General features: G+C 47.4%; 40 protein-coding genes. 29 read left to right on the top strand and 11 right to left on the bottom strand.

The genetic code is table 11. The annotated features are described in order from the left end of the window. Window positions 1-135 precede the first annotated feature (135 nt). The 3 genes from ODZ53_RS28670 to ODZ53_RS28660 all read right to left on the bottom strand — a co-directional run bounded on the left by ODZ53_RS28670 (window position 136) and on the right by ODZ53_RS28660 (window position 2,321). Window positions 136-822: a class I SAM-dependent methyltransferase gene (locus ODZ53_RS28670; RefSeq protein ID WP_199927405.1), complete on the bottom strand. Its 687-nt coding sequence runs from the start codon at window positions 820-822 to the stop codon at window positions 136-138. Between the two features lie 130 nt (window positions 823-952). Further along, window positions 953-1,678, bottom strand: coding sequence for a hypothetical protein (locus ODZ53_RS28665; RefSeq protein ID WP_199927406.1), 726 nt, complete (start codon window positions 1,676-1,678; stop codon window positions 953-955). A gap of 13 nt (window positions 1,679-1,691) precedes the next feature. Beyond that, a complete protein-coding gene (locus ODZ53_RS28660) occupies window positions 1,692-2,321 on the bottom strand; it encodes a YczE/YyaS/YitT family protein (RefSeq protein ID WP_012684569.1) in 630 nt (209 codons plus the stop codon). 121 nt (window positions 2,322-2,442) lie between these two features. On the opposite strand from ODZ53_RS28660, the gene ODZ53_RS28655 reads away from it, so the two are divergent. The 3 genes from ODZ53_RS28655 (at window position 2,443) to ODZ53_RS28645 (ending at window position 4,990) form a co-directional block, all read left to right on the top strand. Beyond that, window positions 2,443-3,426, top strand: coding sequence for a LacI family DNA-binding transcriptional regulator (locus tag ODZ53_RS28655; RefSeq protein ID WP_372681756.1), 984 nt, complete (start codon window positions 2,443-2,445; stop codon window positions 3,424-3,426). An 82-nt stretch (window positions 3,427-3,508) separates the two neighbouring features. Continuing rightward, complete coding sequence (locus ODZ53_RS28650) at window positions 3,509-4,378, top strand: AraC family transcriptional regulator (protein ID WP_372681754.1); 870 nt, start codon at window positions 3,509-3,511, stop codon at window positions 4,376-4,378. A gap of 117 nt (window positions 4,379-4,495) precedes the next feature. Then, window positions 4,496-4,990 carry a GNAT family N-acetyltransferase gene (locus ODZ53_RS28645; RefSeq protein ID WP_035984911.1) on the top strand — a complete coding sequence of 165 codons (495 nt, stop codon included), beginning with the start codon at window positions 4,496-4,498 and terminating at the stop codon, window positions 4,988-4,990. 495 nt (window positions 4,991-5,485) lie between these two features. Here ODZ53_RS28645 and ODZ53_RS28640 read toward each other — a convergent pair whose 3' ends face one another. Further along, on the bottom strand, window positions 5,486-7,585 hold the full coding sequence (locus ODZ53_RS28640) for a sigma-54 interaction domain-containing protein (protein WP_372681752.1): 2,100 nt from the start codon (window positions 7,583-7,585) through the stop codon (window positions 5,486-5,488). Window positions 7,586-7,804: 219 nt separating this feature from the next. On the opposite strand from ODZ53_RS28640, the gene ODZ53_RS28635 reads away from it, so the two are divergent. After that, a complete protein-coding gene (locus tag ODZ53_RS28635) occupies window positions 7,805-8,938 on the top strand; it encodes a M20 peptidase aminoacylase family protein (protein ID WP_372681750.1) in 1,134 nt (377 codons plus the stop codon). Window positions 8,939-8,968: 30 nt separating this feature from the next. Further along, window positions 8,969-10,381 (top strand): YfcC family protein, encoded by a 1,413-nt coding sequence (locus ODZ53_RS28630; protein ID WP_234126613.1) that lies wholly within the window; start codon window positions 8,969-8,971, stop codon window positions 10,379-10,381. A 100-nt stretch (window positions 10,382-10,481) separates the two neighbouring features. On the opposite strand, the gene ODZ53_RS28625 is transcribed toward ODZ53_RS28630, so the two are convergent. Then, window positions 10,482-11,840 (bottom strand): TrkH family potassium uptake protein, encoded by a 1,359-nt coding sequence (locus ODZ53_RS28625; protein ID WP_173606651.1) that lies wholly within the window; start codon window positions 11,838-11,840, stop codon window positions 10,482-10,484. A gap of 460 nt (window positions 11,841-12,300) precedes the next feature. Between ODZ53_RS28625 and ODZ53_RS28620 the strand changes: the two genes are divergently transcribed. From ODZ53_RS28620 to ODZ53_RS28600, 5 genes are all read left to right on the top strand, one after another. After that, window positions 12,301-14,052 (top strand): ABC transporter ATP-binding protein, encoded by a 1,752-nt coding sequence (locus ODZ53_RS28620; RefSeq protein WP_372681747.1) that lies wholly within the window; start codon window positions 12,301-12,303, stop codon window positions 14,050-14,052. A 4-nt stretch (window positions 14,053-14,056) separates the two neighbouring features. Then, window positions 14,057-16,114 carry an ABC transporter ATP-binding protein gene (locus ODZ53_RS28615; protein WP_372681745.1) on the top strand — a complete coding sequence of 686 codons (2,058 nt, stop codon included), beginning with the start codon at window positions 14,057-14,059 and terminating at the stop codon, window positions 16,112-16,114. Between the two features lie 73 nt (window positions 16,115-16,187). After that, entirely contained in the window at window positions 16,188-16,514 is a 327-nt protein-coding gene (locus ODZ53_RS28610) for a DUF1904 family protein (RefSeq protein WP_199927415.1), read from the top strand. A 236-nt stretch (window positions 16,515-16,750) separates the two neighbouring features. Next, on the top strand, window positions 16,751-17,323 hold the full coding sequence (locus ODZ53_RS28605; protein ID WP_372681742.1) for an RNA polymerase sigma factor: 573 nt from the start codon (window positions 16,751-16,753) through the stop codon (window positions 17,321-17,323). After that, window positions 17,304-18,278 (top strand): DUF4367 domain-containing protein, encoded by a 975-nt coding sequence (locus tag ODZ53_RS28600; RefSeq protein WP_372681740.1) that lies wholly within the window; start codon window positions 17,304-17,306, stop codon window positions 18,276-18,278. Before ODZ53_RS28605 ends, ODZ53_RS28600 begins: the two co-directional genes overlap by 20 nt. Window positions 18,279-18,460: 182 nt before the next feature. Here the strand turns inward: ODZ53_RS28600 and ODZ53_RS28595 are convergent, their stop codons facing one another. Then, complete coding sequence (locus tag ODZ53_RS28595) at window positions 18,461-19,384, bottom strand: DMT family transporter (protein WP_372681738.1); 924 nt, start codon at window positions 19,382-19,384, stop codon at window positions 18,461-18,463. 109 nt (window positions 19,385-19,493) lie between these two features. On the opposite strand from ODZ53_RS28595, the gene ODZ53_RS28590 reads away from it, so the two are divergent. Continuing rightward, entirely contained in the window at window positions 19,494-20,915 is a 1,422-nt protein-coding gene (locus ODZ53_RS28590; RefSeq protein ID WP_372681736.1) for an aminotransferase-like domain-containing protein, read from the top strand. A gap of 204 nt (window positions 20,916-21,119) precedes the next feature. Here ODZ53_RS28590 and ODZ53_RS28585 read toward each other — a convergent pair whose 3' ends face one another. The 3 genes from ODZ53_RS28585 to ODZ53_RS28575 form a co-directional block, all read right to left on the bottom strand. Continuing rightward, on the bottom strand, window positions 21,120-21,320 hold the full coding sequence (locus tag ODZ53_RS28585; RefSeq protein WP_007721941.1) for a cold-shock protein: 201 nt from the start codon (window positions 21,318-21,320) through the stop codon (window positions 21,120-21,122). Window positions 21,321-21,535: 215 nt separating this feature from the next. Next, on the bottom strand, window positions 21,536-22,222 hold the full coding sequence (rluF, locus tag ODZ53_RS28580) for a 23S rRNA pseudouridine(2604) synthase RluF (RefSeq protein WP_173606645.1): 687 nt from the start codon (window positions 22,220-22,222) through the stop codon (window positions 21,536-21,538). An 18-nt stretch (window positions 22,223-22,240) separates the two neighbouring features. Then, on the bottom strand, window positions 22,241-22,939 hold the full coding sequence (locus tag ODZ53_RS28575) for an MOSC domain-containing protein (RefSeq protein WP_372681734.1): 699 nt from the start codon (window positions 22,937-22,939) through the stop codon (window positions 22,241-22,243). Window positions 22,940-23,399: 460 nt separating this feature from the next. Between ODZ53_RS28575 and ODZ53_RS28570 the strand changes: the two genes are divergently transcribed. The 9 genes from ODZ53_RS28570 (at window position 23,400) to ODZ53_RS28530 (ending at window position 32,318) form a co-directional block, all read left to right on the top strand. Continuing rightward, a complete protein-coding gene (locus tag ODZ53_RS28570) occupies window positions 23,400-24,848 on the top strand; it encodes a nicotinate phosphoribosyltransferase (RefSeq protein WP_372681732.1) in 1,449 nt (482 codons plus the stop codon). A gap of 197 nt (window positions 24,849-25,045) precedes the next feature. Next, a complete protein-coding gene (locus ODZ53_RS28565) occupies window positions 25,046-26,305 on the top strand; it encodes a Glu/Leu/Phe/Val family dehydrogenase (protein ID WP_372681730.1) in 1,260 nt (419 codons plus the stop codon). A 142-nt stretch (window positions 26,306-26,447) separates the two neighbouring features. Further along, window positions 26,448-27,368: a homoserine O-acetyltransferase MetA gene (gene metA, locus ODZ53_RS28560; RefSeq protein WP_372681728.1), complete on the top strand. Its 921-nt coding sequence runs from the start codon at window positions 26,448-26,450 to the stop codon at window positions 27,366-27,368. 117 nt (window positions 27,369-27,485) lie between these two features. Beyond that, window positions 27,486-28,598 (top strand): Ig-like domain-containing protein, encoded by a 1,113-nt coding sequence (locus ODZ53_RS28555; protein WP_372681726.1) that lies wholly within the window; start codon window positions 27,486-27,488, stop codon window positions 28,596-28,598. Window positions 28,599-28,709: 111 nt separating this feature from the next. Further along, entirely contained in the window at window positions 28,710-29,606 is an 897-nt protein-coding gene (locus ODZ53_RS28550) for a LysR family transcriptional regulator (RefSeq protein WP_372681724.1), read from the top strand. 114 nt (window positions 29,607-29,720) lie between these two features. After that, entirely contained in the window at window positions 29,721-30,110 is a 390-nt protein-coding gene (locus ODZ53_RS28545; protein ID WP_372681722.1) for a CidA/LrgA family protein, read from the top strand. Continuing rightward, window positions 30,088-30,786, top strand: coding sequence for an LrgB family protein (locus tag ODZ53_RS28540; protein WP_372681720.1), 699 nt, complete (start codon window positions 30,088-30,090; stop codon window positions 30,784-30,786). The genes ODZ53_RS28545 and ODZ53_RS28540 overlap by 23 nt, the downstream gene beginning before the upstream one ends. 96 nt (window positions 30,787-30,882) lie before the next feature. Beyond that, entirely contained in the window at window positions 30,883-31,308 is a 426-nt protein-coding gene (locus ODZ53_RS28535) for a GNAT family acetyltransferase (protein ID WP_372681718.1), read from the top strand. Between the two features lie 98 nt (window positions 31,309-31,406). Next, window positions 31,407-32,318, top strand: coding sequence for a DMT family transporter (locus ODZ53_RS28530; protein ID WP_372681716.1), 912 nt, complete (start codon window positions 31,407-31,409; stop codon window positions 32,316-32,318). A gap of 171 nt (window positions 32,319-32,489) precedes the next feature. On the opposite strand, the gene ODZ53_RS28525 is transcribed toward ODZ53_RS28530, so the two are convergent. Continuing rightward, window positions 32,490-32,879, bottom strand: a complete 390-nt coding sequence (locus ODZ53_RS28525; protein WP_199927426.1) for a hypothetical protein — start codon at window positions 32,877-32,879, stop codon at window positions 32,490-32,492. A 590-nt stretch (window positions 32,880-33,469) separates the two neighbouring features. Here ODZ53_RS28525 and ODZ53_RS28520 point away from each other — a divergent pair. Continuing rightward, window positions 33,470-34,300, top strand: a complete 831-nt coding sequence (locus ODZ53_RS28520; RefSeq protein ID WP_372681714.1) for a protein-glutamine gamma-glutamyltransferase — start codon at window positions 33,470-33,472, stop codon at window positions 34,298-34,300. Between the two features lie 48 nt (window positions 34,301-34,348). On the opposite strand, the gene solA is transcribed toward ODZ53_RS28520, so the two are convergent. Continuing rightward, complete coding sequence (solA, locus tag ODZ53_RS28515) at window positions 34,349-35,491, bottom strand: N-methyl-L-tryptophan oxidase (RefSeq protein ID WP_372681759.1); 1,143 nt, start codon at window positions 35,489-35,491, stop codon at window positions 34,349-34,351. Between the two features lie 176 nt (window positions 35,492-35,667). Here solA and ODZ53_RS28510 point away from each other — a divergent pair, with 176 nt between their 5' ends. The 8 genes from ODZ53_RS28510 (at window position 35,668) to motB (ending at window position 42,598) form a co-directional block, all read left to right on the top strand. Then, window positions 35,668-37,395, top strand: a complete 1,728-nt coding sequence (locus ODZ53_RS28510) for a methyl-accepting chemotaxis protein (protein ID WP_372681712.1) — start codon at window positions 35,668-35,670, stop codon at window positions 37,393-37,395. 235 nt (window positions 37,396-37,630) lie between these two features. Further along, window positions 37,631-38,404, top strand: a complete 774-nt coding sequence (locus ODZ53_RS28505) for an ankyrin repeat domain-containing protein (protein ID WP_372681710.1) — start codon at window positions 37,631-37,633, stop codon at window positions 38,402-38,404. A 103-nt stretch (window positions 38,405-38,507) separates the two neighbouring features. Beyond that, window positions 38,508-39,110, top strand: coding sequence for a flavin reductase family protein (locus ODZ53_RS28500; protein ID WP_372681708.1), 603 nt, complete (start codon window positions 38,508-38,510; stop codon window positions 39,108-39,110). Between the two features lie 111 nt (window positions 39,111-39,221). Further along, window positions 39,222-39,464 (top strand): helix-turn-helix domain-containing protein, encoded by a 243-nt coding sequence (locus ODZ53_RS28495; RefSeq protein ID WP_012684604.1) that lies wholly within the window; start codon window positions 39,222-39,224, stop codon window positions 39,462-39,464. A gap of 4 nt (window positions 39,465-39,468) precedes the next feature. Next, window positions 39,469-39,984 (top strand): peptide deformylase, encoded by a 516-nt coding sequence (gene def, locus ODZ53_RS28490; protein ID WP_372681705.1) that lies wholly within the window; start codon window positions 39,469-39,471, stop codon window positions 39,982-39,984. 173 nt (window positions 39,985-40,157) lie between these two features. Further along, the gene (locus ODZ53_RS28485; RefSeq protein ID WP_087342763.1) at window positions 40,158-40,889 is read left to right on the top strand and encodes a ZIP family metal transporter; all 732 of its coding nucleotides are present in this window, start codon (window positions 40,158-40,160) and stop codon (window positions 40,887-40,889) included. A 91-nt stretch (window positions 40,890-40,980) separates the two neighbouring features. Then, window positions 40,981-41,796 (top strand): flagellar motor stator protein MotA, encoded by an 816-nt coding sequence (gene motA, locus ODZ53_RS28480; RefSeq protein ID WP_219663611.1) that lies wholly within the window; start codon window positions 40,981-40,983, stop codon window positions 41,794-41,796. After that, window positions 41,789-42,598, top strand: coding sequence for a flagellar motor protein MotB (gene motB, locus ODZ53_RS28475; protein ID WP_064202361.1), 810 nt, complete (start codon window positions 41,789-41,791; stop codon window positions 42,596-42,598). Before motA ends, motB begins: the two co-directional genes overlap by 8 nt. Window positions 42,599-42,630 lie beyond the last annotated feature (32 nt).

Genomic DNA, 42,630 nt, shown 5'->3' with positions numbered 1-42,630 from the left:
GTGGAAGCGCGGTAACGCGTGGAGCTGACGAATACTAATCGGTCGAGGACTTATCCACACGCTTAGCAATTGATCATGCAGATCCAGTTTTCAGGGAATAAAAGAAGCCATCCTTCTCGGATGGCTTTTTTGCAATCATACCTCCAACCACCAAACTCCCGCGCATTCCGGCAAAGTCACCAGCTTTTCCGCAACGACTCTGTCCGCAAGTTCATTACCAAAGAAAAACCTTGCTTGCCGTTCTGCTTCTTCCAAGTCTGCAAATTGGTAGTCCAAGCGAATCCATTTGTGAGAGAAGCCGTATTTGTTTTCTAACAAGGAATAATACTGTGTAAGAAATTCTGGTGGATGAGGTGTTTCGTATCCGGTCCCCATCGTCTCCATGATGACGATCATGCCACCAGGACGGAGCACACGTTTCATCTCCAGAATGATCTTTTCAAGATTAAGCTCGTTGTTGGGAACTTCAGAACTGGTGAGGTAGCAAACCGTCCACCCTGCTACGATGACATCCGCAGTGTTATCGTCCGCGGGAATATTTCGATGATCCGCTACGCTGGTTTTCCAATTGGAAAGACCAGCTTGCGTCAGCTGTTGTGCATTCACTTCTAGCATAGCGGCGGAAGCATCCAGAGCAAGAATGGACTTGGCATGAGGGGCAAGCACAGAGGTGAGTCTTCCTGAGCCAGCTCCCAGATCGATCACGTCCAGTCCTTTGATAGGGGTGATTTCTTCGATGACAGCAAGCAGACTTGGTTGTCTGGAAATCATCAAATCGTACTGTTCCGCTTGCGTTTTATAAATTTGTTCGTGGTTTGGCATCGTTCATCCTCCAGTTACTTGATCGTACTGGGAAATATGGTAAAGCCTCACGCCACGTGAAGGTCAAGAGATAGAAAAAAGGATTCCGCCTCGCAGTCTTATGAGCGACAGGGGAATCCTTCTTTTTCATTTAGGAACGGACAGAAATTAAGTCTTTCGCCAGCGCTACCATCTGATCATGAAGGGTAGGGTCCAGTTGATTGCTTCCGGTGTGGTACGCGAGATGATAAAAGATTCCTTGATCATAGAACTCCATCTCGTGGGCGTTTGTGACGATCAGATTGACTGCGTGATTTTTATCATCATATTTGTAAAAGTTATACACATAAGAGCTGTTTGTCGTGATGATATGATGATAGAAAGTGATATCGTCGGTCAATGACTCAACGCGCATGACGTTCCCAAACGAATCCAGTCCAGAAGCAGATGGTTTCACATGGGCCAAGGGGTTTTCATCTGTCTCTGTCATGCGTAAGATGAAGAAGTTTTCCGTAATAGGGACTTCGTTATTCTGCGTGTATGTCAGCTGTAGCTGGTATCGTGTTTCTTTTTCGGAGCCTGGGGAGAATGAGACGAGATAGGCCATCTCTTTTTCGACAGGAAAAGGCAGCTTCGTTTTATCCATTGACCTGATACGGCTTTGGAAAGACGAAGGCAATAGCGGTGTCAATTCCTGAATACTCATCGGCTGGTAATGCGTCACGTTTTCAGGATCTTGGGTCAGTCTGTGAATTTCGCTCTGGGCAAAAACATCTCCGCCAGCTTTTACGAGACCAGTGGAAGAGGAACAACCACCAAGCAATAGAAACAGGCTCACTGCAAGCGAACACACAACTTTTGGTCGAAAATTTCTCAAGGCTTTCCTCCTATTATGCCTCCGCCCCCTTCCTTTGATTGGCGAGACGAAGCATTTTATTCCCGACGTTGATTGCTGCTTGAATAATGTAGCCAGTCGTAAACGAAAGCACGACTGTTCCGTAATAAATCGGGCCATCTAACAGGAAGCTTGCGCTAAGAAACATGCACGCCAGCAAAATTTCTGTCCGTCTGAATGTCCACTTTAATCTTTTCGACATAACCAGTACAAATGCCTCTTGGGGAGCAGTGCACACTTGCGTACACACATACAACCCGATACCGCTGCCGATGCAAATGTTTCCGAGTGCCATCGTCAGAAGCGGCGGCAATGAACGGATAGCAGCCATGAGCCCATCGATGGACCCGATCAAATCGACAAAGACGGAGATCAGAACCATGACCAAAATGGCACCGACAGAAATATAACTGCGATCCATGAAAAGAACGATGATGACAAAGGTCAGGTTAATGGCAAACATCCAGAAGCCAATTGATATCCCGAAGTTTTGATGCAGGGCAATAAACAGAGAATCATACGGGCTAAGACCAAAGGATGTAATGGTCGTCATCATGTTAATCCCGAGCGCCAAAATTAATAAGCCTACGATAAATAAGAGATGTTCAAATTTTAAGCGAATCACAAAACACGACTCCTTTCATTCTACATAAGGAGAGCATAAGATGTGGAACGCTTTTCAGAGCAAGCGGAATGTGTTTTGATGTATGTAATAAGTACTGATCCGACGTCGAGGAGTAATCTTAGTGGCTAACATAAGAGAAATCGCGAAATTGGCAGGTGTATCCGTTTCAACCGTTTCCCGTGTACTTAACAACCATCCGTACGTGAACGAGAAAAAACGCGCGGAGATTCTCAAGATTATTGAAGAACAAAATTATGTTCAAAACAGTAATGCGGTCCACCTCTCAACTGGAAAAACGATGGTCATCGGTGTGACATTGCCTCTCGTCAACAACCAATACTACAGCTCCATTATCGAAGGCATTGCAGCAGAAGCAGCCCAGCATCATTACAAGCTGATGATGTGCCAAACGAATAATAACCCCGAGCAAGAACGCAGCGTTTTACACTTGCTCAAAAATAAAAAAATCGACGGGCTTATCATGTGCTCAAGGTCCAGCTCTTGCGAAACGCTCCATGAATACGCAGGATACGGTCCTATCATTACATGTGAAGCAAATGATACCACATCTGTTTCGAGTGTTCATATCGACCACTATCAAACGTTTCTGATTGGGATGGAGTATCTGATGAAGAAGGGGCATCGCCGAATCGGGTATTGCATCGGCAGAAAAAACAGCTTTAACAGTCAACATCGCAAACGTGCCTATTACGAAAAGCTGCGTTCGATTGACGTGACACCTTCCCCTGAGTGGTCATTTGAAGAATGTTTAACGATCCAGGATGGCAAGGATGTTGTGGGGAAATTGCTGCAAACAGAAGAGCGGCCGACAGCAATGATCGTATCGTGCAATCATATAGCGGCAGGGATCATCAAAGAAGCAAGTAGATTGGGGATTCGCGTACCAGAAGACCTAGCCGTAGTCGGTTGCGATGATCAGCCAATCGGAGAATTACTAGAGATCACCACTGTATCCAGCTCCAGTACGTTGATGGGAAAATACGCTTTTGAGATGCTGTATGAGCGGATTTGGACACAGCAGCTGGATGGGAAAAAGGAAGAGAAGGAACTGTCGCCCGAATTGGTAGAGCGATTGACCACATGAGCTTGAAAGATAGCACAGTTGATCAAAAAAACGCTCGGCATCTCCCGCATACTAAAGAAAAAATAGGTGAAGGAAGTCAAAGATGGACACGTACAAGCGGATTCAGGACGCGATTGATTATGTCGAAGAGCATCTTCAGGAAGAAATGAACATCACAGATATTGCTTCCAGGGCGCATTTTTCTGCGTTTCATTTTCAACGTCTGTTTCAGGCAATCTCAGGCTTCAGTGTACAGGAGTACATTCGCAAGCGCAGACTGTCGGAAGCTGCACTGGCACTAAAACAGACAAGTGACAATGTGCTCGAAATTGCCGTGACCTATCAATACCAGTCGCAGGAAGCATTGACTCGCGCTTTCGAGAAGCAGTTCGGTATTACACCTGGAAGATATCGAAAAGAAAATCATTCGCTGCCTTATCTAGCCAAGATGGACTTTTTGGCCTTTCGCCAAACGATCAAAGGGGAGATTATGATGAACAAACCAACCATCACGACATTGGATGACATTCGTATCATTGGGCGGAGGTTCAGGACGAGCTTACAGGATGAGCAGCATTTCAAAGACATTCCGGGCTTCTATTATGAATTTGGACGCAATCAAGACTATTTGCGGATTCCGAATAAAGCGGCGGAGGATATGTCGTACGGAATCGCCTGCGAATTTGAAGATGACGGGGGCTTTTCCTTTGTGATCGGGGAGGCTGTGCATCATGTTTCTGATGAACTGTCCGAAGGCTTTATTTCGGTCGTCTTGCCTAGCGGAAAATACGCGGAATTCAAAGTGACGGGTGATGCCGACCTTGTGCAAAATACACGTCGGTACATTTACGGAACGTGGTTACCTCAATCGAATTATGAGAGAGGCGAAGGACCGGATTTTGAAGTGACAGATGTCAGGGGTTCACGCTTTCCTGAGGCGATGAGAGTATCTATTTACATCCCGCTTCTATAGGTATTTGTTCAGCCGAAGGCAATGAATTTTACAGTACTTTCACACGCCATCCATTCCAGCTTTATACCCGTTTGCTACAGTGTAAATGTAAGAGCGAATGTACAGGAGGCGGGTAGGGTGGAAGTGCAGATTGAGCGCGTCGTAAGAGATGATTTTGCTGAAATGATTACGTTGGCAGATATGACATTACCCGATCGAATGAACTTGCATGAGCTGAAAAAGTATATGGAGCTGTTTCCTGAGCTGATTTTCAAGGCGACCTACAACGGCCAGCTCATCGGTTTTAGCTGCGCCGGCATTGATATGTATCAGACGACTGGCTGGCTTCTGTTCAGCAATGTGAGCAAGGAGTTTCAAGGTCAAGGCATCGGCAAGCGGCTAATCGAAGCCAGACTGCAAGCCCTGCGCCAGTTTCCAACACTTCGCACCGTGCAGGTTACGGTGAGTGAAACGAACGCATCCTCTATTCGCGCGCTGTCTGCCTATGGCTTCCGTCTGGCACATGCTGAGCAGGATTACTACGGGCCGGGCAAGCATCGGAATTTGATGGAGCTGCCTATTTTGCCTATGATTCAACCAGAAAAAATAGAGTCGTCCATCGTGACTACCTAGGTAAAAGTACTAAAGCGGAGGAGCTAAAGCCTGCCGCTTTTTTTATATGCAAGTATCGATGCTGTAGTGGAGGGAAGAAGTGCATTTCCAGTCTACGCTTCGGCCTACGCCCCGCGATGGGGATTGACCGTCCGCTCCGAAATGAATAGCGGGAGCGCTTCAAACGTTGAAGTTTCGAGGAAGTATCTCATAAGTGAAGCTGAAATTCCCCTCTATTCATTTCTACGCTGGGGAGGGCTCCAGAGGCGCTTGGACTGGAAATGCACTTCTTCCTACGTGGCTTTGGTCAACATCTTGAGAGTGTTTCAAGAAGTGTAGTAAGTAAGCTACTTTGCACTGACTTTCAAAACGACTTAAAGAATGAATAATAACATTGCTATAAAGAAGCCCTGCCACATGCTTGGAAGGAGACCGCCCGAACGAAGAGAGGATATAGGCGACTGGAAAACATGTGGCAGGGCTTCGGGCTCCACATCTGTTGGAAGACAACTATAATTATCCCTTCGTAGCAATCAGCAAAGCCTCCAACACCTGCTGCCCAAACGCAGTAATCTGAGTCCCTTGCTTCTTGACCCCGATGGAGACACACCCAGCGCGGTCCAGCATGGTCAGCTTGTGCCTGATTTGGGCTTCAGTCATGGAGGGGCCACCGTTCATTCTTGCGAGCAGGGCACTGCGTCCAGTACGCTCCTGACGCTTGTAGCAATCGGACAGTACTTGCAGGAGTGCTGTGTAATCTACCAAGGAGCCTTGCCTGGACAAATACCGGATTGTATCCTCCAACGTATCATCCCCGTGAGAGAGAAGTGGTGAAGTAGAGACATGCGCCGCAAAAAAACGCTCCGGCAAATGAGCCAGCTCCACCTGATTCCCCTCTGCGATAACGACTGCATAGTGAATGAAATTTTCCAGCTCGCGAATATTGCCTGGCCAATCGTAACGGAGTAGTTGTTCCGTTACTTCTCGGGAGAAGGACAGACGCTGCTTTTTTTTCTGCAAAAAATAATTGATCAGCACCAAAATATCGTCTGGACGATCACGCAGGGGCTGGATGTGTAACGGCAGGACATTCAGTCTGTAGTACAAATCCTCGCGAAACGTCCCTTTTTTGACCATTTCCATCAAGTTGCAATTGGTAGCCGCGATGACGCGGACATTGACTGGAATGACGCGATAGCCCCCTACACGCATGACCTGCTTTTCTTGGAGAACGCGAAGCAGTGCCGCTTGGATGCTGAGTGGGGCATCCCCAATCTCGTCCAGAAAAATGGTCCCGTTGTGAGCCAGCTCGAATAGCCCCATCTTTCCGCCTTTTCGTGCCCCTGTAAAAGAACCTTCCTCGTACCCGAACAACTCGCTCTCTACCAAGCTCTCGGTCAGCCCTGCAAAGTTGACGGGGACGAACGGACCGTCACGACGCGTCGAGTGGTGATGGATGGCTTGGGCAAAAACTTCCTTCCCCGTTCCGTTTTCTCCTGTAATAAGAATCGTAAAGTCGCTTTCGGCCAGTTTGGTCGCCACACGCTTGTTAGCCTGAATGGACGTGCTTTTGCCGATGATATTGTCAAACGTATACTTGGTCATCAGTCCGAGATTGGCACTCTTCGTCCGTATTTCCTGTTCGATCTGTTGTACCTTCGTCACGTCCTGAAAGGTAATGACTGCCCCAAGAAACTGATCATCCAAGAACGTGGGAATCTTGGTAACCAAGAGGTACAAATCGCGGAACTCCAATACCTGCTTCGTTACTTCTGTGTGTGACTCGACAACCTCCAGAATATGAAATTCGGGAATGACCACTGCTATATTTCGCCCAATGCAAGTTGCTTCAGTCATATGCAAAATTTTCTCCGCTTCTTTGTTTAGCACAGTAATATTCCCTGTGGCATCTGTGCCAATGATGCCTTCATGAACAGCATTTAAAATGGAGCTCAGCTTTTCATTCAGCTTCCGCTCATTATGTACCGAATTGGTCAGCTTGCGCCCGATATGGACGAAATCACTGATGAAGTCAGCCGTATACAGGTTTGCCTTATCTGGAGACAGATCAAGCAGGCGCGAAATATCAAAGATCGTCGTCAAATCCAAAGGGCGGTGCCCCAATTCAATGACGTTTTCAAAATGAGTAGGAATCAGCTCTCTGAGTCCATGACAGACAGCGACATCTATTTGATCTTTTTCAGGAAGCGGAGTTTCGGTATCGGGTACGTACGGTATAAAAGTCAGATGAGAGAATCCGAGATGAAACAATAGCTCAATCGCGCCGTCTACCATTTCGATGGAGTTGGAAACAAATAGACAGCGCGTTCCTGGAGGTAAATCCATGAGTTGATCCAACTTGTTAATGTCAATCGTGCGCCTTGCTAGCAGCACGGGGATGTCTGACGGAAGAGCTGGCTGATCGTGCAAGAGACTGGTGTCCGAAACGAGAATGAGGTCAACTGCATCGTACACACTCGGGTGAAGCCGTTCTTGCATATGGTTTCGAATGATGTTCAAGCGGTTGCCGAAAAAAGACGTGAGCGTGTTTGCAAACACCAAGCTGATCGTCTCCAGCCGGGTCATCAACAAGATGCATGGGTTGTGTTTTATCATGATGCGACTCCTTTATATTTGCCGAATAGCTTTTAGATTTGGGTGAAAATATTGGAGCAGATATCTATTAAAAACAACCTATATTATAACCTAAAAAAACCAGGATTGTTCAGAAATGCTTAACTTTTATAACAATATGCTTTTGGCACAAATCTTGCTATACATCCGGTAGAGCTAAACGAGATACTAGAGAAGACATCAAGGAGGAGGATGTATCGGATGAATCCGTTCTTATACTTGGACGAGCATCGCGACGAAATAGTGCGAACATACAAAGATTTGCATCAATTGGCGGAGCCGAGCTGGCACGAAGAGAAAACGGCGAGATATTTGCGGGAACGCTTGGAGGCGGCTGGTATTGCCGTCACACGCTTCGAGGGGCACCACGGCTTCTATGCGGAGATTCCTGGAGAGAGTGCTGAAATTGTTGCTTTGCGCGCGGATATGGATGCACTCGTGCAGGAAGTGGACGGTGTAGTGAGAGCAAATCATTCATGCGGACACGATGCTCACTCGACACTGGCTCTCTACAGCGCTCTAGCTATTCAAGCAAGCGGAGTGGTACCGCCAAAAACGATGCGCTTTCTTTTCCAGCCTGCTGAAGAGAAGATGGGTGGAGCCTTGCAGATGATGAAGGATGGCGCCCTGGAAGGCGTGACAAAGCTGATCGGCGTCCATCTGCGCCCGGAAATGGAAGTCCCGTATGGCAGCGCTGCTCCGGCGATTTTGCATGGATCGTCTAGCTCTCTCAGAGGGACGATTACAGGTCTGCAAGCACACGGAGCACGTCCGGCGCTCGGAAAAAATGTCATCGAAGCCGCTTCGTTTTTGGTTCAGGCGTTGCAAAACATTCGTCTGGAAGACGGGTGCTCTTTTTCCGTGAAGATGACCCAATTGCAGGCAGGGGGAGAAACGGTGAACGTCATCCCTGATCGAGCGAACTTTAGCCTCGATGTACGTGCACAGTCCAATGAAGGAATGGCAGAATTGCGGAGAAAAACCGAGCATGCCATGGCTCAGACAGGGGCTTTGATGGGCATGGATGTGGAGTGGGAATGGTCGGGAGTCACACCGGCTGCGGTCGCCAATGCGAACATGATCCAAGTAGCCAAAAAGGCAATTGGGCAAGTGTTGGGTGAGGACAAAATTGCCGATATATGTGTGACACCGGGTGGAGAGGACTTCCATTTTTACGCGATTCACCGCCCTGAGCTTGCTACCACGATGATTGGTTTGGGGTGTGGTCTCACACCTGTTTTGCATCATCCACAGATGACCTTTCAGACAGATGCCTTGATTTATGGGGCAAAAATCATGACAGCTGCGATTTATGAAGCAGCCCAACATTCTTAGAGAACCGCTACACACGCAGGGGGTTACCTTATGACAGAGAGCAAGCAACTAAAAAAGAAAAGCTTATTTCGGCTAGACGCCTATGTCCTTTTGTTTTGCATCTTACTTCTATGTGCATTGGCTACCTATGTGGTCCCGACAGGAGAATTTGACCGTGTAAAAAACGGCAATGTGACGACGGTTGTACCGGGTAGCTATCATGCGGTCGAGCCGAATCCTACGGGCTTTATCGAGTTTTTTACCGCGATCCAGACAGGGATGGTTAAAGGCGCGCCGATCATCTTCCTCGTTTTGTTCACAGGCGGTGCTTTAGCTGTTTTGGATAAGACAGGTGCACTCAACGCAGCGATTCTGACCATGGTCCGAAAATTGGGAAATAGAGAGTGGCTACTGGTTATTTTGATTACTTCCGTCTTTTCCATTTTGGGTACGTTGGGTGTCATCGTCAACTCCGTCATTGCTTTCGTTCCGCTCGGCATCATGATTGCGAGAGCGATGAAAATGGATGCGATCTTTGGTGTGGCTCTGATTTATCTGGGTGTGTATGCCGGATTCAATACGACAATTGCTTTTCCAGGAACGCTGGGCTTGTCCCAACAAATTGCGGAGCTGCCGCTGTTTTCAGGTATCGGCTACCGCACCATCATTTATGCTACGTTTGTGATCGTAACCATTCTGTACATCGGGCGTTACGCGCGGAAGGTTCGTCAAAACAAGAGTATCTTGGGGGACGAGCTCTTTCCTTCTGATAGTGGTTCAACTACGATGGAAGTAGACACGAAAAATGTTGATTTTACTACCCGTCACAAATTGATCTTGGCGTTTACAGGGATCGTTCTGATTGGTTTTATCGTCTGCACGATCTTGTTCAAATGGGACGTAAACGAGATGGCCGGAATCTTTATTTTTATTGCGATCGGCGTAGGCTTGCTTAACAAGATGAGTGGCAACGATATCGCTAAAACGTTCTTGAAAGGCTGTCAGGGACTGATTTATGGGGCTTTGATTGTCGGTATGGCACGTGCGATCACGGTCATTTTGGAAGATGGAAAGTTCCTCGATACCATCGTGTACGGGCTTGCTACCATCCTGGAGCCGCTCTCGCCGATGGCAGGGGCGATTGGGATGTTCCTCGGAAGCGCCGGACTGCACTTCTTGATTTCGTCCGGATCAGGTGAAGCCGTTATGCTGATGCCTCTGCTGGCACCATTGGCTGACCTGATGGGCATTACGCGTCAGGTCGCAGTAGAGGCTCTGATGCTCGGAGAAGGTGTGGTTAACTGCATTAACCCAACCTCAGGTGTTCTGATGAGTATTTTGGCGATGAGTGGCATTTCCTACGGCAAGTGGCTGAAGTTCATGCTTCCGCTCACAGCAGTATGGACAGTTCTCTCCATCGTGTTTATCGTGATCGGGGTATTAATTAACTGGGGCCCGTATTAATTCTACATGCGATGACAAGGAAGGCCTGTTCTCTGCAAGCTTTCTGATTCTAGAAAAAAATCCCCCAACGGCTACATAGCTTTGGGGGATTTCCTTTCCTCTATTGACCAATGATGATGCGTTCTTTCGGATAATGGTAGCGTACGATTCGGTCATTGCGCTTCAAGAAGAGGAGCAAATTGATAATCCCGATACGTCCGATCATCATCGTAATAATCAGGATGAGCTTGCCGCCTATGCCCATCTGAGCCGTAATCCCGGTAGACAATCCGGTCGTACCGAAAGCAGAGCAGACCTCGAACAAGACGTACTGGAAAGGTAAATCCTCCAGCCAGACGAGCAGCATGACCGCTGTGAACACCAGGATGATTGCGATGAAAAAGACACTAAAGGAGCGTTGAATGTCCTCATCAACCAGCTCTCTTCCGAACACCTTTACATCCTTGTAGCCACGCATGTTGGCAAAAACAGAGGCAATCAGGACGAAGAACGTCGTGGTCCGTATCCCCCCACCCACGCTGCTCGGCGAGGCGCCAATGAACATCATCCCAGAGAGCATGATGAGTGTTGTGGTCGACAAGAGGCTGATATCCATCGTAGCCAAGCCGCCGCTTCGCGAGGAGACGGAGTGAAACAATGAATAGAACAGCATTTCATGCCAAGACTTATCGACCAAAAAGTGATTTCGTTCAAAAACGAAAATGAGCAGGGCGCCAATGGCGATCAAGGAAAAGAACGTCAGTGTCGTGATCTTGGTGAAGAGGGAAAAGGTGAAACGCACTTTTGCGCGGCGATAAGAAAAGTACGTTCTCAGCTCCACGAGGACGGGAAAACCGATCGCTCCACAAATAATCAAGATCATCACGATAGTCTGAAACACGTAATCGTGGGTAAAGTCGAGCATAGAGTTTCCGTGCAGGTCAAACCCGGCATTCGTAAAAGCACTGACAGATGCAAAGTAACCGTGGTAAAACGCGGTGTACCAATCGTCGTAGTAGCCGGCGTAAATAAAATGACTACCTAACAGGATGGTCCCCACCAGCTCGATCATGAGCGCAATCACGAGAATATTGCGCATCAGGTCGACCAGACCAGACAGCGTGGAGCGGTTGTGGTCTGTTGCGATCCAGATGCGCTGTTCCAGGCCGATTTTTTGACCCATGAGGATCCAAATGAACGTACCGAGTGTCATGATTCCAACCCCGCCAACCTGGAAGAGCAACGTAAGAAACAAAATCCCCCACTGGTTGAAAACCTCATGAATCGTAATGACAGTCAGCCCGGTAACGCTGATAGCACTCGCCGCAGTAAACAAAGAGTCAATAAAAGAAAGAGAGACTCCCGGCAAGTGAAAAAACGGCAATGACAGAAGAAACGCTGAGATCAGGATGAGCCCAACGTAGGCGAACACGATGATTTGAACAGATGTCAATCGACGCTTTTGATTGGATGATAACAAAATAAATGGCCTCCTGAATAAGCTTCATGAGGATAATCATACCAAAAAAAGTTCACAAGCAAAAATACAAAAGATACGTTTACCCATTGTTCATGAGCCGAATCAATGCTGACAGAATTTTGCCTGCGGTATTTTCGCGGTTGACAATGTATCTGTAATAATGATAAAGTTCAGAATGTATTTATTGGAAATTCAAAATATTAATGGAAAGGTGGGCTAGTCATGAAAAGAATTGTACGCATGGGTCATTCAAACAAGGGCATACATGACGTAACCCCACCATTGATACGAGCGTAGTATCGTTTTTTTGATCTCGTTAACATGGCGTAGGTTACATTTTTCGTAACTTGCGCCTTTTCTATTTTTGTTGAGGAAAAGGCATGTTGCTCATGGGCGATATGTCTTTTTTTGGCCTCTTTAAAAGGTCACCCAGCCGGGTAAAGAGAGGGGAGAAATACGGATGTTCTCGGTTTTAGCAAAGCTTGATTGGTTTTTCAAGGAGCATTGGAAACGGTATACGGTCGCTATTCTGCTATTGATTCTGGGCGGCTTATTGGAGATTATCCCTCCAAAAATCATCGGGGTGGCTATTGATGAGATTCACCTGGGGACGCTGACTGGCGAGCGGCTAGTATCCATCTTGCTGTTTTTCGGTGTATTGTCTGTCGCGATTTATTGGGTCAATTTTATCTGGATTCGCCAGTTGTTTGGGGGAGCGTTTCTTGCGGAGCGGACGTTACGGTCGAAGCTCATGACACATTTTTTGCGGATGACGCCAACGTTTTATCAGCGCAATCGTACCGGTGATCTGATGGCACGAGCGACAAATGACCTAAAGGCTGTCTCGATGACGACAGGCTTCGGAATTTTGACGATGGTGGATTCGTTATCCTTTACAGGGGCAATTGTGCTGACGATGGGCTTCTTGATCAGTTGGAAGCTGACCTTAGCGGCGATCCTTCCATTGCCGTTCATGGCCTATATCATTAAGCAGTATGGGAAAAAAATTCACGAGCGATTTTCTACCGCTCAAACCTCGTTCGGTGAGCTAAACGACCGCGTGTTGGAATCCGTCTCTGGGGTTCGCGTGATTCGAGCTTACGTACAGGAGATGGCGGATCAGGAGCGCTTTCGCCAAAAAACACATGAAGTGTATCAAAAAAATATCGATGTAGCGAGAATCGATTCGTTGATTGAGCCGACCGTCAAAATATTGGTGGGGATCAGTTATATGATCGGCTTGATCTACGGTGGCTACCTCGTGTTCCAAAGAGAACTGACCTTGGGAGAGCTCGTCTCGTTCAACGTCTATCTCGGGATGCTCATTTGGCCGATGTTTGCGATTGGCGAATTGATTAATGTGATGCAAAGAGGAAGTGCCTCGCTGGATCGGGTCAATGAAACCTTGGCGTACGAAGCCGATGTGACGGATCACGACAGACCGGTTCGTGTGGCAGTACCAGAAGTCATTCGGTTCGATTCCGTGACATTCCGCTATCCATCAGCGCAGGTTGACCAACTAGTGGATGTCTCCTTTACCCTTGGGCGGGGTCAGACGCTAGGAATCGTCGGGCGTACGGGAAGCGGGAAATCCACGTTGGTTCGACAGCTACTTCGCGAATATCCGGTAGGACGGGGAGCCATTAGTATTTCGGGAGAGGCGCTAGAACAGATCAGCCTGGATAACATCAAGAGCTGGATCGGCTATGTACCGCAGGAGCAGATTCTGTTCTCGAAGTCAGTCCGCGAAAACATCCTGTTCGGGAACAACGAGGCAACAGAAGAACAATTACAGGAAGTGTTGAAGCAGGCCGCATTTGCTCGGGATGTTCAGCTATTGCCTGAAGGCTTGCAAACGCTTGTTGGTGAAAAAGGTGTAGCCCTTTCAGGTGGGCAAAAACAGCGGGTTTCGATTGCTCGGGCTCTGTTGGTCAATCCGGAAATTTTGATTCTCGACGATGCCATGTCGGCGGTGGATGGCAAAACCGAGGCGGAGATGATCACAAATATTCGCCGGGAGCGTGCAGGCAAAACAACACTGATCACCACACATCGCTTATCGGCGGTCCAGCATGCAGATTGGATTCTCGTCATAGACGAAGGACGAATCGTCGAGGAAGGTACACATGCACAGCTATTGGAGCTGGGCGGTTGGTATAAAGAACAATTCGAGAAACAGCAGATTGAAGCGACGCTGACAGAAAGCGGGTGAATGAATGACGACAGGGAAAAGGCTAGTCCATTATGCATCCATTTTTAAAAAGACGATCCTCTTGGCGGTATTGATGCTGTCCATCTCGGTTGGGGCAGAACTGACGGGACCGTTTTTGGCGAAAAAAATGATCGATACGCACATCATGGGCATTGAATTCCCTTGGTATGAGACGGCACAGCGTGAGAATTCCGTGTTCTACAAAGGGAAGTATTACACCAGACAGGATCACTTGGTAGCTGGTGAGAGCACAGGTGGGGAAGTTCGTGTTCTGCAGGTGGGGCGCGACTATTATTTCTTGAATCAGGCGATTTCGTACGATGGGCAGCGCTCCGTTGAGGATGGGAAGCTCGTCATTGTCAAAGGTGCGGATCGAGCGGAGTACCAGGCCACTCTCTTAAGCAATCAGGAGATATTTGAATTTTTCCGGCCAGAGACAAGCGGCTTGCTCACACTGGCTGCTCTCTATTTCGGATTACTAGTAGTTGCCTCACTTTTCCACTATGGGCAAAAATTTTTATGGCAAAAATCAGCGAATCAGGTCATTGAGAGACTGCGTATTGACGTGTTCGCTCATATCCAACGATTGCCTATTCACTATTTCGATCATCTCCCTGCTGGTAAGGTGGTTGCTCGTGTCACAAACGATACGGAGGCGATCCGTGAGCTGTTTACGAATGTGCTCGGCAACTTTATTACGAGCGGGATTTATTTAATCGGTATTTTCGCAGCGCTGTTCTTGCTTGATATACGACTCGCGCTCGTTTGTCTGGTCATTTTGCCAATCATGGTGGTGTGGATTTACTTGTACCGCAAGTACGCCTCTGGATTCAACCATGTCATTCGGGCACGCATCAGTGACATCAACGGGATGATTAACGAGTCGATCCAAGGGATGCCGATCATTCAGGCGTTTCGCAGGGAAAAGGAAACGATGCGGGAATTCGGCGAGCTGAACGAAGAGTTGTTCACCTACCAAAATAAAATGCTGCGGCTCAATGCGACAGCTTCGTTTAACCTGGTTCAGTTCATCCGTAATATCGCATTTGTTTTGTTCATCTGGTATTTCGGAGGAGCGTCCCTCGGGATAGGTACACTGCTCTCACTTGGTGTCCTCTACGCATTCGTCGATTATTTGAATCGCTTGTTCCAGCCGATGACACAGATCGTCAACCAATTGGCGAACCTGGAGCAATCCCTCGTTGCGGCGTCGCGTGTGTTTGAACTGCTGGATGAAGAGGGCGTAGACGTTGATCCAGCAAAGGTTCCGTGCTATCAGGGGAATGTTCGCTTCGACGATGTTTCCTTTGCCTACAAAGACGACCAATTCGTGCTGAAAAACATTTCGTTCGAAGCTTGGCCTGGAGAGACAGTGGCACTGGTTGGTCACACGGGTTCGGGAAAAAGCTCGATTATCAATCTGTTACTCCGTTTCTATGATGTAAACAGAGGAGCGATTATGATTGATGGGCGCAATGTGCAGTCGTTTTCCAAACAGCAGCTTCGTCAGCATATGGCTATTGTTTTGCAGGACCCGTTTTTGTTTACAGGAACGATTCGTTCCAATGTGAGTCTGGATGATCCGTCAATTTCGCCGGAAAAAGTGGAGAAGGCATTGTGTGATGTAGGGGCAGACCAACTGTTCCGCAGTCTTCCGAAAGGATTCGATGAACCCGTTATCGAGAAGGGAAGCACGCTTTCGCTCGGACAGCGTCAGTTAATTTCGTTTGCGCGTGCTCTCGCGTTTGACCCGGCTATCCTCATTCTGGATGAAGCGACTGCCAGCATCGACACGGAAACAGAGGGCATTATTCAGAATGCGCTTGAGGTGTTGAAAAAAGGGAGAACGACCTTCATCATTGCTCATCGCCTGTCTACGATCAAAAATGCAGATCAAATTCTCGTACTGGATCGAGGGAGAATTGTAGAGCGAGGAAAGCATGAAGACTTGATGGAGAAGCAAGGCAGGTACTATCAGATGTATCAATTGCAGCAAGGGAACAAAGAAGTGCGGGTGCAAGAGGCAGTAGGTAAGCATGGAAGCGCCGCAGCCCTGACCTAGTTTTTTCTACTCTTTTTGCCTCTTGAACGGTAAGATAGAGCATAGAAGTATGGACTTTTCAGGGGGGATCATCATGCCACACCTTATCGTTAGAGGCATTCAAGCTGAACAAATGGCTACGATTAGCGAACCGCTTGCAGTGGAGCTTGCTTCACTCTGCCAATGCGGTACAGACAATTTCACAATCGAATGCTTGCATACAACAGGCGTTTTTGGCGGGAAGATCGTGGAGTCGTTTCCTTTTATTGAAGTAGCATGGTTTGAGCGGGGGCAAGAGGTTCGTGACCAGTTTGCCCAGATTGTAACCAAGCATGTCTTATCTCTTGGCATCCCAGAAGTGGAAATGGCATTTGTCGCTTATCAAAAAGAAAGCTATTATGCCAACGGAGAGCATTTCTAAGAGAAGCCGACAGGTGCTGTCGATTTCCCGGGAAAGAATCAAGACATTCGACAAGCGTACAGACAAACAAATGAATACAAGCATGGAATAAGGGTGTTCCTTCCTGTAGTACGCGGTTTTTCGTACGAGACGGGTGGAACACCTTTTTCATTTTATTTGCAGAACCAAAAATTTCTAAAATAGGTGTCACAAACAAAAGATACCAGTTGTTATTCATAATGAGAGGAGGGCAAACCGTGGAAAAAACAGAGATAGAGCGCCTGCTGATCGAAATAAAAGCGGGTTCTCTTGAGCAATACGAACTCATTATCGATCACTATCAACAACCGATCTTTACATACTGCTATCACATGCTCGGTCATCGCCAAGATGCGGAAGACGCTGTCCAGGAAGTCCTGTTTCGTGCCTACGAGCATCTTGACCAGTATACGTACTCACTGTCATTTTCCGCATGGCTGTACCGGATCGCTTACAACCATTGTGCGAATGTGCTAAAGCGCAGGAAATTAAGCCGCGTGTTGCCCTTTTTGTACAATCGTGATCAGGATGGACGCAATTATGTTGAGGAGAGCATCGACAGCAATTATTTGGGGGAGCCAATCGAACGCATCTGGAAACGACTGTCCGCCGAAGAACGCACACTTATTTTCCTGCGTGTGCTAGAGGAAAGAGAGTACGAGGAAATCGCGGAGCTGATGGACAAAAAGCCAGTAGCCTTGCGCAAACAATTTGAACGCGTTTTGAAAAAGTGCAAACGTTATTTGCCAACGATGGGAGGGGTGGCCGCTAATGGACAGAAATCCGTTTAATAGGATGCAAGACATGCTGAGAGCGAAGCCAATCCCGAAAGTCGATGTCAAACATAAAGTCATGGCAGCAATTCGTGCCAAGGAAAACAAGGAGGAAAAAGTCGTGAAAAAGAAAATTGGCTTGTTAGTCACAGTAGGTATGTTGGTAGGAGCGTCTTCCGTATGGGCGGGGATGGAAATGATCCAGTTGAAAAATGAGAATGGCGAAGTAGTGCTAAAGCTTAAACAAATGAGTATGCAAGAACAGCAACAAAATATGCAACAGCTACCCACTGACATAAAGGATCAGATCAAGAGTCGAAATGCAGAGATTTTTAAACAGTTGGATACGGGAGAACAAATCGTCAATGAATTAAAACCTGGCGAAGCGGTTGCCATTTATTGGCCGCTGACAAAACTTCAGTTGGAATCAAATCCAAACAGTACTCCGTTCGTAGATGTACGATCCAAGCCTTTTACCTATACAACGTGGAAGGACATGGAACAAAAGGTTGGCCATCTGTTCAAGGTGCCGGCAGAGATGGGGACGGATTTCAAGTTTGTAGCAGGTGAAGCGATCTATCTCCCAATTGACAAGTATGATGAGAAAGCGATGAAAGAGGAACAAGAAAGAACGCAAAAAGAATACGTGGTACAAACAATTCCATTATCAGACAAGCTTCGTAATGCAGAGATTGAGTACAAGAGCCAAAAAGGCAGTGCTTTCTTAGAAGTCTCCATTCTGGATGAAAAGAATAAAAGTGGAGGTACACTTGCGGAGAATTTGGAGAAAGTCATGATTGGCGACAATGAAGCCGTGTACTCCACTTTCGCACCTGAAAATGGGGGCACCATTCACTCTTTGGAATGGGTGAAAAATGGTACAAAGGTGAACTATAACCTGAGAGCCAAGATGAGTGTGAGTACGGAAGAGGAGTTGCTGAAAATGGCGGAACAAATCAATCAAGCGAAATAATGAGAAATTCCCTCATCGTGGGTGAACCAAGCCGCAATATTCCGTTCGTGCTAGTGAGGAAGTGGCATCCAAAGACGAGTTGATCAAAATCGCCGAGCAAATCAAAGAAACGAAATAACCATATTCCCAAAAGCGGAGTACCACAAAGCGTGAGTTTTGTTTGTGGTACTCCTTTCCTATCTTTAATTGCTGATGTCACTCAGCTTGTTTGCCTTTTTACCCATTAATTGCTTCAAGCCATCCATATTAATCAGGATAATCCCGACAATAATCGTGATTCCCCCTGCTAACGACAGGAGATAAAGCGGTTCATTGTACAGGATGACGCCCAAGCTTAAGGCAATCAACGGAGAGATATAGAGCCACGTGGAGGGAAACACAGGGTTGGTTTTGGCCACGAGCCAATAGAAAATGGTGTGCCCCATCATGGAACCAACGAAGACCAAGTACAGGAGCGAGAGGATCGCATTAGCCGTGAGCATCGATTCGATATGCACTTGCTCCGTAAATAACGATAAGACAAGCAGCATGGCTCCTCCATACATCATCTGTGCCGCATTCAAAGCGATGGGTGAGGTATCTTGAAACCGTTGGATGACGCTCCGGGAGTATACTGCACCAGCAGAATAAAAGATTTCCCCGAATATGACTGCCATGCACCCTGTAAGCCAAAGGAGACTGAATGAGATGGTCACACCGGGTAAAATCAGCAAAAAGACACCGACAAAGGCAACCAAGCAACCCGTCCAAGCAATACCGGGGGGTTTTTGCCGAGTAATACCGGTTTGAAGCAGCATCACCATGAGAGGGCCTGTTGCAGATAATATCGCTGCAATTCCTGAACTTACATGCTGCTCTGCCCAATACAAGGGGGCAAATGTCCCGAACGTCAAACCGATACCGGTAAGGAGCATTTCTTTATGAAGCAGGAGCGAGAGACGCGCCTGTTTTTTCCAGAGCATGAATGAAAACAAAATGACACCTGCCAGAAAGAACCGAAGTCCTCCTGAGAAAAACGGCGGCGCTCCCGCATCGATCCCGACTTTGATTGCCAGAAAAGTCGTTCCGAATATCAAGCACATGACCACATAATTAAGCAGCACCATTATGATTCCTCCCTTTTCCTCATCATAAGGGGAAGGGAATAGAACAGATGAAATAGAATAGAACAGATACAAAGGTCCATCCATTATCATGGGGGAAGGGGGGAGCGGCATGAAAAGGAAGGCTCTTTCAAACAGTCATTCTGATAAGCTGTTCGAACAAGTGTATGACTATCTTCTGGAACGAATCAGACGCGATGAGTGGAGGGCACATGAAAAGCTCCCTTCTGTTCGAATGTTGGCGTTGGAATTGAATGTGCATCGCCTGACGGTTTTTAAAGCATTTCAATTATTAAAGCAAAACCGCCATGTGTACGTGAAGGATAAGTCGGGGTATTATGTACAACCGAGCAGCCTGTTGCCAGTGGAGTCGATGAATGATCCAATCGTTTCTGCCTATGTGCACAAGAGTCATCTTTCGGAAATTCATCAGGTGCAGGCGACCTATCAATTTTCCAAAGCATTGATCGAACCTAATTTATTGCCGAATCATTACTTTTCCGAGTACGTGAAGAAAGTGTTTGATCTGTATCCAAAAGTGCTGGGTACCTACTCAACTACACAGGGAGATCAGGAGCTGCGGGAAGCACTGTGCAGCTATTATGTTAGCCGTAATCATTTTCACCTGTCCCCCGATGAGCTGATGATTACATCTGGTTCGCAGGAAGCGATTGATTTGGTTGCCAGAGTACTTGTAAAGCCGCGTGATGTCGTGTTGATTGAGAGACCTACGTACAGTCCGGCCATCGATGTATTCGGAAGACAGGGCGCCAACATGATTTCCATCGAGATTTCGCCGGATGGCTATGATTTGGAGCAGGTTGAACTGTTGATGCAAAAAGAAAAACCGCGCCTGTTTTATCTCAATCCGACCTTTCACAATCCGACAGGCTATACGGTTCCCGCTGAACAACGGAAGAGACTGGTGGAACTGGCTGCGAAGTATCAGTGTCTGATCGTAGAGGATGATCCATGCCGCGATATTTACTTCGGTGACGAGCCTCCACTGCCGTTTTTTTCTTACGACACGGCAGGCTATGTCATCTATCTGCGCAGCTTTAGCAAGTACATCGGGCCGGGGTTGAGTATTGCGACTGTGGCATGCCGTCCATCTATTATGAATTATTTGATTCAGGCGAAATCACTGTCCGACAGTGGGGCGCCCCTGCTGAATCAAAAGATTTTTTTGCATTATTTCTTCTCCGAACGGATGCAGCAGCATTTGGCGAAGCTGCGAATTGCACTGGCTATTCGCCGGGATATCATGGAAGAAGAGCTGTCTGTGACAGACTGGGAGTGGTCCAGCCCACCAGGAGGCTTTAATTTATGGGTGAAGCTGCCTGATTCCGTCCCGATGGATAGTCTTTTGGCGAAATGCATAGAACAATCGATTACGTTTGTGCCCGGTGCGATCTGTGATCCGCTGCGGGAGTTTAGCTCTTGGATACGCATCAGTTATTCCTATTTGAATGAACACCAGCTGCGCGACGGTTTGCAAAGGCTCGTCAGTACGGTTCGTCAGTTGAACAGGTAGGAAAAGGAAGAGCTGGTTTTAATAATCCGTATTTGAAAATATAAAAATTTTAAGAAGTACGATGTACTGTGTTATACTGAGTCTACCATTTACTGTTCTGTAGCATACCCTACTCCATTTACGTGAGTAGGGTTTTTTATTTGTGTCTCAGACAACAAAAAAACAGACGCCCTTACAGGAGTCTGTTTTTTGTGTTTGGTTAAATTAAACTTTTTGAACGTTAGTAGCTTGTGGTCCGCGTTGGCCTTGTTCTACGTCAAAAGTAACTTTTTGACCTTCGTCAAGGGATTTGAAACCGTCGCCTTGGATAGCAGAGAAGTGAACGAATACGTCTTCTTTACCTTCGCGCTCGATAAAACCAAAACCTTTTTCTGCGTTAAACCATTTTACTGTACCTTGTTCCATTGTTATTGCCTCCTAGTGTGTAGCACACATATATTACTATCCTTGCTCTCAGGATCATCTAGACGAAATTTTGCTATCTACGCTATCCGTTGCTTCGAACAAAAATAATTCTCTACTAGCATAACAGGATATTGAAAGGATAGCAAATCATTCGCGTATATTTGATGAAAGAAAATATAAATGAGCCACTATACTAACTCCAACCCGTCCTGATTTCACAAGTTTTTATTCAGATCAGTCAATTCCTTGGCCGTCAGATTGCGCCATTGCCCCAATTTCAAATTCCCCAGCCCAATGTTCATGATGCGTACTCGCTCAAGCTTTCTTACCTGATAACCAAAAGCCTGACACATCCGTCTGATTTGCCGATTGAGCCCTTGCGTTAGCACGATATTGAAGACGCGGTCGCTGACTTTGGTTACTTTGCAAGGCTTGGTAGTCGTTCCGAGAATGCGTACGCCGTTTGCCATTCCATGCAAGAAATTCGCCGTGATGGGCTTGTCTACGGTGACGATGTACTCTTTGTCATGATTGTTCTCAGCACGCAAAATTTTGTTTACGATATCTCCGTCGTTGGTTAACAGGATGAGGCCTTGCGAATCTTTATCCAGACGCCCGATAGGAAAAATCCGCTCGGGGTGATTCACGAAATCGATGATGTTGCCTTTGACGTGCAGTTCAGTGGTACACGTAATTCCGACAGGTTTGTTCAAGGCGATGTAGACATCTTTCTTTTTGACACCGAGGGGCTGTCCATCGATGCGCACGTCATCTCCTGACGCAACCGTACTTCCCAGTTCCGCGAGTTGCCCATTGATTGTCACGCGCTTGGACTCGATTAATTTATCGGCTTCTCTTCGTGAGCAAATGCCGGTTTCACTGATGAACTTATTAATTCGCATGAGACGTTCCTTTCGCTATTACTGCTGCTTTTCCAGTTTTTCAAGTAATTTATTCCGCCAAGGCAGGGCCAATTCCTCCACCTCGAGCATACGCTGTATCGTCCCTTGGGATGGTGCTTTGTCATGGAAGTACAAGTGGTGGATGGAAGCCACACTGACTTGCTTTGGATGAGCAGAGATTAGGGTAATCTCTGAGTCTGGCTTGATCGTCCCTTCCTGCAAAACGCGGAAGAAATAGCCCGTATAGCCCATTTCCACCACGGATTTGAGCAGTTGGTTATTGTTGTTGCGCTTGTTGATCGTTGCGCAAGGAAATCTGCCTTGGGTCACTTGCAGGATCGTATCACCAAATTGATACACATCCCCGATGCAGACCTGCTCTTCAGTCATGCCAGCGAGCGAGAGATTTTCTCCGAATGCCGCATTGGTCAGAGGTTGGCCGAATAACTTCTCCCAATGGGCGTAATGTTCAAAAGGATACGCACAGACGACGCGGTCTGGGCCACCGTGGTACTCTGGATTTGCGATATCGTCGTCATCAATTTTCTCGGAACGGACAATGAGCTCGTTTGCTTCCTCCTTCCAAATGCCGGAGAGATATTCCTTGCCGTTGTACATATTATTTTTAGGTAATCCTTTACTAATAGAAATTATTCTTCTGTCCAACATAATCACACTCCCAGCCTGTACGATTGCCTCTTTTATTGTATTAGCCAAGAAGTAGCCACTTCTTCTTGCAAAAGTAAGGGCTGCGGACAATGCAAGGTTAAGACTTCTTACTTGACCGACTTCTTGTTTGATCGACTATAATCGACTTGTACAGATTGCTCTTTGAAAACTGAACATAAAGGGTTGCAGGAGGAAAGGCTCTTCTGCGTAAAATGTTCAAGCACCTTCGCCCTCTCTAACTGAATCGCGAAAACCAAGCAGTAGGTTAGAGAGAAGAGCCCAACGTACAAGTTCTTCTATAACCGTAGGGACTACGGGGATAGCTTGGTCAAATTCTCTTCGGTAGAAGGGACTACCCAAGAACCCCCACTTCAAGGGGTTAGCCTAAGTAGTGGGGGTGTCCACCCCCATACTATACCACATTCCCTAATATCCTCCACAGCGGATGGGCATCAGCGAACGCTTCTGGTATGATGATAGAAAGGAATACACAGGAGGCCTCAGTGACATGCAATCATTTGGTGTGGCACTACACACAGATAAATATCAAATAAACATGATGTACGCCCATTGGGTGAACGGAACACACAATCAGAAGGTCGTTTTCGAAGCATTTTTCCGCAAGCTACCTTTTGGAAACGGATACGCTGTATCTGCCGGATTGGAAAGAATTGTTTCCTATATAAAAAATTTGCGTTTTGAAGAAAGCGATCTCAAGTATTTGAGTGAGCAGGAGGAGAACTACGATCCGAAGTTTTTAGAAGAGCTGCGCCAGCTTCGTTTTAAGGGCTCGCTCTACTCTGTGAAAGAAGGAACCGTGGTTTTCCCGAACGAGCCGCTCATTCGCGTAGAGGGGCGTGTCATGGAGGCACAGCTGGTTGAAACGGCCCTGTTGAATTATATGAACTACCAGACGCTGATTGCAACCAAAGCTTCGCGGATTAAAAACGTGGCGGGCAATGATGTTCTTATGGAATTCGGAACGAGAAGGGCGCAGGAGGCAGATGCTGCGCTGTGGGGGACGCGGGCAGCTTATTTGGCTGGCTTTGACGCGACCTCGAACATGCTGGCAGGGAAAATGTTTGGCATTCCGACAAAAGGGACGCACGCTCACTCTTGGGTACAGAGCTTTGAGAGTGAGGAAGAAGCATTTGAGCGCTTCGCAGCAGCTCTACCAGGACAGGTAACCTTGCTGGTCGATACTTACGATACACTCAAAAGCGGCGTGCCGAATGCAATTAAGGTCGGAAAACGCCTGGAGAAACAAGGCAAAAAGCTGACGGCAGTGCGCTTGGACAGTGGCGACTTGACGTATTTGTCCTGCAAGACGCGTGAAATGCTGGATAAGGCAGGTATGACCGATGTGCAAATTGTCGCTTCCAACGATCTCGATGAGCACACGATTATGAACCTGAAAGTACAAGGAGCACGTGTAAATAGCTGGGGAGTTGGAACGCAGCTCATCACGGCAGCGGATCAGCCGACGCTCGGAGGCGTATACAAGCTGGTGGCACGCGAAGGCGCGGACGGAGAATATCAGCCGACCATCAAAATCTCTGGGAATCCGGAAAAAGTCACGACGCCGGGCATTAAAGATATGTACCGATTGATTGATCCGGAAACAGGCAAAGCGATTGCTGACTACATGTGCTTCCCGCATGAAACAACAGTCGAAAAGAGAGCCCCTCTCCATTTGTTCCATCCGAGCCATACGTATTTGAGCAAGCATTTGGAGAACTACCAGGCAGAGTCGCTACTCGTTCCGGTATTTGTGGATGGGGAACTGATTTATGAACTGCCGACCCTTCAAGAGATTCGCAACTACCATCGTGAGCAGCTCAAGCTGTTCTGGCCTGAATACTTGCGCATGTTGAATCCGGAGCATTACCGTCTGCACATCAGTGAAGAGATGTGGGAAACGAAAACAAAGCTGATGAAGGCGTATTTGAAAAAATAAGAGAAAACGTCTGATGTGTCGCGAGGATGCATCAGGCGTTTTTTATTTGTTTACCAAAAATAACACAATAATGTGAAAACAAAGAAAATAAATTGTCTGAATTTACTTTCATCGTATATAATTACTCCATTCATCCTTTAGCTCTGCGCCAAGGTGATGTGAAAAACGCATGTGAAAAGTATTGGGGAGGAAGAGAGATGCTACATACTGTAGAGAAAGAAAACCTGAATCCATACGAGATTGTGCAGAAACAGATTGACGCTGCAGCGGCATTGTTGGGATTGCGGAGCGATGCTGTCGAAATTTTAAAGCGACCCAAACGAGTATTGGCCGTCAGCTTTCCTGTCAAGATGGATGATGGCAGCGTGCGTGTCTTTGAAGGCTACCGATCTCAGCATAATGATGCAGTAGGACCGACTAAGGGAGGGATTCGCTTTCATCCGGATGTGACGATGGATGAAGTCAAGGCGCTCTCCATGTGGATGTCATTCAAATGTGGCGTGGTTGGTCTTCCTTATGGCGGCGGAAAAGGCGGCGTCATATGTGATCCTCACGAATTCAGCAAAAATGAGCTGGAACGAGTCAGCCGCGGCTTCATGGAAGCTATCGCTGATATTGTCGGACCGGAGACAGACATACCTGCACCCGATGTGTATACGACCCCACAAATTATGGGGTGGATGATGGATACGTACAGTCGATTAAAAGGCACCTATTCTCCGGGAGTGATCACCGGAAAACCACTCTCTGTCGGCGGCTCCAAAGGAAGAAACGAAGCGACTGCTCGCGGATGTGTCTTTACCATACTTGAGGCATTAAAAGATTCTGGACGCAAGCCAGAACAAACAACCGTCGCGATCCAAGGCTTTGGCAATGCGGGAAGAATAGCAGCGAGGCTTTTAACAGAGCTGGGCTTCAAAATCGTGGCGGTCAGTGACTCACGCGGAGGTATTTATGATGCTGCTGGCTTGGATATCGAAAAGGTAGGACAGTTAAAAGACAACGCCACCATTTTGGACTATGTAGGTGGTACGGTCATCTCCAATGAACAGCTATTGGAGCTGGAAGTGGACATTCTGATCCCGGCCGCTTTGGAAAATGTCATCACAGCAGCCAATGCCGACAGCATTAAAGCCAAGTGGATTGCAGAGGCAGCAAACGGACCTACTACACCCGATGCTGACGCCATTTTGCGGGAAAAAGGGATTATCGTGATTCCGGACATTCTCGCCAATGCAGGTGGTGTAACCGTTTCTTATTTTGAATGGGTGCAAAACCTGATGAATTACTACTGGTCTGAGCGGGAGGTAAACGAAAAGCTGCAAACGACCATGATTAATGCCTATCGCGCCGTAAAAGAACTCTCTGATCAATACAAGGTGGACTTGCGCACAGGAGCCTATATGATCTCGCTTTTGCGAATTACGGAGGCGATGGAAGCACGCGGCTGGATTTAAGGGAAGAAACCTCTTGCAACTTGCTTGCAAGGGGATTTTTTCGTTTTCCTTTGAGGGATTAGCAGGAAGGCGAGTATTTTTGTCGAATTTGTCGGATTATTGTTTTTCTACCTGTGTTCAAAGGATGGAAAGGGGGATTTTTATGCCAATCAAATTGCCTGACGAATTGCCTGCAACGGAAATACTCGCCCAGGAAAATATTTTTGTGATGAAGGATAGCCGTGCCTTCACACAGGACATACGACCGCTCAGGATCGTCATTCTCAACCTCATGCCGGTGAAGGAAACAACGGAAACACAGTTGCTCCGCCTCCTGGGGAATACGCCGCTACAGGTGGAGATCGTGCTTTTGCACATGTCCAGTCATACGTCCAAAAATACGTCGGAAGAGCATTTATCGTTGTTTTATAAAACGTTTGAGGAGATCCGTGACCAGCGATTTGATGGTATGATCATCACCGGAGCGCCAGTCGAACAGCTCGAGTTCACAGACGTCACGTATTGGCAGGAGCTGACAGAAATTCTCGACTGGAAAATGGAGAACGTCACCTCGACCTTGCACATTTGTTGGGGAGCACAAGCGGGGCTTTACCACCACTTTGGCGTTCCGAAGCATCCTTTGCCAGGGAAAATGTTCGGAATCTTCCCTCATACGCTTAATAAGCAAAATGTGAAGCTGTTCCGCGGATTTGATAACTACTTCCACATTCCGCATTCCAGGCATACTGAAAATCGCAGGGAAGACATCGAGCAAGTGTCAGAGCTGGAGATTTTGTCCGAGTCTGATGAAGCAGGGGTTTACATCGTAGCGACCAGGGATGGCAGACAAATTTTCGTGACAGGTCATTCCGAGTATGATCCGACCACCCTGCAAGACGAGTACCAGCGGGATGTGAACAAAGGCTTGGATATTGCTGTTCCGCGTAATTACTATCCAAAGGACGATCCAAGTCGCGAGCCCATCGTCACCTGGCGCGCACATGCGAATCTGATGTTTTCCAACTGGTTAAACTATTACGTTTACCAAGAGACACCGTATGATTTGAACAACGACAAGCGATAGCAACGTAGCAGCCATCCGAGGTGATTCGGATGGTTTTTGCCATTTAGTATTCAAGAAGTACAGTTGTTTAGCCGATATAGAAAATGGTGGAAAATTAGAGAGGAGAGGGATGTGAGCATGAGAAACTGGCAAAAAGGGATGCTCGCTACGGCTGTTACCGTTGGGCTGATCTTTTCCAGCGTCGGCCAAGTACCGGCATTAGCGAATTCTGCGACGACAAGTACGCAGAAGAAGATTTCCAAGCTTGTAGTTGATACAAAGACAGTAAAATTGAAAAAAGCGGGGACACAGCAGTTGACTGTCCGCGTGCAATACACGGATAAAACAACGGAGGACGTCACACAACGAGCGGAGTGGACTTCCTCTGACAGTGACATCGCGAGCGTTGACAAGGGCTTGGTCACCGCTGTTAGTTCCGGTAAAACGAGAGTGAAAGCAAGCTTCGAGGGCAAAAGTGTGAATATCCCTGTTGAGATCGATGTGATTTCCAAGCTCACTGCTGACCAGAAGAAACTGGCTCTCAGCGTAGGTGGCACGAAACAAGTAAACGCAACAGCAACTTTCTCTGATAAGTCTACTGGTGATGTAACGGCTCAGGCTGAGTGGGAAAGCGATGATAAGGCAATCGTAACGGTAACGAATGGATTGGTTACGGCAGTAGGCTCGGGCACAGCCAAGGTCAAAGTGAAGTACGGTGGAAAAAGCGTCACCATTCCAGTAGAGGTGGATGTCGTCTCCAAGCTGGACAGTGATAAGAAAAAGCTGTATCTGCGCCCAGACACTACCCAGTCGGTTACGCTGTTGGCTACCTTGTCTACGAAAGAAAAAGTAGATGTAACAAGCAAAGCCAAGTGGACATCCGACGATGCAAAAGTTGCCACAGTTGAAAACGGAGTCGTGACAACTGTAGGCTCTGGCAAAACGAGAATTAAAGCAACTTACGGTGGAAAGACGATCTCGATCCCTGTAGAGTCTGCTGTCATCTCCAAGATGGAATTTGACATGAAAAAGGCCGATCTCAAAGTCGGCGAATCAAAAGACTTGAAGGTATCTGTTATCTATACCGACAAAACCAAGGTTGATGTCACAAACGATGTAGACTGGATCTCCACGAACAGCTCCGTTGTGACTGTAGTGGATGGCAAGCTCACGGCTGTGAAAGCAGGTCGTGCAACGATTGCCGCAACGTATAATGGAAAAGTCGTAAAAATACAGGTAACCGTGAAGTAACTCACGCTGGAGGAAAAGCCAGGGCGCGACTGCGTACCTGGCTTTTTCGCATACTCCAGCCTGTGGTAATCTGTAGCTAACGCTTTTGATTGGACGAATACGGAGGGCATCATGGATATTCGACAGCTGCAATACTTTGTGGAAGTAGTCAAACATAAAAACTTTACGAAGGCCGCGCAATCCCTCCACGTCTCTCAGCCTTCTATCAGCAAAATGATCAAGGCATTGGAAGAAGAGCTAGAGGTAGTTCTGCTGGATCGGACGGAGCGGAAAATGGATCTGACAGACGCAGGGGAAATGGTCTACAGCTATGCGACCAAAGTGTTGCAGCTGATGGAAGGAATGGCGTCGGCGATAGCAGAATTGCGAAATGTCGAGCGGGGGCGGGTCAAGCTGGGCATGATGCCAACGGTGGGTTCCTTTCTCTTGCCGAATGTGATTGCCTTGTTTAAAAAGCAGTATCCAGGCATCGATATCGAGATGAAGGAATATAGCGCCAAGCTGCTTGAAATCCAAATGGAGCAAGGAAGCATCGATGTGGCCTTAACCGTTCTGCCAACGGATCAGGAGAAATTTGAGGCGGTTCCCTTGCTCGCAGAGGACCTCGTTGCGATTGTTCATCGGGAGCATTGGCTCGCAGGAGTCGATGAGGTGAGCTTGGAACAGCTCAAGGACGAAGCTTTCATTTTGTTTACCGAAGAGTATGCGATGCATGATGTGGTGCGCCATGCGTGCAAACTGTCCGGCTTTGAACCGAAAGTCGCTTACATGAGCTCTTTATGGGATTTTGTCGGAGAGATGGTGGCTACCCAACTGGGGATATCACTCATTCCACGCTCCATCGTGAGACGCTTGAATAACGGACAATTGCACACCGTCAACATTTCCTACCCAGTAATTGACTGGCAGTATGCCTTGATTTATCGAAAAGAAGGGTATTTATCCCATGCGACAAAGGCTTTCATATCGTTTGTAGAGAAAATGTACAGCCATAACCAAATGGAATAGTAATGATGATGTTTATGTATTGTACGAATGGAATCGAGACGACTTAGAATGAAGGTAACTCGTTCAAACAGTGACCTTTTGAACAACCTTTGTAGAGCAACTGGGGTGGTCTCGATGAAAAGATGGTTCTCCATCATCGCACAAGTTTTGCTTTTGTTTGGCTTCACCTGGCTGGGGAAATGGGTGACCTCGTTTTTTCACCTTCCTGTTCCCGGCAGTCTGATCGGACTCGCGCTATTGTTCATTTGTCTGTATACCGGCTTGATTCGTCTACAGTGGGTGGAAGCAGGAGCGACTCTGTTATTCTCGCAGATGATCCTGTTTTTCGTACCATCGCTGGTCGGGATGATGCAGTATCCATGGTTATTAGGGATAAAAGGATTGCTGGTGCTTGTGGTCGTCGTGAGCGGTTGTGCGCTTGTGATGATTTCGACAGGTGTTGTTGCTGAGCGCATGTTCAATCGTGGAGAGGTGAAACATCATGATCCTGTGGAAAACGTCTAGCGTGCTTCTGACACTCGTTTTCTTCTATGCGGCTAAAGGGATCAACAAGAAAAGACCGTCTCTGCTATTCTCTCCGGCTATTTTGGCGCCGATTGGCTTGATTTTGTTTTTACTTTTCGCAGGCATTCCTTATCAGGTGTACAGTGAAGCGACCTCGCTCATAACTGAGATGATGAGTGTAGTCACAGTGGCGTTTGCGATTCCGCTGTACCGAAATTGGTCGGTGTTAATGGCGCATCGCCGGATGATTTTGACGAGTCTTGCTACGGGTTCCCTCATTGCCATCATTGCAGGAGTATCGACGACGATGCTCGTCGGATTGGGAAAAGAAGCGGCGATTAGCGTCATTCCTCGCTCAATTACCCTGCCGATTGCGATGAGCGTAACCGAGGCGATTGGCGGTATGCCGACGATGACGGCAGTATTCGGCATGCTGACCAGCTTCGCAGGCGTTTTTCTAGCTCCCACAATCATCAAGAGAATGAGGCTCCGACATCCTGTTTCCATCGGTTTGATGTACGGAATGGGTGCACATGCGTTGGGGATGGTAAAAGCGTTTGAGCGTGGGGAAACAGAAGGAAGCAGTGCAACTTTGGCTGTGATCGCCGGAGCGATGATTACTGTAGTGTGGGCGTTTACCTTGCTGCCCGTGATTATGTCGTGGCTGGCTGTGTGAAGGAAGGGGCTGTTAAATAGCCCCTTTTTGTATTACAATGATTGTATAAAAATAAAATCAAATGAATAAAAATACAAAAGATAGTGGTGATCAAACATGAGAATTGAATCATTCTCTTTGCAACAATACGAGGACGTCATTCAGCTATGGCAACGAGCCGGATTACAGCTTTCTTGCTCGGATACACGTGAGGGATTGCGTAAAAAGCTGGAGCGAGACGCAGAGCTTTTCTTGGTGGCAATGAATGAGGAGGAAAGGATGATAGCAGCTGTAATGGGCAGCTATGACGGACGGCGAGGATGGGTGAATCATCTGGCAGTCGATCCGGATTTGCAAGGACAAGACATAGGGAGCAGGCTGATGGATGAGCTGGAAAAGCGGCTAGCGAATATCGGGTGTGAAAAGATTAACCTGTTGATCGAGCCGACTAATCATGGTGTACAAGCTTTTTACAATCAGCTTGGGTATGAGCGTGACGAACTAATTTTCATGGAGAAGTGGATTGCTTCTGGTAAAGGATAAAAATGGAAGTGTATCATGCCCGCCCAAATGCTGGCGAAAGGTGTATGATAGAGGACAAATAAAAGCTTCATAACTCTTTCATCTTGGCAGGAGGCAACATGAGACCGCTATATATCGTCCTATTACTCTGTACCAGCTTCCTTTGGGGAGGAAATTTTGTTGTCGGTAAATTTCTTGTCGGGCACGCGTCTTCTTTGACGCTGACCAATTTGCGCTGGCTTATTGCTGTTGTTTGCTTGTTGCCAGTTGTTTGGATACGCGAAAAGCGGATTTTTCCAACGCGAGAAGCACTTCTTCCTTTGATCATGATGGGAGTAACTGGCGTAGCACTTTTTAATTTATTCATGTTCTGGGCACTTGAGCGGACAGATGCGACCAATGTCGGACTATTGTCCACGCTCAATCCGGTTTCGATCGCGATTTTTTCCTTTTTGCTAATGGGCGATAAAATTCGACCGTTGCAGATTGTCGCGATGCTGGTCTCGTTTACAGGCGTGCTTGTGGTGATGACCAAAGGAGACTTCGCACACTTGTCCCAGTTGCATTTCAACACAGGCGATTTGTGGATGCTCGCCGCTGTCGCCATGTGGGGGATTTACTCCGTATGCGCACGTTGGGCGATGAAAACGGTCTCGCCGATGATGTCCACGCTGTACTCGGGGATTTTCGGTGTTGCGCTGATGCTGCCCTTTAATATCACCACATTTACAATCAGCAACACAGACTGGACGTTCTGGCTGTCGCTTTTCTACGTTGGTGTAATGGCAACTGTCGTCAGCATGGTGTTGTGGAATGTCGGTGTACAAAAGGTCGGCGCAACCTCAGCAGGTATGTTCCTCAATTTTAATCCTATTTTTACGGCCATTCTCGCATTTCTTTTGCTCGGCGAGCGTATGACCATCATCCAATTACTCGGCAGCGTAATCGTCATTGTCGGCTGCTATATGTTCTCACGCTTAAAGCACGTCTCGCCCCCGTCAGCACATTCAGTCAAACAAGCACAAGGCTAAAAAGGAAATCCCTCGTCTGGTTAAAAAGGCGGGGGATTTTTTGGTAAATAGGCATTTATAAAAAATAAATTTACCAGAGTGCAAATTAGGCACTCTGCAAATTGCCAAACCCCGCCACAAGCTCTATCAGAGTCGAGGCGGGGTTTAACGGTATAACGTGCTTTTTAACTTCTATGGTTCCTCATTTGCAAACATCTCCAACGTAGCTATAAGAATGTCTTTCTTTTCAATATAGTAGTCTGCATATGGAGAAGCTATTAGATTCATACCTTCAATCATTGTACAAAAATCCAAAACAGGTATAGGGCGTCCGATTCCTAGGGCAGCACCTACTGTCGATAGTAATGCCAGTAAACGAACCGGGTTCCATTCCCATTCCAAGAGTTGAAGAAGTTGGATGGCACTAGAAGCTCTTTTCGTTTGCTCGAGCGTATATACTTCGGGGAATCGCCCATCCGTCTTGTAGGCATGGAAAAACTCGTTGTAGTAAGCTTCTGCTGCGAAATCGATATCTCGGTACATTTCTCCAAAATCCGTGTAAGGTTGACTTTCATTCTTCATTACTACCCATACCAACCTTTCTTATCGGATGAAGTCATTGTATCAGAAAAAATTGATAGTAATAGAGTAAAAACAAACCTCAACCCTCATAATTCTGTGAGCAGAGAGGTTTGTTCAGTTTTTACGAAATGAGAATAGTCACTCCTGAGAGTAAGTACATCTGAAGATTTTTCGTGAAAGAACTCCCGCCATATCAAGGATTCCAGTCTATTACTCTATTTTCAATAAGCACAACGTGCAAGTTTTAAAAGGCACCGATCACCCCACAAGGCTAGTGAGAAGAAAAAAGCACAGGGCTCGTAGACCTTGACAACGCCTACCCAGTCGGAACTACAAAAAGGGGACCACGCTTGTCGAACACTTCTCCTCTGCGAATCTTCCGCCCGTAGGGTGGCTTTGGCTCGACGGTCCCCTTTTTGTAGTGGAGACGTCCAGTGAATCCCCCTGCTGGCGTGTCAGAGTCGAAGAGAACTGTGCTTTTTCTTCTCCACCACTATGTTCCGTGCTTATCTGATGGTTTTTAGTCGATCACGTGGACATAGGCTTTCGCATACATATAAGAAGGACAGTGTGTGAAGGGGAGGTTGTATATGATTTTCATAGCGGGGAGACCAGCTAATCCCGCCTCGTTGGCAGCGGAATGGGGATTAAATCCGGTACAGCGTGAAACGGTAGCGATTATGGCACGTAGTGATGAAACATTTGAATATCCAACTCCTGAGCTCCTGCAATTTGAACTGAAAGTACGCGATCATCTGGTGAGGTCTGCCTTGGCACTGCACGAAAGCGGCCTGGCCTTTTCTACTTTTGAAGAATCTCGTGCCAATCCAGCTTACTGGATTCGAACTGACCAAGGCGGATTCCGCTTGCGACCTGGAGTGCTGTCATCCAGCGGGATTATCAATATTTTTCGAGAGGGTCAAAAATACGCCACGGAGTGCGCTACGGCGATGGTCATTATTATTTATCATGCAGTCCTACAGTCCATTCGTTTACCGGATTTTGAGAGAATGTTTTCGGACATCTTGCTATATGACTGGCGGTACGATCAGGATTTGGACTTGCAAACAATAAGGACAAATACCTTTTTGCCTGGTGATGTGATTTATTTTGCCAATCCTGATTACGATCGTGAGACACCGCAGTGGCAAGGAGAAAATGCAGTAGTGCTCGGCAATGGCTTATATTACGGGCATGGTGCGGGGATCAAACGGGCGAGTGAGATGGTAGCGTTTTTGAATGAACAACGAAGAGAGGGAGCAATGAGATCTGCCTATCGGGTCAATCAGGCGACTCGGCCTGGTTTCGCCTACCTGTTTCCCTACGACAATGGTCGATCTACCATGCAAGCTTTCGGCCATCCCATACAAGCGAGGAGTCGAATTACAGCGCAGATCGGTTCTTTAGCTTGGGAGTGGTAAAATGAACAAAAGCCTCCTGCCGGAAATGCGGCGAGAGGCTTTTTTCACTCATGCTGGACAAGAAAATCGCTTCCAAGAAAACATAGACAGGTCAAGGGAAGCAGATTCCTCTACCAGCAGTTGGCTGGTGGCTTCCCCGATCGCACTGGCGAATTTAAAACCGTGCCCGGAAAAGCCCGCTGCAAATACAAGCTGTGGATGTTCAGGATGACGGTCAATGACGAAATGCTCATCCGGTGTCATAGTGTAGATGCATACCTTGCCTTGGCGCAATGGTCCTGCTGCTCCAGGCATATACGCTTCCAAAAAAGAGCGAACACAGCCTTCGTCCGACAAATAGGTGCCAAAGGTACGTTCCAGTTTATCGGGATCGATTGCGTGCCCACCGTCATGGCGTCCGATTTTTACACCAGCGCCATCAAAGCTCGGAAATCCGTAGAACATGGAGTCATGAAGGCGAAAGATGAAGGCGGGAAAGCCATCCGCACTGTACTGGCTCTCATCTGCACCAAACCAGGCGACAGTTTTGCGTGTAGGCTTAAGCGGGATGGACAAGCCCAATGAGTCAAGGAGCGAACCATTCCAAGCACCGGCGGATAGCAGGACTTTATCGCCGTGGTAGCTGGCAGATTCCGTATGCACAATGAACCCATTTCCTGCTGGCTCCAACTGCGTGACTGGCGTATTCGTCAACAGCGTAGCTCCTGAGGCAAGGGCAAGCTCTCGATAGGCGCGAATTCCGTTTTCGGAATAAAGCACACCTGAGGTAGGCTCCAGGCAACCGTAGTAATCAGCAGGTAGATGGATTCCTGGCCAGCGTTGCATGACCTCATCGGCAGCGAGTACTTCCAAGGGCAGGGAGTACTGCTCGGCGCTCTCCCGAATTTCATTCAGGAAGGTACAATTCAGGGGTCCAGCGTTCAAAACACCGGTTTTGGCGAAGATCGGTATGCCGGATGCTTGTTCCAATTCTGACCACAACTGTTGCGCCCGTAACGCAAGCGGGACGTACTGTTTTCCTTCTCCGTACGCATGGCGAATAATACGGGTATCCCCATGATGGCTGCCCATCGTGTGTGGGGGATCAAAGGCATCAATCATGAGTGTGCACACGCCCTGCTTCGCCAGATAGTAGCCAGCTGCCATTCCCATCGAGCCTGCTCCCACAATAATGACGTCGTAGTTTTGCATCATCAGTCCTCCATTCCGCTTATTTTTATCTATCTTACAGGAGTTTTCTGAATTGTGGATTTTAATTTTTTGTGTAAAGATCCATTTTTTTGTGTGCAATCAGGTTTATTCCATCAGTTGGGAGGGAAAAGGAGATTACGCTATCATCATATGTCAAGAAAAGTGGTGTTTACGAAATGAAATGGACGATCGGAAAAAAATTGGGTAGTGCGTTCGCGCTCATCCTGGTCATCATGCTGTTTATGGGGATCACGACCATTGTCAGGATGGAACAGATGAATCAGAAGATGGTGGAAATGAATACGAATTGGCGCCCAGGTCTGGAAGATATTTTGAAGATCAACATGACGCTGGAAACCGTTTACGGACTTACGCAAACCATGCTTACGACAGAGGACATGGATGCCAAGAACAAGTACGCAAAGCAAGTCGATGACCAATTTGCCTATATGGACGGCTTATTGACCAGCTATGAAAAAACGATTTTTAGTGAAGAGGACCGTAACAATTTTGAAGGATTGAAGCAGGCGCTGAAAAAATATGAGGAATACAGTCCGCAATACGTGGCAATCGCCAAAAAGGTCGATATTAGAAGGCCAGCTACCGATGCAGACATGGCCGAGCTGGATCGCATCAAGAAAAAAGGCAGTGAATTGTTTTCAGAGCGTAAAAAATATTTGGATGCCATGATGACGAATAACAGTGAGGGAGCACAACGCGCTGGTGCAGAAAGCGCGGAACTATACGAGTCAGTCAATCGGGACCTGAATATTACCTTGGTTATCTCTATCATTGCGTGTGTGGCGCTAGCTGTCGTACTGACGTCAAGCATCCGTCGACCGATCTTGCGTTTGATGGAAGAGATGAAGAAAGTGGCTGATGGTGATTTACGTGTGGAGCCATTAGTTGTCAAAAGTCGTGACGAGATTTTGGATCTGGCGAATTCGTTCAATGAGATGACTAGCAGTTTAACTACGGTCATTCGTCAGGTAGGCGGAACTTCCGACCAGGTAGCCGCATCGGCTGAGCAATTGACGGCAAGTGCAGATCAGACGAGCAGGGCCACTGAACAGATTGCTGTTACTGTTCAAGACGTGGCAGCAGGCGTTGATCGCCAGGTAGCGAGTGTAGAGAATGGGTCGAAATCGATTGATGATATGTCACGAGGAATTCGCCAAATCGCAAATAACGCACAGCAAACATCCAATATGGTGAGCGAAGTCGCCAACATGGCAGGAGAAGGGAACCAGTCGATTCAGGCAGCCGTTCAACAAATGAATGCGATCCACGATTCCATGCGTGAGCTCTCATCTGTGGTAGACGGTCTGGGCAATCATTCTCAAGCTATTGGAGAGATCATCGAGGTTATTACAGGCATCGCGGATCAAACCAATCTGCTCGCCCTCAATGCTGCGATTGAAGCAGCGCGCGCAGGAGAGCACGGACGTGGATTCGCGGTTGTTGCAGATGAAGTACGGAAGCTGGCAGAGCAATCGGCACAGTCCGCCCAAAAAATCGCGCAGTTGATCAGTACGATTCAGACAGATACAAAAGTCGCGGTCGAATCGATGGAAACAGGCACACGGGAAGTACAAGAAGGAATTCGCGTCGTTCATCGTGCGGGCGAAACCTTCGGTCAAATTCAGAACTCGATTGGCACAGTAGCCGATCAAATTCACAATGTGTCTGCATCTGCCCAGGAAGTGTCCGCCCATTCCGAACAGGTCGTACAAGCGATGGAGCTGGTCAGCGAAGTTTCCGACTTGACTGCTGATGGCACGCAAAACGTTTCCGCTGCTACACAGCAGCAGCTCGCTTCGATGGAGGAAATCGCTTCGTCGGCAACAGCTCTTTCCAATATGGCAGAAGAGCTGCAGCACATGATTCGCCGATTCAAAGTATAGGTATATACCGTGTAAACGAACGCAAAAACGCCAACGTGATTGGCGTTTTTTTCTTTCCATTGTCATTTTTTTAGAAAAAGTTAATCTTTAGGAAATAGTTCATTAAGAACAGGTTTAGTAGGAGTTTATCTCTACGGACTACGATGGATTCAGAGGTTTAACAGGCAATCTAAGCTCAGTACGCAACCGGGCTTAGACCTATATCTCAATCACATACCAAGGAGGAAGGTGCCGAATGTACAAACTCATCCTCACTGCAATTCCATTCGGAATGCTGCTGACAGGCTGCATGGATGAATCGTCCACAACAGCTCCGGCTGTAACGACCGCACAGCAGCAACAACAACCAGCGACATCACAGCCACAACCTCAACCAGTGAAAAAACGAACGCTATCTCAAGAAGAAGTGAAAGGACTGAACAAAAAACTGCTCTTTGCAGCAGCCGAGGGCAAAACCGATGAAGTCAAGGCTAGCTTGGCAGCAGGGGCTGAGATAAACGCACAGGATGATCGTGGAAGAACAGCGGCGATGGCGGCAACACACGGCAACTATGTGGAAACAGTGAAGGTCCTCATTGAAGCAGGAGCTGACATCAATATTCAGGACGACCGGCAAGATAACCCGTTCTTGTATGCAGGAGCAGAAGGATACCTAGAAATATTGAAGCTGGTTATCGATGCAGATCCAGATACGAAGATTTACAACCGCTTCGGAGGAACACCGTTGATACCAGCGGCAGAACATGGGTATGTGGAAGTAGCAAAGGAACTTCTTACCCGGAGGGATGTAGACGTCAACCATGTGAACAATCCGGGCTGGACAGCAATGATGGAAGCAATCGTATTGAACGATGGCGGAAAAAACCAACAAGAGATGGTCCAATTGCTAATCGACCACGGTGCTGATGTAAACATCCCGGATAGCGAAGGAAAAACACCTCTATATCGTGCAAAAGAACGGGGTTATCACGAGATTGTACAAATCCTGCAAAAAACAGGAGCACGCTAATATACGGAGGTAAGCTTACATTCACACTTCGAGCGCAATGGAAATATTCCTCGACTAGAATAAGTCGTAGCAAGATTGATTCTAGTCAAGGGAGGCTATGTTCATGACAAGCCATACGACCATTCAACCGAAGATTTTATATTACGGAACTCCCGTTGTCCTGTTGACGACTGAAAATGAAGATGGTTCAACGAATATCAGTCCCATTTCATCGTCATGGGCGTTAGGAAATTTTGTCATTCTGGGGCTCGGGTTCGGCTCGCATGGATTGGAAAATTTGCGTCAGCGTCCGGAGTGTGTTATCAATTTGCCGGATGCCTCGATGTGGCAGCAAGTGGAAGCGTTGGCTCCGTTAACAGGCCGCAATCCCGTACCTGACTATAAAAGGGAGCTGGGCTTCCGCTATGAAGCGAATAAGTTTCAGGCAGCCAATTTGACTCCTGTTGACTCTGCTACCGTTCGTCCAAAGCGAGTGGGAGAATGTCCGCTTCAACTCGAAGCAGTCGTTCGCACCATCCGTTTTCCGGATTATGCCGACATGTTTGCGATCGTGGAGACAGAAGTGCGTCACGTCCATGCAGACAAACAGATTGTACAGAGTGCTCATCACGTGAACCCCCAAGCGTGGAATCCGCTGATCTACAACTTCCGCCATTATTTTGGTCTCGGTGATCAGCTGGGAAAAACATATCGATCAGAAACGTAGAACGTCAAAAACGCCAAGTTTTTGGCGTTTTTGGATTTTGGAATGCAACATATGGTATATTAGGTGTTGCCTAATAAAGTTAGCTAGTACCGAAAATTGAGGGGTGAGTAGATGCTTGTCTGGATGTTGCGAAAAGTAATGGCAGAAAGAGGAGTTTGGACGGGAGCCGCTTTAGCAAGGCTGTTGAAAGAGAAAGCAAATTACAGTCTGTCTCCAGCCTCCATCAGCGCTTTACTAACCAGTCAGCCCAAACAAATGAAAACCGAGACACTTGATGCACTCTGTACAGCCCTAGAGTGTACACCAAATGACTTGTGGGCATATACACCGCCTAATAGAGTGAAGGGAGCATAAAAATATGGCAGTGAAACAGATTTTGCCTTTTGGAGACCCGATTCTGCGCAAAGTAGCCAAGCCGGTGGAAGAGCTGAATGAGAAAACGTTCAAGCTACTGGATGAGATGGCAGAAACCTTATATGCCTCGGACGGCCGTGCTGGCCTTGCTGCACCTCAAATAGGCATTCTTCGCAGGGTGGTTGTCATGGATTGCGGAGATGGATTAATTGAGCTCATTAACCCAGAAATCATCGAAAGAAGTGGCGAACAAATCGGAATGGAAGCTTGCTTATCTTTTCCGGGTTATTATGGCAATGTAAAGAGAGCCGAGCATGTAAAAGTAAAGACATTGAACAGACAAGGCGAGGAAATGATCCTTGCGGGAGACGGATTCCTTGCTGTTTGTATGCAGCATGAAATCGATCATTTAGACGGAATTTTATTTGTGGATCATGTTCAGGAAAAATGGCTGTATCATGAAAAAACAAGACAAAAAGTCGATGTGCTGGATGTGATCCGCTTAACAAAACGGTCATGACCGTTTTGTTGACCGCAAGCGGTCGCATCCACCTTTATGAAAAACGTCGAGACGTTTTTCACAGAAAAAAGGCCTAACAAAAAGGCGTACCGTTTCCATTCGGGAAATATGATAGTAGAAGGCCGTTTGTTCCGGATATCTGAAGAGCGGCATTATTACGTGGAGGAACATACATGGAACAACTACTGATAGGTAGCTTTCTATCTGCCATGGCTACAGGTGTGGGCGCCTTGCCTATCCTTTTTTTTAAGTCGGTATCACATCGATGGCGGGATATATTGCTGGCGTTTACGGCTGGAATTATGGTGGCTGCCTCGACATTCAGTCTGATCCCACAGGCACTTCAGAGCGCGCCATTTATTATCGTTTGTTTGGGAGTGCTTACCGGAACATTGATGCTTACAGTGTTGGAAAGCATTGTCCCACATATCGATCTGGAGCATACGAGAATCAACATTTCGATGGATTCGCAATCGCTGCTAATCTTGGCCGCGATTACCTTGCACAATATACCAGAGGGCTTGTCCGTGGGCGTGAGCTATTCGAGTGAACAGTCTGGCTTGGGTGGCCTGATATCTTTTGCAATCGGTCTACAAAATGCCCCGGAAGGCTTCCTGGTTGCTCTCTTCCTGATCAATCAAAAGGTCAGTCGCTTCAAGGCCTTTATGTTAGCAACGCTGACCGGAGCAGTCGAAATCGTCTCCGGGATCTGTGGCTATTACCTGACCTCTGTGGTTCATGGGTTGGTGCCATATGGGCTTTCCTTTGCCGCAGGCGCGATGTTGTTTATCGTTTACAAGGAACTCATTCCCGAAAGTCATGGTGATGGTCATGCTCGTTCCGCTACTTTTTCGTTCATCCTAGGACTTTTGGTCATGATTGGACTAGTTCAGTCGTTCGGATAAGCTGTTTTTTTCGAAAAGCCTCACAAGTGAGCGCAAAAATTCCGAAACCATATATAGATAGATTTCGATTATGGAAGTAGGGAGTGTCACGATGGAAAAGTCTACCTTGATAGGTATAGTTTTAGGTATTGTCGCAGTAGTGGTCGGGATGATCTTGAAGCATGCAAGTCCTATGTCATTACTGAATCCAGCAGCAATTATGATCATCATCGTAGGTACTATTGCTGCCCTTTTCAACGCGTTTCCCATGTCGGAAATCAAGCGTATTCCTGCTCTTTTCAAGATAATTTTTAAAGAACAAAAGCTCCCTGAAAAAAGAGAATTGATCGGTCAGTTTATGAACTGGGCTTCCATCGCTCGTCGCGAAGGATTGCTTGCACTGGAAAACACTTCTGATGAGATTGAAGATCCATTTCTGCGTAACGGTATGAAAATGATCATTGATGGTGGGGAACCGGATTTTGTTCGCGATGTTCTGAATGAAGAAATTCACGCCATTGAAGAGCGCCATCAGGCAGGGGCCCTTGTCTTTAGCCAAGCGGGAAGCTACGCTCCGACACTCGGGGTATTGGGTGCGGTTGTCGGTCTGATTGCCGCCTTGGGTAACTTGAGTGACATCGATGCATTGGGTATCTCGATTGCGGCTGCGTTCGTAGCAACCTTGCTCGGTATTTTCACGGGTTACGTATTATGGCACCCGTTCGCGACCAAGCTCAAACGCAAATCAAAGGCAGAAATTGAAATCAAAAAAATCATGGTCGAAGGATTGCTCTCCATTCAAGCGGGTGTATCCCCGACTGCGATTGAGCAAAAGCTGCTGGTTTACATTCCATACCAAGAGCGTGCGGAAATGAAAGAAGAAATGAAGGAAGAGAAGAGGGAGGAAGGAGCTGCGGTAAATGGCTAAGCGACCAAAGAGACATGCTCATCATGAAGAGCATATGGACGAGTCTTGGCTAATTCCATACGCGGACTTGCTTACCCTTCTGCTTGCTTTGTTCATCGTGTTGTTCGCCTCTAGCGAGATGGATGCGAAGAAGTTCGACCAAATGGTTCGGTCCTTCAGCGTTGCAATCAACGGCGGTACGGGAGTCATGAACTACCCAAGCCCGGTACCGCTAGACCCGCAGCTTCAGCAGCAAACCTTGCACAAAGGCGCACAGGAAGCAGAAAAACAGAAGACAGAAGAAGAAAAGCGTCTGGAAGAAGCGGTCCGCAAAGAGACAGAGGACTTGAAAAAGCTACAGACAAAGCTGGACGGATACATTCAGCAAAACAAGCTACAGGACAAGCTCCAGACCAAGCTGACCGATGAAGGTCTGCTGATCACCATTTTGGACAATGCGTTGTTTGACTCCGGTAAAGCTGATCTGAAACCGGAAGCGAGAAAGCTTGCGAGTGAAATGGCAGGGATGCTGGTACCTCACCCGAAAAAAGTGACTGTAACTGGTCATACGGACAATGTGCCGATTCGCCGGGCAGAGTTCCCATCCAACTGGGATCTCAGTGCCAAACGTTCCGTTAACTTCTTGAAGGTGCTTCTGGAAAACAAGAATCTAGACCCGACGAAGTTCAGCGCGACAGGCTTGGGAGAATACCATCCAGTAGCGCCAAATACGACGGATGAAGGCAGAGCGAAAAACAGACGGGTAGAGGTAGCGATCCTGCGTGATCTGGCTTCTCCTCCGAAAAATACTGTGAATCCGTAATAACAAAAAGGATAGCTTCCTCGGGAGGCTAT

Origin of the sequence: Brevibacillus sp. BD137, assembly GCF_041644655.1 — a bacterium.
GTDB classification, from domain to species: Bacteria; Bacillota; Bacilli; order Brevibacillales; family Brevibacillaceae; genus Brevibacillus; species Brevibacillus brevis_D.
This window is presented reverse-complemented; position numbering and strand designations above follow the sequence as displayed.

What these genes read in the sequence shown, in the direction of transcription:
- ODZ53_RS28495 (WP_012684604.1), top strand. Translation starts at nt 39,222, where the DNA reads ATGCTTGTCTGGATGTTGCGAAAAGTAATGGCAGAAAGAGGAGTTTGG.
- ODZ53_RS28510 (WP_372681712.1), top strand. Translation starts at nt 35,668, where the DNA reads ATGAAATGGACGATCGGAAAAAAATTGGGTAGTGCGTTCGCGCTCATC.
- ODZ53_RS28500 (WP_372681708.1), top strand. Translation starts at nt 38,508, where the DNA reads ATGACAAGCCATACGACCATTCAACCGAAGATTTTATATTACGGAACT.
- ODZ53_RS28525 (WP_199927426.1), bottom strand. Translation starts at nt 32,879, where the DNA reads ATGAAGAATGAAAGTCAACCTTACACGGATTTTGGAGAAATGTACCGA.
- ODZ53_RS28550 (WP_372681724.1), top strand. Translation starts at nt 28,710, where the DNA reads ATGGATATTCGACAGCTGCAATACTTTGTGGAAGTAGTCAAACATAAA.
- ODZ53_RS28530 (WP_372681716.1), top strand. Translation starts at nt 31,407, where the DNA reads ATGAGACCGCTATATATCGTCCTATTACTCTGTACCAGCTTCCTTTGG.
- ODZ53_RS28610 (WP_199927415.1), top strand. Translation starts at nt 16,188, where the DNA reads ATGCCACACCTTATCGTTAGAGGCATTCAAGCTGAACAAATGGCTACG.
- ODZ53_RS28635 (WP_372681750.1), top strand. Translation starts at nt 7,805, where the DNA reads ATGAATCCGTTCTTATACTTGGACGAGCATCGCGACGAAATAGTGCGA.
- rluF (WP_173606645.1), bottom strand. Translation starts at nt 22,222, where the DNA reads ATGCGAATTAATAAGTTCATCAGTGAAACCGGCATTTGCTCACGAAGA.
- ODZ53_RS28650 (WP_372681754.1), top strand. Translation starts at nt 3,509, where the DNA reads ATGGACACGTACAAGCGGATTCAGGACGCGATTGATTATGTCGAAGAG.
- ODZ53_RS28485 (WP_087342763.1), top strand. Translation starts at nt 40,158, where the DNA reads ATGGAACAACTACTGATAGGTAGCTTTCTATCTGCCATGGCTACAGGT.
- ODZ53_RS28535 (WP_372681718.1), top strand. Translation starts at nt 30,883, where the DNA reads ATGAGAATTGAATCATTCTCTTTGCAACAATACGAGGACGTCATTCAG.
- ODZ53_RS28505 (WP_372681710.1), top strand. Translation starts at nt 37,631, where the DNA reads ATGTACAAACTCATCCTCACTGCAATTCCATTCGGAATGCTGCTGACA.
- ODZ53_RS28640 (WP_372681752.1), bottom strand. Translation starts at nt 7,585, where the DNA reads ATGATAAAACACAACCCATGCATCTTGTTGATGACCCGGCTGGAGACG.
- motB (WP_064202361.1), top strand. Translation starts at nt 41,789, where the DNA reads ATGGCTAAGCGACCAAAGAGACATGCTCATCATGAAGAGCATATGGAC.
- ODZ53_RS28670 (WP_199927405.1), bottom strand. Translation starts at nt 822, where the DNA reads ATGCCAAACCACGAACAAATTTATAAAACGCAAGCGGAACAGTACGAT.
- ODZ53_RS28615 (WP_372681745.1), top strand. Translation starts at nt 14,057, where the DNA reads ATGACGACAGGGAAAAGGCTAGTCCATTATGCATCCATTTTTAAAAAG.
- ODZ53_RS28630 (WP_234126613.1), top strand. Translation starts at nt 8,969, where the DNA reads ATGACAGAGAGCAAGCAACTAAAAAAGAAAAGCTTATTTCGGCTAGAC.
- ODZ53_RS28540 (WP_372681720.1), top strand. Translation starts at nt 30,088, where the DNA reads ATGATCCTGTGGAAAACGTCTAGCGTGCTTCTGACACTCGTTTTCTTC.
- ODZ53_RS28620 (WP_372681747.1), top strand. Translation starts at nt 12,301, where the DNA reads ATGTTCTCGGTTTTAGCAAAGCTTGATTGGTTTTTCAAGGAGCATTGG.
- ODZ53_RS28545 (WP_372681722.1), top strand. Translation starts at nt 29,721, where the DNA reads ATGAAAAGATGGTTCTCCATCATCGCACAAGTTTTGCTTTTGTTTGGC.
- metA (WP_372681728.1), top strand. Translation starts at nt 26,448, where the DNA reads ATGCCAATCAAATTGCCTGACGAATTGCCTGCAACGGAAATACTCGCC.
- solA (WP_372681759.1), bottom strand. Translation starts at nt 35,491, where the DNA reads ATGCAAAACTACGACGTCATTATTGTGGGAGCAGGCTCGATGGGAATG.
- ODZ53_RS28600 (WP_372681740.1), top strand. Translation starts at nt 17,304, where the DNA reads ATGGACAGAAATCCGTTTAATAGGATGCAAGACATGCTGAGAGCGAAG.
- ODZ53_RS28555 (WP_372681726.1), top strand. Translation starts at nt 27,486, where the DNA reads ATGAGAAACTGGCAAAAAGGGATGCTCGCTACGGCTGTTACCGTTGGG.
- ODZ53_RS28595 (WP_372681738.1), bottom strand. Translation starts at nt 19,384, where the DNA reads ATGGTGCTGCTTAATTATGTGGTCATGTGCTTGATATTCGGAACGACT.
- ODZ53_RS28585 (WP_007721941.1), bottom strand. Translation starts at nt 21,320, where the DNA reads ATGGAACAAGGTACAGTAAAATGGTTTAACGCAGAAAAAGGTTTTGGT.
- ODZ53_RS28570 (WP_372681732.1), top strand. Translation starts at nt 23,400, where the DNA reads ATGCAATCATTTGGTGTGGCACTACACACAGATAAATATCAAATAAAC.
- ODZ53_RS28590 (WP_372681736.1), top strand. Translation starts at nt 19,494, where the DNA reads ATGAAAAGGAAGGCTCTTTCAAACAGTCATTCTGATAAGCTGTTCGAA.
- motA (WP_219663611.1), top strand. Translation starts at nt 40,981, where the DNA reads ATGGAAAAGTCTACCTTGATAGGTATAGTTTTAGGTATTGTCGCAGTA.
- ODZ53_RS28565 (WP_372681730.1), top strand. Translation starts at nt 25,046, where the DNA reads ATGCTACATACTGTAGAGAAAGAAAACCTGAATCCATACGAGATTGTG.
- ODZ53_RS28520 (WP_372681714.1), top strand. Translation starts at nt 33,470, where the DNA reads ATGATTTTCATAGCGGGGAGACCAGCTAATCCCGCCTCGTTGGCAGCG.
- def (WP_372681705.1), top strand. Translation starts at nt 39,469, where the DNA reads ATGGCAGTGAAACAGATTTTGCCTTTTGGAGACCCGATTCTGCGCAAA.